This is a genomic window from Methanolacinia paynteri (genome assembly GCF_000784355.1).
Lineage (GTDB): Archaea > Halobacteriota > Methanomicrobia > Methanomicrobiales > Methanomicrobiaceae > Methanolacinia > Methanolacinia paynteri.
In genome coordinates, this window is sequence record NZ_AXDV01000036.1 from 1 (window position 1) to 47,728 (window position 47,728).

General features: G+C 47.5%; 49 protein-coding genes and 1 pseudogene. 19 read left to right on the plus strand and 31 right to left on the minus strand.

Going from position 1 to position 47,728, the window contains the following annotated elements:
• Positions 1-261: 261 nt before the first annotated feature.
• The 7 genes from hisE to METPAY_RS01430 are packed head-to-tail and all read right to left on the minus strand — an operon-like array spanning position 262 to position 4,984.
• Positions 262-555 (minus strand): phosphoribosyl-ATP diphosphatase, encoded by a 294-nt coding sequence (hisE, locus tag METPAY_RS01400; RefSeq protein WP_013330277.1) that lies wholly within the window; start codon positions 553-555, stop codon positions 262-264.
• An 11-nt stretch (positions 556-566) separates the two neighbouring features.
• Positions 567-998 (minus strand): NusA-like transcription termination signal-binding factor, encoded by a 432-nt coding sequence (locus METPAY_RS01405; protein ID WP_048148476.1) that lies wholly within the window; start codon positions 996-998, stop codon positions 567-569.
• Between the two features lie 52 nt (positions 999-1,050).
• A complete protein-coding gene (locus tag METPAY_RS01410) occupies positions 1,051-1,728 on the minus strand; it encodes an MBL fold metallo-hydrolase (protein ID WP_048148477.1) in 678 nt (225 codons plus the stop codon).
• 9 nt (positions 1,729-1,737) lie between these two features.
• Positions 1,738-2,139 carry an Hsp20/alpha crystallin family protein gene (locus METPAY_RS01415; protein WP_048148478.1) on the minus strand — a complete coding sequence of 134 codons (402 nt, stop codon included), beginning with the start codon at positions 2,137-2,139 and terminating at the stop codon, positions 1,738-1,740.
• Positions 2,129-2,758 (minus strand): ArsR/SmtB family transcription factor, encoded by a 630-nt coding sequence (locus METPAY_RS01420; protein WP_048148480.1) that lies wholly within the window; start codon positions 2,756-2,758, stop codon positions 2,129-2,131. The genes METPAY_RS01415 and METPAY_RS01420 overlap by 11 nt, the downstream gene beginning before the upstream one ends.
• Before the next feature lie 37 nt (positions 2,759-2,795).
• The gene (gene guaB, locus METPAY_RS01425; protein WP_048148482.1) at positions 2,796-4,286 is read right to left on the minus strand and encodes an IMP dehydrogenase; all 1,491 of its coding nucleotides are present in this window, start codon (positions 4,284-4,286) and stop codon (positions 2,796-2,798) included.
• An 11-nt stretch (positions 4,287-4,297) separates the two neighbouring features.
• Positions 4,298-4,984, minus strand: a complete 687-nt coding sequence (locus METPAY_RS01430; protein WP_048148484.1) for a (5-formylfuran-3-yl)methyl phosphate synthase — start codon at positions 4,982-4,984, stop codon at positions 4,298-4,300.
• Between the two features lie 170 nt (positions 4,985-5,154).
• Between METPAY_RS01430 and METPAY_RS01435 the strand changes: the two genes are divergently transcribed.
• Both METPAY_RS01435 and tmk read left to right on the plus strand, forming a co-directional pair.
• Positions 5,155-5,826: a HisA/HisF-related TIM barrel protein gene (locus METPAY_RS01435; protein WP_048148485.1), complete on the plus strand. Its 672-nt coding sequence runs from the start codon at positions 5,155-5,157 to the stop codon at positions 5,824-5,826.
• Positions 5,827-5,830: 4 nt separating this feature from the next.
• Positions 5,831-6,451, plus strand: coding sequence for a dTMP kinase (gene tmk / locus METPAY_RS01440; RefSeq protein WP_048148487.1), 621 nt, complete (start codon positions 5,831-5,833; stop codon positions 6,449-6,451).
• Positions 6,452-6,475: 24 nt separating this feature from the next.
• Here tmk and METPAY_RS01445 read toward each other — a convergent pair whose 3' ends face one another.
• Positions 6,476-9,073, minus strand: coding sequence for a valine--tRNA ligase (locus METPAY_RS01445; RefSeq protein ID WP_048148489.1), 2,598 nt, complete (start codon positions 9,071-9,073; stop codon positions 6,476-6,478).
• A 179-nt stretch (positions 9,074-9,252) separates the two neighbouring features.
• Here METPAY_RS01445 and METPAY_RS01450 point away from each other — a divergent pair, with 179 nt between their 5' ends.
• Positions 9,253-10,443, plus strand: a complete 1,191-nt coding sequence (locus METPAY_RS01450) for a TIGR00297 family protein (RefSeq protein ID WP_048148491.1) — start codon at positions 9,253-9,255, stop codon at positions 10,441-10,443.
• Between the two features lie 36 nt (positions 10,444-10,479).
• On the opposite strand, the gene METPAY_RS01455 is transcribed toward METPAY_RS01450, so the two are convergent.
• Positions 10,480-11,346, minus strand: a complete 867-nt coding sequence (locus METPAY_RS01455; protein ID WP_048148493.1) for a DUF7847 domain-containing protein — start codon at positions 11,344-11,346, stop codon at positions 10,480-10,482.
• 2 nt (positions 11,347-11,348) lie between these two features.
• On the minus strand, positions 11,349-11,939 hold the full coding sequence (locus METPAY_RS01460) for a pyruvate kinase alpha/beta domain-containing protein (RefSeq protein ID WP_048148495.1): 591 nt from the start codon (positions 11,937-11,939) through the stop codon (positions 11,349-11,351).
• Positions 11,940-12,061: 122 nt separating this feature from the next.
• Here METPAY_RS01460 and METPAY_RS01465 point away from each other — a divergent pair, with 122 nt between their 5' ends.
• From METPAY_RS01465 to METPAY_RS01480, 4 genes are all read left to right on the plus strand, one after another.
• Positions 12,062-13,234, plus strand: coding sequence for a redox-regulated ATPase YchF (locus tag METPAY_RS01465; protein ID WP_048148496.1), 1,173 nt, complete (start codon positions 12,062-12,064; stop codon positions 13,232-13,234).
• A gap of 68 nt (positions 13,235-13,302) precedes the next feature.
• Positions 13,303-14,145 carry a 4Fe-4S dicluster domain-containing protein gene (locus METPAY_RS01470; protein ID WP_048148498.1) on the plus strand — a complete coding sequence of 281 codons (843 nt, stop codon included), beginning with the start codon at positions 13,303-13,305 and terminating at the stop codon, positions 14,143-14,145.
• Between the two features lie 80 nt (positions 14,146-14,225).
• Positions 14,226-14,546: a hypothetical protein gene (locus METPAY_RS01475; RefSeq protein WP_048148499.1), complete on the plus strand. Its 321-nt coding sequence runs from the start codon at positions 14,226-14,228 to the stop codon at positions 14,544-14,546.
• Between the two features lie 162 nt (positions 14,547-14,708).
• Positions 14,709-15,194 (plus strand): GNAT family N-acetyltransferase, encoded by a 486-nt coding sequence (locus METPAY_RS01480; protein ID WP_048148501.1) that lies wholly within the window; start codon positions 14,709-14,711, stop codon positions 15,192-15,194.
• Positions 15,195-15,221: 27 nt separating this feature from the next.
• On the opposite strand, the gene METPAY_RS01485 is transcribed toward METPAY_RS01480, so the two are convergent.
• The 3 genes from METPAY_RS01485 to larB are packed head-to-tail and all read right to left on the minus strand — an operon-like array spanning position 15,222 to position 17,825.
• The gene (locus tag METPAY_RS01485) at positions 15,222-16,529 is read right to left on the minus strand and encodes a V-type ATP synthase subunit I domain-containing protein (RefSeq protein ID WP_048148503.1); all 1,308 of its coding nucleotides are present in this window, start codon (positions 16,527-16,529) and stop codon (positions 15,222-15,224) included.
• 8 nt (positions 16,530-16,537) lie between these two features.
• Positions 16,538-17,044, minus strand: coding sequence for a nicotinamide-nucleotide adenylyltransferase (locus METPAY_RS01490; protein WP_048131137.1), 507 nt, complete (start codon positions 17,042-17,044; stop codon positions 16,538-16,540).
• Positions 17,040-17,825 carry a nickel pincer cofactor biosynthesis protein LarB gene (gene larB / locus METPAY_RS01495; RefSeq protein WP_048148506.1) on the minus strand — a complete coding sequence of 262 codons (786 nt, stop codon included), beginning with the start codon at positions 17,823-17,825 and terminating at the stop codon, positions 17,040-17,042. Before larB ends, METPAY_RS01490 begins: the two co-directional genes overlap by 5 nt.
• 45 nt (positions 17,826-17,870) lie before the next feature.
• Between larB and METPAY_RS01500 the strand changes: the two genes are divergently transcribed.
• From METPAY_RS01500 to METPAY_RS01515, 4 genes are read left to right on the plus strand one after another with little or no spacing between them, the layout of a single operon-like run.
• A complete protein-coding gene (locus METPAY_RS01500; RefSeq protein WP_048148508.1) occupies positions 17,871-18,185 on the plus strand; it encodes a hypothetical protein in 315 nt (104 codons plus the stop codon).
• Between the two features lie 51 nt (positions 18,186-18,236).
• Complete coding sequence (gene hisS, locus METPAY_RS01505; protein WP_048148510.1) at positions 18,237-19,454, plus strand: histidine--tRNA ligase; 1,218 nt, start codon at positions 18,237-18,239, stop codon at positions 19,452-19,454.
• A 2-nt stretch (positions 19,455-19,456) separates the two neighbouring features.
• Positions 19,457-21,259: a DNA topoisomerase VI subunit B gene (locus tag METPAY_RS01510; RefSeq protein ID WP_048148512.1), complete on the plus strand. Its 1,803-nt coding sequence runs from the start codon at positions 19,457-19,459 to the stop codon at positions 21,257-21,259.
• A complete protein-coding gene (locus tag METPAY_RS01515; protein ID WP_245611494.1) occupies positions 21,252-22,340 on the plus strand; it encodes a DNA topoisomerase IV subunit A in 1,089 nt (362 codons plus the stop codon). Before METPAY_RS01510 ends, METPAY_RS01515 begins: the two co-directional genes overlap by 8 nt.
• A gap of 13 nt (positions 22,341-22,353) precedes the next feature.
• Here METPAY_RS01515 and METPAY_RS01520 read toward each other — a convergent pair whose 3' ends face one another.
• From METPAY_RS01520 to METPAY_RS01555, 8 genes are all read right to left on the minus strand, one after another.
• Positions 22,354-23,490: a glycosyltransferase family 2 protein gene (locus tag METPAY_RS01520; protein WP_048148514.1), complete on the minus strand. Its 1,137-nt coding sequence runs from the start codon at positions 23,488-23,490 to the stop codon at positions 22,354-22,356.
• An 86-nt stretch (positions 23,491-23,576) separates the two neighbouring features.
• On the minus strand, positions 23,577-24,725 hold the full coding sequence (locus METPAY_RS01525) for a TIGR00180 family glycosyltransferase (protein ID WP_048148516.1): 1,149 nt from the start codon (positions 24,723-24,725) through the stop codon (positions 23,577-23,579).
• Positions 24,725-25,582 carry an NAD-dependent epimerase/dehydratase family protein gene (locus METPAY_RS01530; RefSeq protein ID WP_211251506.1) on the minus strand — a complete coding sequence of 286 codons (858 nt, stop codon included), beginning with the start codon at positions 25,580-25,582 and terminating at the stop codon, positions 24,725-24,727. The genes METPAY_RS01525 and METPAY_RS01530 overlap by 1 nt, the downstream gene beginning before the upstream one ends.
• Before the next feature lie 498 nt (positions 25,583-26,080).
• Positions 26,081-27,313, minus strand: a complete 1,233-nt coding sequence (locus tag METPAY_RS01535) for a class I SAM-dependent methyltransferase (protein WP_048148520.1) — start codon at positions 27,311-27,313, stop codon at positions 26,081-26,083.
• A complete protein-coding gene (rfbC, locus tag METPAY_RS01540; RefSeq protein WP_048148523.1) occupies positions 27,310-27,870 on the minus strand; it encodes a dTDP-4-dehydrorhamnose 3,5-epimerase in 561 nt (186 codons plus the stop codon). The genes METPAY_RS01535 and rfbC overlap by 4 nt, the downstream gene beginning before the upstream one ends.
• Positions 27,863-28,978, minus strand: a complete 1,116-nt coding sequence (gene rfbG, locus METPAY_RS01545) for a CDP-glucose 4,6-dehydratase (protein WP_245611493.1) — start codon at positions 28,976-28,978, stop codon at positions 27,863-27,865. The genes rfbC and rfbG overlap by 8 nt, the downstream gene beginning before the upstream one ends.
• A complete protein-coding gene (rfbF, locus tag METPAY_RS01550; RefSeq protein WP_048148525.1) occupies positions 28,957-29,736 on the minus strand; it encodes a glucose-1-phosphate cytidylyltransferase in 780 nt (259 codons plus the stop codon). The genes rfbG and rfbF overlap by 22 nt, the downstream gene beginning before the upstream one ends.
• A gap of 209 nt (positions 29,737-29,945) precedes the next feature.
• Positions 29,946-31,754 (minus strand): ABC transporter ATP-binding protein, encoded by a 1,809-nt coding sequence (locus METPAY_RS01555; protein WP_048148526.1) that lies wholly within the window; start codon positions 31,752-31,754, stop codon positions 29,946-29,948.
• A 115-nt stretch (positions 31,755-31,869) separates the two neighbouring features.
• On the opposite strand from METPAY_RS01555, the gene cfbC reads away from it, so the two are divergent.
• Genes cfbC through METPAY_RS01570 form a run of 3 tightly spaced genes read left to right on the plus strand, consistent with a single transcriptional unit; the run spans position 31,870 to position 34,808 of the window.
• A complete protein-coding gene (gene cfbC / locus METPAY_RS01560) occupies positions 31,870-32,694 on the plus strand; it encodes a Ni-sirohydrochlorin a,c-diamide reductive cyclase ATP-dependent reductase subunit (protein WP_048148528.1) in 825 nt (274 codons plus the stop codon).
• Positions 32,654-33,697, plus strand: coding sequence for a nitrogenase component 1 (locus tag METPAY_RS01565; RefSeq protein WP_048148532.1), 1,044 nt, complete (start codon positions 32,654-32,656; stop codon positions 33,695-33,697). Before cfbC ends, METPAY_RS01565 begins: the two co-directional genes overlap by 41 nt.
• Complete coding sequence (locus METPAY_RS01570) at positions 33,690-34,808, plus strand: nitrogenase component 1 (protein ID WP_048148533.1); 1,119 nt, start codon at positions 33,690-33,692, stop codon at positions 34,806-34,808. Before METPAY_RS01565 ends, METPAY_RS01570 begins: the two co-directional genes overlap by 8 nt.
• 15 nt (positions 34,809-34,823) lie before the next feature.
• Here the strand turns inward: METPAY_RS01570 and METPAY_RS01575 are convergent, their stop codons facing one another.
• The 8 genes from METPAY_RS01575 to METPAY_RS01610 form a co-directional block, all read right to left on the minus strand.
• Complete coding sequence (locus tag METPAY_RS01575; protein ID WP_048148535.1) at positions 34,824-35,357, minus strand: NifB/NifX family molybdenum-iron cluster-binding protein; 534 nt, start codon at positions 35,355-35,357, stop codon at positions 34,824-34,826.
• Positions 35,358-35,428: 71 nt separating this feature from the next.
• Positions 35,429-36,031, minus strand: a complete 603-nt coding sequence (locus METPAY_RS01580; RefSeq protein WP_048148537.1) for a CDP-alcohol phosphatidyltransferase family protein — start codon at positions 36,029-36,031, stop codon at positions 35,429-35,431.
• The gene (locus METPAY_RS01585; RefSeq protein ID WP_048148539.1) at positions 36,028-36,540 is read right to left on the minus strand and encodes an adenylate kinase family protein; all 513 of its coding nucleotides are present in this window, start codon (positions 36,538-36,540) and stop codon (positions 36,028-36,030) included. The genes METPAY_RS01580 and METPAY_RS01585 overlap by 4 nt, the downstream gene beginning before the upstream one ends.
• Positions 36,537-37,598: a histidinol-phosphate transaminase gene (gene hisC / locus METPAY_RS01590; protein WP_048148562.1), complete on the minus strand. Its 1,062-nt coding sequence runs from the start codon at positions 37,596-37,598 to the stop codon at positions 36,537-36,539. Before hisC ends, METPAY_RS01585 begins: the two co-directional genes overlap by 4 nt.
• A 67-nt stretch (positions 37,599-37,665) precedes the next feature.
• On the minus strand, positions 37,666-38,808 hold the full coding sequence (locus METPAY_RS01595) for an aspartate aminotransferase family protein (RefSeq protein WP_048148541.1): 1,143 nt from the start codon (positions 38,806-38,808) through the stop codon (positions 37,666-37,668).
• 69 nt (positions 38,809-38,877) lie between these two features.
• Positions 38,878-39,795, minus strand: coding sequence for a glutamine-hydrolyzing GMP synthase (guaA, locus tag METPAY_RS01600; RefSeq protein ID WP_048148543.1), 918 nt, complete (start codon positions 39,793-39,795; stop codon positions 38,878-38,880).
• 37 nt (positions 39,796-39,832) lie between these two features.
• Positions 39,833-41,416: a glutamine hydrolyzing CTP synthase gene (gene pyrG / locus METPAY_RS01605; RefSeq protein WP_048148545.1), complete on the minus strand. Its 1,584-nt coding sequence runs from the start codon at positions 41,414-41,416 to the stop codon at positions 39,833-39,835.
• A gap of 127 nt (positions 41,417-41,543) precedes the next feature.
• Positions 41,544-41,960 carry a PaaI family thioesterase gene (locus METPAY_RS01610; protein ID WP_048148547.1) on the minus strand — a complete coding sequence of 139 codons (417 nt, stop codon included), beginning with the start codon at positions 41,958-41,960 and terminating at the stop codon, positions 41,544-41,546.
• 127 nt (positions 41,961-42,087) lie between these two features.
• Between METPAY_RS01610 and METPAY_RS01615 the strand changes: the two genes are divergently transcribed.
• Genes METPAY_RS01615 through METPAY_RS01635 form a run of 5 tightly spaced genes read left to right on the plus strand, consistent with a single transcriptional unit; the run spans position 42,088 to position 45,619 of the window.
• Entirely contained in the window at positions 42,088-42,315 is a 228-nt protein-coding gene (locus METPAY_RS01615; RefSeq protein ID WP_013330314.1) for a hypothetical protein, read from the plus strand.
• Between the two features lie 30 nt (positions 42,316-42,345).
• Positions 42,346-42,861: a DJ-1/PfpI family protein gene (locus METPAY_RS01620; RefSeq protein ID WP_048148549.1), complete on the plus strand. Its 516-nt coding sequence runs from the start codon at positions 42,346-42,348 to the stop codon at positions 42,859-42,861.
• Positions 42,862-42,873: 12 nt separating this feature from the next.
• A complete protein-coding gene (locus METPAY_RS01625) occupies positions 42,874-43,590 on the plus strand; it encodes a dolichyl-phosphate beta-glucosyltransferase (RefSeq protein WP_048148551.1) in 717 nt (238 codons plus the stop codon).
• A gap of 9 nt (positions 43,591-43,599) precedes the next feature.
• Positions 43,600-44,583: an HD domain-containing protein gene (locus METPAY_RS01630; protein ID WP_048148553.1), complete on the plus strand. Its 984-nt coding sequence runs from the start codon at positions 43,600-43,602 to the stop codon at positions 44,581-44,583.
• 55 nt (positions 44,584-44,638) lie between these two features.
• Complete coding sequence (locus METPAY_RS01635; protein WP_048148554.1) at positions 44,639-45,619, plus strand: Asp23/Gls24 family envelope stress response protein; 981 nt, start codon at positions 44,639-44,641, stop codon at positions 45,617-45,619.
• Between the two features lie 65 nt (positions 45,620-45,684).
• On the opposite strand, the gene hisD is transcribed toward METPAY_RS01635, so the two are convergent.
• Both hisD and METPAY_RS01645 read right to left on the minus strand, forming a co-directional pair.
• Positions 45,685-46,932, minus strand: a complete 1,248-nt coding sequence (gene hisD, locus METPAY_RS01640; RefSeq protein ID WP_048148556.1) for a histidinol dehydrogenase — start codon at positions 46,930-46,932, stop codon at positions 45,685-45,687.
• 74 nt (positions 46,933-47,006) lie between these two features.
• Positions 47,007-47,654 (minus strand): annotated as a pseudogene (locus tag METPAY_RS01645) (P-loop domain-containing protein); the annotation flags it as partial.
• Between the last annotated feature and the right edge of the window lie 74 nt (positions 47,655-47,728).

The window sequence follows — 47,728 nt, forward strand, 5'->3', positions numbered from 1 at the left end:
CATTTTTGTTCGATACTCTGTTATCCGTTAAAGCTATCTAGTGGTCGCGTTTCTCGAAAAGAGCTCTCAGAGCCCTTTTCTTACACACCACTTCAGCCTTACAATGTTATCAGTTGCAACATATAAAGGTGCTTGTTTCAGATCGAAAAAATGCTGAAATTCAGGGATCACAAACACAAAAAATTCAGAAAAATAGGAAAATATTGGTTGAAACGTGGTGAACGCGCAATCTGACAGATCACAAGAGGGAGGAGGAAAGGATCACCTGCGGCGGTTTTCAAGCTCCGACATTACATCAGACAGATCGACATCCGCAGCACGCAGCGCAAGAAGCGTATGGAAGATCAGGTCCGCCGCCTCGCCCACCTTAGCATTGTAATCGCTGTTTTTCACTGCAATAATGAACTCTGTAGCCTCCTCACCTACCTTCTCCAGCGACTTGTCGATGCCTTTCCTGTGATTCAGTATATCAACGACATAGCTTTTTTCGGGAGGGTTCTCGGCACGATCACAGATTACGGACCACAATTCATCAATAACTTCAGAAGAACTCATCATACACCTCATCAATTCAATATGATATCTCCGACTTCATCGCCAAAATACCTGATCACAAGCAGTCTTGCTTTCTCGATATTGCACCCGCCTTTTCCGATAGCCTTACCGAGATCAGTTTTGTTGTCGACATAAACAAGGATTTTTCCTGATTCGTCATCCCTGCCTGTTCCGGATATAACAGCGGGCCTGAAGACGTTTTTTAAAAACTCTTCCAGATTGTCGCTTTCTTCAACCATCTCGACCCTTTTGCCGAGGATACGGTGCAGTTTTTTTATGTTTTCACCGTTTCTGCCTATGGCAAATCCCATATCCCCTTTTTTTATGATGTATATTACCCTGTCAAAGGAATCATCAATAACGCAGTCGAGTGCAGTGGATCTTGTTAAAATCCTTAACTCTTCTATATATCGCCTTTCTTTGAAACCGATAACCCGCTGCATTAAAAAACCGGTTTATATGTTAATAATTCCTTGATTAAATCAGTTGGCATAGTCAGATTCTGTGAATAAAACCTGCCCCGCTTCGAATAAATTTATCCCCGAACTCTCCGGCAATAGCTTCAATCGCTGTTGTACAATGCGAAGGAGATATGTAATCCAGCCCTTCAAGCGACCGGATATCAGCCTCGTCGACATCATGAAATCCTCCGATGACTCCGGTTACCGGACCCCTTTCCCTAACGCAATCAAGTATACGGGATATGTGCGGATGGGAACACCCCGTTATCAGGAAAAGACCTTTCCCCGAATCAAGAACCAGCGATTGCTCGTATATGCTGGTGCCCGAAAAGACACTCTCAATCGGACCGGTCAGAAATATCCCGGGCGATATTTCATGCCAGCCTTCGGTCACAACGCATCCGGCTCCCCTTTCAAGCGCCGATATAGTCTCGGCAGAGGTACCTTTAGGACAATAGCATGTGATTTCAGGATTCTCATCAAGAACGGCCTTAATGCCACCATTGTGGTCCCAGTGATCGTGAGACAGAACAAGAGATCTGATCCGGTCCAGAGATATGCCAAGACGCTCTAGGTTGCAGAGAAGAACATCCCCTTTAGCACCAGCATCAAACAAAATTCCGGGCTCTTTAACGAAACATGAATACCCAAAATCGACATTTAGTTCAGGATTATAGGGAATGTTATTGTATATTTCAAATATCGTATACATAAAAAATAGTTAGAGTTTTTCACATATTATATCAATAACACCGTTTTTGATATTTGAAAAGCTCTGGCCCGCGTGTATAAGGCACGGGAGTTCTATAACCGCTTCTTTTCCGTCTATTGATATTTTAACGGTATCCGGCTGTATGTCTATATCAGGGATAGCCTCGGTCTCCGGGGAAATCTCTGCCGTAATGTAGATCCTGTCAGGGGATTCGATCATCTCATAGTCGATATCATCCGGCATCTCGGCCTCGAACTCGTCGAGAGGAATGAAGCGCGGTTCACCGCCCTGACCGGTAATGATAGTGCAGCCTACGAATCTGGTATTCTCGTCCAGCGACAGGTTGCTGAGAATATCCTCCATTACTTTGGCAAAATTCTTGAATAGATCGTCATTAGGTTCATTCGGCATAGATATCACACACTTTGTAATATTCACCTGTTCTCTTCACGATACCTTTCGCCGCAAGACCGTCAAGAACCCCTGAAAGTTCTGTCAGGTCGATTCCGGAGAATTCTTCGAGATCACCAAGAGTCATCTCGCAACTTGACAATGCAAGTACTAAATTGAACTCTGTCTCACTCGCTAATATGTCTTTGCCGGTAACTTTTAAATCACTTATTTTTCTGTCAATATCCCTCTCGATGTACTCGAGATCAGACAGGATATTGTCACGGGATTCAAGGAGTTTATTGGTCGCCGCGAGAAGGCTGAAGAATTCGTTCTTCTTATCTATTACAGCTATCTCTTCGGGCAAAAGCGCGGCAGGAATATTTTCCAGATCTATTACCACTTTAAAATCCCTTGAGAGATAGTAATACTTCCTTCTCGACCGGTCGTTTTTCGACAGAAGTATCTGCTCCCTCTCCATCAGCTGAAGATGCTCGATAACCGCCTTGGGGCTTATCATCAGCCTGTCGGAGATTTCAGTAACAAAACATGGCTTCTGCCTTAGAAGCTGTATTATTCTCCTTCTGTTCCTGTTCCCAAGAATATCCAGGAGGCGGGAGATATCGTCGCCTTCCAACATACCTTTACCTAAAGTTAGTAAAAAATAATATATAAATTTAGTTATCTTTCAGCCGGTAATTCGGAGCCTCATCCGTAATTAAAATATCATGAGGATGGCTCTCTATCTGGCCTGCCGCTGTTATCTTGATGAATTTCCCGTTTGCTTTCAGCGCGGAGATATCAGGTGAACCCGTATAGCCCATTGCCGACTTAAGACCGCCTGTAAGCTGGTATATGACAGATTCCACCGACCCGACATATGGCGTTGCGCCCTCAATACCCTCGGGAACGAACTTGGTCTGCCCTATTCCTCTCGGCATATCCGGATCTTTCTTTTGGAAATATCGATCGCTGGACTGGCCACTCTCCATGACGCCAAGCGAACCCATCCCGCGGTATTGTTTGTAACGGCGTCCCTTGATTGCAATGACCCTTCCGGGAGCCTCATCTGTCCCTGCAAGAAGGCTGCCGAGCATTACACAGTCGGCACCTGCGGCGATCGCCTTTGCGATATCACCGCTGTAACGTATACCCCCGTCTGCGATAATAGGAACATCGTATTGTGAGGCAACCTCGGCTACTGATGCAATCGCCGTAACCTGAGGTACACCCACACCGGCGACCACGCGTGTCGTACAGATCGAACCGGGCCCGATTCCTACCTTGAGACCGTCGACCGAACCGCCGAACTCCTCTGCCGCAGCACCTGTAGCGATATTTCCTGCAACTACATCCGCGCTGACAGACTCCTTCATCTCTTTCACGGATTTTACTACATTCAGGTTATGGCCGTGCGCACAGTCTGCAACAATTGCATCGGCGCCCGCCTCATCAAGCATGACCGCTCTTTTGAAGTCGAACGGACCTACCGCTGCGGCCACTCTTAACCTTCCGTCCTTGTCGCGATTCGCGGCAGGGTACTGGTTCTTTTCGAGGAGATCCTGCATCGTGATAATGCCGATCAGCGTTTTGGTCCCCTCGCTTACGACAGGAAGGCGCTCGACCTTGTTGTTGTACATAACCTCAAGTGCATCCTCGAGCTTGACGTCTTCATTCACTGTTATGGGGTCTGTAGTCATAACAGTCCGGATATTCTGATCGCCCTTTTTGGATGCAATCCACCTGAGATCGCGCCTGCTGACTATGCCTATTATCTCGTCACCCTCCATTACAGGAACCCCGCTGATGCTGTAGTTCTGCATCATACGGGCCGCATCGGAAACTGTCGCCTGTGAATTGACAGTCAAAACCTCGCGCTCGATTATATCGTCCGCCTGTTTGACGAGGGTCACCTGCTCGACCTCATCCTCGGCGGTCATATTCCTGTGAAGGACACCGAGGCACCCGGCTCTGGCGAGAGCGATTGCCATTCCCGACTCGGTAACCGTATCCATCGCCGAGGATACAAAGGGGATTGTTAATTTTATGTTTCTTGAGAATTTCGAAGCGGGCTCTGTCTCGCTTGGTTCTACACCTGAAGCTGCAGGCACAAGCAGAACATCATCGAATGTAAATCCTGTTTCAATATCCAGTTTTTTCAGGTACATATTACCTCATTTCACCTTACCATTTCTATGGCCTTCTGCACTAATTCCTCACGTATGACTGCGCTTCGGTCTCCGCCGCATACCATACCTCTGACACCTATGATCTCCGGATTGATTCTCTTCAAAACATCCAGATCCTCGAATTTCAGTGAGCCTGCAAGGGCGGTTTTCAGCCCAAGCTTTCTGTTGGCCTCTGTGAATTCTGTAAGTGTCTTTTCGTCCAGGAAGTCAAAAAGTCTTTTTCCGTCTTTAACAGCTGTATCGATCATTGCAACATCGGCGCCGGCTTTTGCGACAAGTTTCGTTATATCCATTGGAGATATAGTATCGATTCTCTCAAAATCGGCATATGCCGCGATAACAACAGTTTTTTCAGGATATTTCCATTTTACGGCCTTATTGACGCTTTCAATCATCTCGAAAGCCTCAGATTCGCTCTTCAGCATAAGGCCGATTTTTATATAATCCGCTCCCGCGCTCGCTGCACCGAATGCACCCTGGGCCGCTCCGCCGGGACGATATTCATAATCTCCTATAGCCGCGCTGACTGGTTTGTTCGTTAGATCTTTGATTGCTGAAATTACCCAGGGAAAATTTGCACCCAATGAACCCTCGGAGGGCTTTTTTACGTCAATAATATCTGCAGCAAGAGAAAGTTTCGCTTCCTCTACGCTACTCGGACTGACCAATAAATCCATACAATATTTTATAATTCAATATAATTAGTGATTTTTATATGAACCAGTACGGGCCCGGAACAGACGGCTACAGGACGTGAATAAAAACACCTTATAACCGGGCGGAAAACCAGAAATTAAAGACTCCTGAAGTCGAGATCAGTTACTAAAAAGTTAATAAAGGGAATAATATGAAAATTCTGTTTGCAATGGATATACTGGACGGCGTTGTGGTTCACGGGTACAAAGGAAAAAGATACCAATATAAACCGCTGGACTGGGGGCTCGCCCATACAGTAGTTCCGCATGAATACATCCGCGAAATGCGAATCAAATACCCATATCTCGCTGATCTCAATAGGATCGAGGGAAAGGGAAACAACGACCAGGCAATTTTTTCATGCAAAAAAGAGGCTGAAACCATTTACGTCAACAGGGGCGCACGCGGTCCTGAAGATGCATTAAAGGAGCCGGGGATCAAAAACGTCCTGAGCACTGAAACATACAGGGGGGATACTTCGGGCTACGGCAGTTTCGATCTTTTCAGCATTGTAGTAAAAGACGGAAAAGCCCTCCCAGACGGAAAAGATCCGTCCGAAATTCTGAAAGATAACTCCGGTTTCGGTTTTGAAGCCTGCAACATCTTAAACCTCTCAAGTGTCGGTGCTGAGGACAGCATGGGCGGACTCGACATCGAAGCCCTGAGAGATGCCTGCGATTCGGAGCTTTTCTACGGCGGAGGAGTGACAGGTATGGACGATCTCTACAGGCTCAGGGACGCCGGCTTCGACGGGGTCATTATCGCAACCGCGGTCCATAAAGGGAATATCCCGCTTGAGATCGTACAAAGAGGGGAGCTATAGAACTATGCTGATAACGATCGAAGGAATAGACGGGACCGGAAAATCCACTCTTGTAGAAAACCTGAAAGGCCTGCTGTCAGATCTCGATCCTGTCTTCACCAGGGAGCCGGGATCGACATGGATCGGCGAAGCGGTCAGGAGAGGTATCGCCGAGGGAATCGATCCGGTTGCAGAGGCCCTTTTATTTACTGCAGACCATGCCGCCCATCTTGAAACTGTGATCAGGCCCAATCTTGCGAACGGAAAGATCATAATATCGGATCGTTACTCCGATTCGCGCTATGCGTACCAGGCCTCGACACTGAAGGAAATCCTTCCAGACCCGATGAGGTGGATGAAGAGCATTCACGAAGGATGGACGGTAGTCCCGGACCTTACCTTCCTGCTCGTAATCCCTGTTGCGGATGCGGTTGAAAGGCTGAACGAAAACCGAACCCACCAGGAGCATTTCGAATGCGTGAGCACGCTTGAAGAGGTAAAGAACAACTACCTGGTACTTGCCGAGGAAGATCCTAAAAGGTTCGTCCTCGTCGATGCATCCCTCGACCCGGATGAGATTGCGGAATTCGTCGCTGGCGAGATCAGGAAAAAGGCTGAATCAAAGAACAAATCAAAAAAGAGATAAAAAATTTTTATATTTTTTCATTTCTTATTCTTTCTGCACTGTTATTATGACGTCTTCGGACGGCTGGAGAACGTCGACTTCCTCGCCTGCAACCCTGTAAGCGAAGACTGGTTCGAACGAACCGGGTATTACTGCGATCTCCTCGCCGTCGACCGTAACCGAGCCGGGTGGAGTTACCTTCTGTTCGTCAGAGAGCGACCTGACAGCATCCATGTATCCTTTGGCCTTGTTCCTCAGGTTCGGGCCGATAAGCCCCATGTTAAACGATACATCAGATACGATCTTCTGAAGATCGGGCTTGTCAGATCTCCACTCTACATTTGCATTGAGGGTTGCCGACGCATCTCCGCCATCGTCAATCTCCAGGGGCGTATATACGGCAACATGGCCCAGCGGGGCGTTGAGCGCAAGACCCTCGTCATGCTTGTATCTCCTTATTTCGGAGACTATCTTTATGACAAGGTCTCCTTCTGCCTTTGCTTCGTCGTCCTTAAACCCGGACTGGACCCATTGCTGTGCGTGCACACTCTCTTTGCCGCCGGTCAGGTATGAGTAGCATTCCTCAGCAAAGAAGGGAGTCATAGGTGCAAGCATCCTGCAAAGCGCATCGAGGCATGTCCTCAGGACATAAAGTGCACTGCCTCTTCCTTCTTCACTGCCGTATAGCCTGCCCTTTACGAGTTCGATGTAGTTGTCTGCAAAGACGTCACGTGCGAATTCCCTGATGGCACGGATCGCCTGGTCGAACTGGAAGCCTTCCATCGCCGCTGTCACCTCATCGATCGATTCGGAGAGCCTGTGCATCATCCAGCGGTCTACGAGATATGTCGCCTCATTGTCCTCGGGATATCCCTTTTCAAGATGCATCAGGACGAAGCGGTTGATGTTCCACATCTTTGTCTGGAATCTTGATGCCGCGATTACGTCGTTCCAGTTGAATACGATATCCTGTCCGGTCGACGCCCCTGCCGCACTCCACTGGCGGAACGGATCCGCACCGTATTTGACAAGGATCTCCTCGGGCGCGATGATATTGTTGCGGCTCTTGGACATCTTGAAACCGTCGTCACCGAGAACCATGCCGTTTACAAGAATATTCTCCCACGGGTGGCTGCCGGTCAGCGCAACCGAACGGAGGATCGTGTAAAATGCCCATGTCCTTATGATGTCATGACCCTGCGGGCGGATCTGTGCAGGGAAACGTTCGGGCACCCCGGAGCCGTCCCAGCCCGTGATGTTGAGGACTGATATGGATGAGTCCATCCATGTGTCCAGGACATCCTCTTCACAGTGAAAATCGATCGAACCGCACTTCGGGCACGGTCTCTTCGGCTTGTCTACGGTCGGGTCGATCGGAAGATCCTCTTCGTCAGGCAGAATTACTTCTCCACATTTGCTGCAGAACCAGACAGGGATGGGCGTTGCAAATATTCTCTGCCTCGATATGCACCAGTCCCATTCCATCTGCGACGCCCAGTTCTCAAGGCGCATCTTCATGTGCTCGGGCGTCCAGCTGATCTGGTTTGCTGCTTCGAGGATCTCCTCGTTGTGCACCTTGACGAACCACTGCTTCTCTGAGAGTATCTCGATCGGCGTCTTGCATCTCCAGCATGTCCCTACCCTCTGTTCGAGATCCTCCTGCCGCTTCAGGATACCGAGCGATTCCATATACGAAAGGATTGCCTCCCTGCACTCTCCCGAAGACATTCCCTCGTATTTGCCTGCAACCGCGGTCATCTTTCCGCTGAGATCTATCGCCTTTCTCAGATCGAGGTTGTGCTGCTTCCACCAGTGGACATCCTGCTTGTCACCGAACGTACAGATCATGACGGCGCCGCTTCCGAATTTCGGATCTACTGCCTCATCGGAGATTACCTTCACGTCATGGCCGAATATCGGGACTTTGAGCGCCTTTCCCCGGATGGCATCATATCTCTTGTCATCAGGGTGGACTGCCACAGCGACACAGGCTGCAAGGAGCTCGGGCCTTGTCGTCGCGATCTCGACACCGTCGAAGTCGAAAAAGTTGAGCTTCGTCTTCCTGTCCTCGTAGGAGACCTCTGCGAATGCAATCGCGGTCTCGCAGCGGGTGCAGAAGTTGACTGGATGCTCGCTTTGGTATATGTCTCCCTTTTGATACATCCTGAGGAAAGAGAGCTGGGTCTTCCTGTAGTACTTAGGAAGCATCGTGATGTATTCGTTGCTCCAGTCGTTGGAAAATCCGCACCTGATCATCGTCTGGCGCATCTTTTCGATATTTTTGAGTGTCAGCTCCCTGCACATCTCGCGGAACTGCTGGCGCGGGACATCGTTTTTGGTGATCCCATTTAACTCCTCGACCTTGACCTCGGTCGGGAGGCCGTGGCAATCCCAGCCCTGGGGAAACATGACATTGTAGCCCCTCATTCTCTTGTATCTGGCGATGAAGTCTATATAGCACCAGTTAAACGCATTTCCGATATGGAAATTTCCGGTGGGGTAGGGAGGCGGTGTGTCGATTATGAACTGCGGTTTTTTGGACTCGGGGTCGAAATAATACGACTCCTTCTTCCATGTTTTGAGCCAGCGCTCCTCTACCTCGGCGGGTTCGTAATTTTTAGGTATCTCCTTTGGTGCAGACATTTCCTAAAAATTGGTTTTATAGCATCATATATTCTGCCATAAATTCTGGTGAAAGCATTCAGGGAAACGGTAAAACACGGTCGGCATTCACCCGGAAATAAATAAGATCGCACGGGGGGCATTTAAAAAATAGTGAAGGGATTACTTTAACATCATTATTTCATATAATTTATAACAGAATGACATCACGCCCTGATATGATAATTGCGGCAGTACTCTGTATAGCAGGAGTCCTGATAGCCCCTTTTATCCAGCCTCCGTGGCTGCTTGCATTAATTGCGATCCTTGTCAGCGGCATTTTTTACCTGATGAAGAATACCCACTACCCTGCAATAGGGATTAGCGTTGTCGCATTGTTCTACGGTCTGGGACTAGTATCCCTGATGGTATTCCTCGGAACTCTTGTAATCGTAATTCTCGGGGAAGCGGTGTTCAGGCTGGTCGAAAAGATCGAACTGAAATACCTCGCCAACATCATCGTCTCGATGATCGCCGCCCTCGGCGTTTATTTTTACCTTGGCTATGGGAACATTCTGGTCCCTATTACCGGTGTCATTGTCGCCCTGCTCCTTAAATCGGCTCTTAAAAAGAGGGAGGATGCGCTGATGATAGAATGCTTCGGGACGGCTATGACGATGTATCTCTTCGAAGACATCAGTTTTTCCGTGGAGATTACCAGCCTCATCCTCGCACTGATCATATCCTTTGCATTCGGTCTTACAGCATACAGGATGAAGGCGGCGGACAGGTCGGGCCTTTTCAGCGGGGCACTGATGGGTCTTTTGATCATTGTCTTTTCCAACGTGACCTGGTTTTTACTTATGCTGTCCTTCTTCATTCTCGGTACGGCATTCACGAAGTACAAATACGAGATCAAGAAACGCGAAGGAGTTGCCGAATCGCGTGGAGGAGTCAGGGGATTTACAAACGTTTTCGCGAACGGACTTGTGGCCCTCTGCGGGGCCGTACTCTATGGGATATACGGGGATCTGGCATTCCTTGCATTATATGTGGGAAGCATCGCAGCTGCGACAGCCGACACAACCGCAAGCGAACTGGGGATGCTCGGGAAACAGCCGTTCCTGATTACTACCCTTCAGCCCGTGCCCAAAGGAACGGACGGAGGAGTCACGATTATGGGTGAACTCCTTGCAATACTTGCCGCATTAATAATCGGAATAGTCGCCTTCGCCCTCGGGATCGGCCCGCCGGAGATCATTCCGGTTGCGGTGATCGCAGGGTTTGTAGGAACAAATGTCGACAGCCTTGTGGGTGCCACACTTGAGAGGAAAAAGATCATAGGAAATTCAGGAACCAATATGTTCTGTACCATCGCCGGCGGAGTCGCCGCGATGCTTCTTCTTCATTAAGTAATCAAAATAGTAATTAAAATAAAAAACTGGAGATCAGGAATATTTGTACCATCTCCCCTTTTCGTCGAATTCACCCATTCCTACGCCTTCTACACCGTCTGCTCTGCCGATCTCAACAGGAACGGCGTTGAGAAGGACATCCCTGTAAAATGCAGCCTTATATGGAAGCAGTACAAGAACCGAGATAAATATTCCGAAAGCATAGATGAGTGACGTCACGAGAATTCCGTAATCGCCGATAATTCCCATGAAAGCCTCAGGGTCAGTTGCAATCTGGTTGAGCTCGGTCTCCGTCATATCCACAAGCGGCATGAGCTGATCGGTCAGCAGACCGGACCAGAGGATCATAAGGCCGAACCCGATTATTATCAGGAGAAGGAGGGCGACGGCATAAAAAGAAATTACCTCAGTCGTTTTAATCCCGTTCAGTTCCAGGCTCCTCTTTATTGATTCGAAGACCTTCTTATCCTCGAATATCGCGGCGGTATCATAGAAGAACGTAAGAAGGACGAAGGGTACGAACATTACGACTATTATGATAAACGGGAGCAACTCCCCTCCGCCTGACATCAGGGGAACGAAGGCTAAAACGATTAGAATAACTGCAACCAGAAACAGCAGAACTCCGGGGATCAGAACCCTGAAATAACCCGAAACTCCCGTCTTAAGGTAGGAGCGGATCGAATAGTCGTCATTTTTCACACAGCCGTATGTAGCTGCAAGAAAGAAAGGGATTGCAAGGAGCCATATGAATCCTATTTTTTCGCTCAGGAAAGCACCTGATTCACCGAATGCAGAAGATATCTGCAAGTATCCGAATATAGCGCATATGAGCGGCGCAATCCACAAACACGGATTCCTGAGCAGAAGCAGGCCTGTTCTCAGGGATTTCATTCCCATGGTCAGCGGTTCCTCGGCATCGCCACAATCTCACGAACCTGGAGCGAGAAGTAATCTGCAGTATGGGCCGGTTTGATCACACACACGGTATCTGCACCGGTTGCAGTTCCTCCGACAGCGATAATCTCGGAATCGACCGGGATTTCCCCCTGATCCGCAGCTATAAGGGTGCATTCGACGGCGACCTTGAGGCCGACTGCAACAGTTCTCCGGAGTGCTTCGGCAATTGCCTCTGTCCTTGAAGAGCCCCCGAGTTTCTGCGATCTTGAGATCGCACGCTCAAGACCTGAGAGCGCATGGGTTCCTTTTATTATCCTGACTCCTTTCGATTCGAGATCAGCCGCTTTGTCTGCCGGGAATTCCCAGACGCCGGGTTTACTGAACCCGACAACATGCGTCACTACGATCAGCTGAATTCCGGTATTCTTTATGGCTTCATAAAATATTTCGGCCGTCATTCCCCCCGAACTCGCGACGACTATTTTATCCAATCCGAGCTCCTTTGCCCGCTCAACTGCAAAGGCGGCACTGTCCCGGGTGTTTTCCGGACCAGGATTGTTGAAATAGTAGGTTGTTTTGGCTGAATAACTCATATTCGGATATATTTCAACTTATGAAATAATTTATTTTTGCACAGCCGGGCCCCGTAAGAAGGATCGATTGCAAACAAGATATTTATTCATCAGGAGTCCTCAATCTATTCAGGAGAATTACCATGGTCCGCCTTGCAATCGCAGGAAAACCTAACTGCGGAAAATCAACATTTTTTACAGCAAGCACGCTTGCCCCGGCAGAGATTGCCAATTATCCGTTCACAACTATCGATGCCAACCACGGTGTCGCATACGCCAGGATCGAATGCCCGTGCAAAGAGCTTGGAATTGAGAACTGCCAGGCATGCAACGACGGCGTGAGGTTCATACAGATCGGCCTGATAGATGTTGCCGGACTTGTTCCCGACGCTCATAAGGGCAAGGGTCTTGGGAACAAATTCCTGGACAATCTCAGGGAAGCCGATGCGATACTTCATATAATCGACGCTTCGGGGGGAACGGATGAAGAAGGGAACCCGGTCGGAACGGGAACACACGACCCTATGATCGACATCGGCTTTGTCGAGACCGAGATGAAGATGTGGGTCGCAGGACTTTTGGAGAAGAACTGGCAAAAAATCCAGCGCTCCGCCCAGCAGAAGACGTTCTCAATCGAAGACGCGATAACCGAACAGCTCGCAGGACTTGCGGTAACTTATGAAGACGTAGTCTCGGCCGAAAGGGAGAGCGGCGTCGATCTCAAAAAATGCACGGAGGAAGAACTCGTCGCATTCTGTGGTGAGCTTATCAGCTCTTCCAAACCGTTCCTTGTAATCGGGAACAAGATTGATCTCGCGCCGCCGGATATCGTTGAAAGTCTACAAAACGAAGACATCTCCTTTGCAAGCGCAGCAAGCGAACTAGCCCTAAGAAAGGCTGCGGAAGGCAAATTTATCGAATACCTCCCGGGAGACAAGGATTTCACGATAAACAACCCGGAAAAACTGAGCGATGCACAGAAGGCAGGCCTTGAGGCGATCCGCGGGATCATGAAAAAATTCAACGGAACCGGAGTACAGGAGGCAATAAACAAGGCCGTGTTCGAGCTGCTCGACCTGATCGTCGTGTTCCCGGTTGAAGACGAGAACAAGTTCTGCGACGGTCAGGGCAGGGTTCTTCCAGATGCATTCCTGATGAAGAGAGGTTCGACTCCTCACGAGATGGCCTTCCAGGTCCACACCGATATAGGAGAGGGATTCCTTTATGCCGTCGACGCCAGAACGAAGATGAGGATCAAGGAAAATCACGAACTGAAGGACGGCGACATAATAAAGATCGTATCAACAAAAAAATAATCAAAACTTTTTTTGAATGTTGCCTGCACAGGTGAAATATTATAAACTCAGCCACATAGATTTTTCAGATGAATAAGACCAAAACCCCGGGCATTCTGAAGGAAAATAATAAGAAATACCGGACAATACGAATAAGAGCGCCTTCGGGGTTTCTGGACGCGGAAGAGATGGACACGATCTCCATTGCGGCGAAGAAATACGGATCAGGGATCGTATGCTTTACTTCACGCCTGAACGTCGAGATCCCCTATGTTCCTTTCGACAAGGTCAAAGACGCCGTCGCGGATCTTGAAGAGGCAGGTCTTGTTATCGGCGGAACAGGTGCATCGGTCAGGGCAGTCTTTGCATGCAAAGGAGTCTTCTGCCCGCACGGAAATCTGGACACCAGGGCCGCAGCCCTCCGGATTGAAGAGAACTTCGGCGGCAGAGAACTCCCGGTCAAGTTCAAGGCAGCAATCTCAGGATGCCCTAACAACTGCGGCAGGGCGCAGCTCAATGATCTCGGCTTTATCGGGTTTAACACACCCGAAACAATTGCCGATCAGACATGCGACGGCTGCAATCTGTGCATCTGGACATGCAAAGAGAATGCAATATCCTGTGACGAATCGCAACTAAAGATATCGATCGACTACTCGCTCTGCATCTCCTGCGGCGACTGTATAAGAGCATGCAAAAAGGGAAATATTATCTCAAAGAAAACCGGAGTCAGGGCATATATCGGCGGAAGAGCCGGACGGGAGATCAAAGAGGGAATCAGATATGAAAAAGATCTGTCGACGGATGAAATTGTCGGATTTACCGGAAAGATCCTGGATTACATGGATGCAGAGTGTAAAGAGCATGAGCGTCTCTGCACCCAGCTTGAAAGGTACGGATTTGAAAAACTCTACGAGCATCTCAAAAGATAATCAGAGACGCCAAACAAGAACCCCTTTTTCGCGAAAATGCCAAAAACATTTTATATCGACAAGATGATTATTAGTTTACCATGGGCGGAGAGATCTTCCAGGCACAGGTCATAAAGAATTTCTTTGACTGCATCACCGGTACGGATAGGAATCTGACCCGGATTTACATGTGTGTAGTCAGCCTTGCCAAACTCAGGATGGAGCCGCCCGAAAAGTTTGCCGTTCTTGTCGAGCAAATGAAGAAGAGCAAACAGAAAAGGGAGTTATCAATCGATATTATCGATTATGTCTGTTCATGCGCAACGGAGATCGACCTGACATCGGTCCAGACCGCATTCGGTGTCAAAGAGGTCTCCGAGATGGCAGACACATTCAACTCGATAAGCCTTGATTCATTATAATTACATAAACATTTTTTTCTACATTGAAACCCGATAGCCCGGGCTTTAGAAAATTTACTTACAGGGCGTTCCCCCTTTCATTTCATAAACTCAGGCATTCCTGGAACCGGACCACGATATAAAATAAAAAGAAATAGTGTTGTTTTCAAATATTTCATAACAATGCCTGGTAATGAGAATACAAATACAGAAGAGATCGCGATCAAAAAAGTAACACCGGAGAACTTTGAGAAATTCATAGAACTAATCGAAAAACTCCCCGAATACGAGAAACTCACTCCACCCGATGACGATGCAAAAAAGCGCCTCAGGGAAGATGCATTCTCTGAAAATCCGCGCTATGAGGCATACCTTGGTTTCATGAACGGGAATCCAGTTGGGTACATTACAATCTACTATACTTATTCGACATTTCTGGCAAAACCCACGCTCTACCTGGAGGATATCTTCGTTCTCGAAGAGTGCAGGAAGCAGGGGCTTGGAAAAGCATTATTCGAATTCTGCCGGAATATTGCACGGACGAAAGGATGCGGCCGCCTTGACTGGACAGTCCTCACGTGGAACGAGCCTTCGATCAGGTTTTATGAAAAACAGGGCGGAAACAGGCAGGACTGGTACCTTTACAGGCTCGAAGGGGATGCGATCTAAAAAAGTAATATTTTTTTAATAGAAAAATCATGTTTCACGGGCCAAATCCTTCCAGTCGCCTTCGATAAAGACATCTCCCCCTTCGATCTCAGATAAAAGACTCTTCAGATCGTCTATGAGCTCCGGAACTGAATCCTCAAGAGATTCTTTCCTGGACTGCCCTGCATCCAGTTCATACCTGATCTTTTCCAGTTCAGATTCGATATCGCTCGCTTTTTTATCGATTCCGGATATCTTCTCATTAATGCCAAGAGCAGAAAGCCTCGTATCTGCGGAATCGATCTCCGACATCGTCCCGGAATAGGCAGTGCAAATCTCATCGAGCTGGGAGATGAAGAGATTTGCGGATGAAAAAAGCTGGGCTTCATGTTTGGTTTTGATTATTGTTTCGTTTTCAGAGATTGTTTTATTGATATACGGGTAAAGCTCGCGGTAAAGCTCCGATGCATCCGCCGAATCCTTCTTCTCACCGGAATGAAGAAGCATGACGAGATAATTCATCTTCTCCGAGATCTTTTTGTCTCCATTCTTATCGGCGATGTAGGCGGTCTTCCTGAGAACATTGTCGCATGAAAGAAGGAGGCTGCCGTATCTCCCAGAGACCTCGCTCTTCTCCTCCTTCAATGAATCAATCTCTTTCAGGATCGATTCGTATTCCAGGTAATCACCGGAAGAGAGGACACTCTTTTTCTCCGATTCAAGATCGGCCCTGTTATTATTCAGGGATTCTATCCTCTCACCATACTTCACCGCATCCGAATCAATGGTCCTCAATTCGTTCGCGGCGGAGGATATCTTCTCATAATCTTCCCTTGCCTTATTGATCTTTTCCCTGAGTTCGACGGACGGCTTGAGTTCCTTCGTCATCGTATTCAGAGCACGACCGACTATGTCAAGGGACGATTTGAGATCCTTCATCTCTTCAGGGAATGTAGGGTGAAGGTACTTGCCCTGCCGCCTCATGTTGTTGGAAAACGATCTTATCAGCTCGACAAGCACGTTGTAAAGCTGATCGGGGTCTTCCGGGAGCTCGGTTGCAAGCGTTTTATTCATTGAAGTAATAAAATTAGCCCTGGATTTCAGTGCGGTCTGCCTGACCTTCGGATGCGGGTGGCTGAGTTCACTGATCTCTGTCTTTTCAAGATTCCGGATCTTCTCCTCAATCTCCTTAATACCGGCAACTGCTGCCGACCGGGCGTCTTTTGCGGCCGATTCAATCTTTGCGCCTGCATCCTTCGCCTCCCGATCGAGGCAGCCGGGAACTTCGTCGAACTGAAGATGTTTTTCGCCTCCGGCCTCTGTTTTCTTAAAAAAACGGTCGAAAAAACCTGCCATAAAACACCTCAGTCGGAACCCGATATCCGGGTCAGGCGCTCGACGCCGTTTATCTCTTCCACAACATCCACAACTGCCTTCGGGACAAGATCCTGCCAGTTTTCTCCCGCAAGCATCCTTCGCCGGATCTCAGTGCCGCTGTGACTCTGCCTCTCATACATATCGGGGGATTCCACGGATATGCCCTGTTCGGCAAAGAGCTGGACTACCAGAGGATTGCTTGAGAAAACTCTTGAAAAGGGAGGGGATATCGATCTCACGTGAGCTACCCAGAGAGCATTTCTCTGGATATCCTCGATAGGAATTACGTAAAACGGGCACGGAAGTTCATCAAGTGACTGGGTTATCATCATGATCCTTTCACCCGAGGTGAAGGGGTTGCCTGGTTCGTGGCTGAGCTGTGCACTCCCGATTCCGATAATAATCTCGTCCACGTATTCGGATATTCTTTTCAGCACGGAGTGGTGGCCGTTGTGGTACGGCTGAAACCTTCCGATGTAAAGACCCCTGTCAATCTTCTTCATTGTTCTTCACCATATTCGCTATTCTTGCCGCAAACGCACCGGCTGTGAAACCCGAATCGATGTTTACGACGGTTATGACCGCACATGACTGGAGCATGCTTGCAAGTGCGGCCTCTCCTCTTCCCATGAATCCGTAGCCGACGCTTACGGGAACCCCGATTACAGGCTTGTCGACGAGTCCGGCGACAATCGTGGGAAGTGTACCTTCCCTTCCTGCGCAGACTACGTAGACGCTCGCGTCATTGACCTCTTTCAACGCAGGAAAGAGCCTGTGGATACCTGCAGCACCTACATCATATGCGGTCTTAACCGTGCAGCCCATCTCCTCAGCGATGACCTTCGCCTCCTCTGCGACACGTGCATCGGATGTCCCAGCTGCAATCACGGCCACGACACCACCGGTCTTTTCAGGCGCCGGACCTCCGCCGAGAATGATTATTCCGGCCACCTGATTGTAATCACAGGCAATTCCGGATTTCCTGCAGGATTCAATGATCGCTTCGGCCTGATCTTCGGATACTCTTGTTGCTATGCATCTCTCGCCCGAACCTGCAATATGCATCAGTATCTCAGTAAGGTGTCTGGTATCCTTGCCCTCGGCCAGGATAACTTCGGGCATACCGCAGCGGATGCTTCTTCCGAGATCTATTCGTGCAAAATCCCCTATATTCTCTATCCTGAGGCCTGAGATCTGCTTCTCAGCCTCGTCAAATGTTATCTCACCTGCCCGGAACGATTCCAGGACATTTCTCAGGGATTTGTTCGATTTCATATTGGACAATTAGATATGGATGGGGGTTGAATAATAATTATTGCCATGTCCTACAGCATGTTTTTCTATATCGGAGTGTTCGGGGCTGCGGTGATCTATTATCTCTGGCTGAGGGATGCCAGGATCTTTTACCGCACGGGACTCCCCGGATACCGGAAGGCAGCATACTACGGTGTTATCTACTCCGCACTTTCAACGTTAGGGGTATTCTTCGTCTACAGGAATAGCGACTTCATCGGCCTCGGACTTGTCCTTCTTGCGTTGTATATGCAGGGCAGGATCGACAAGGAGAGAGGCCAGATCTGGAATAAGAATTCATCGGCAGTCGACAGGGCTCTGGGAAAAACTCCCCGAAAATAAAATATTCAGATGAACTGAAACACAATATCAGGTAACCAGAGGATTAAAGAAATGCTTCAGAAACCGAGGGGTACAAGGGACTTTTTACCCGAAGAGATGGAACAGAGAAGAGAGATCGAGATGAGAATGAGAAGAGTCGCCAGCCTCTTCGGTTACCACGAGGTTCTCACTCCCACTTTCGAAAACCAGGAGCTGTATACAATAAAATCAGGCGAGGGCATTATAGGGGAGATGTACACCTTCGAGGACAAAGGAGGACGAAAACTTGCCCTTCGTCCGGAAGGAACGGCGGCAATCCTCAGGATGTACGTCAACGAGGCAAAAGTCCTCCCGAAGCCGATCAGGTGGTGCTATCTTCTCGACTGCTACAGGTATGAACGGCCGCAGAAGGGGAGATACAGGCAATTCTGGCAGTTTGGATCTGAACTTATCGGTGCCGACACCGCAGCAGGGGACGCAGAGATCATCCTCCTTGCAGACGGCCTCCTCAGGGCTGCCGGCGTGAGATTCTCGCTCCAGGTAGGGCACCTCGCACCCATGAAGCACATCCTCTCTGACCTTGGTGAAGAAGATAAAAAGAGAGTAATGGCCCTCCTGGACAAAAGATCTTTTGAAGAGCTTGAAATCTGCCTGAAAGACACCGGAAAGCCGGAGCTCTACGATAAGCTGACTGCCCTCATAGAATGCACAAGTATAGACGAAGCGAAGGAGGTCTGCGGGGACTTTCCGGGCATGGAGCGGATGGAGGAGATGCTCGGGATTCTTGACAGTCAGAATCTCGAATACAGCCTGAACCTCGGGATCGTGAGGGGACTCGACTACTATACAGGGATGGTCTTCGAAGGCTTTGCCGACAACCTGGGTGCCGAGAACCAGATAATAGGCGGCGGTTCGTACAGGCTTGCACACCTCTTCGGCGGAGAAGACACACCATCGTGCGGTTTCGGGATCGGGTTCGACAGGGTGATGGTCTCCCGCGGAGAGGTAGAACTTAAGAGAGATCCGCTTGTAGCCATATTGTATACGCAGGAAGGCCAAAAACGGGCATTCGAGGTGGCCGGGATGCTCAGGAGAGAAAGCATCAGGACCGAGATCAATCTCCTGGACCGCGGTGTCGGCGCACAGATGAAGCATGCGTCAAGAACTGCACAGTATGCTGTTGTAATCGGGAAAAATGAGGTAGAATCGGGAACGGTCACACTCAAAAACCTGGCATCAGGCGACCAGGTAGAATGCAAACCGGACGATCTTCCGGGTGAGGTGAGATAAATTTGGAGCTCGCGGAACAGCTCGCCGGACAGCAGAAAAGCATAAGCGTTGCAGAGTTCTTCGAGAAGAACAAACATCTCCTTGGCTTTGACTCCCCAACAAGAGGGATAATCACCACAATAAAGGAGGCAGTCGACAACTCGCTGGATGCATGCGAGGAGGCTGAAGTACTTCCCGACATCTTCGTCGGTGTGAAAAAAGTAGACAAAGACGTATACAGGATAATCGTAGAGGACAACGGCCCCGGAATCGTTCCGAAGCAGGTTCCGTTCGTATTCGGGAAACTCCTCTACGGATCGCGATTTCACCAGATCAAGCAGAGCAGGGGCCAGCAGGGTATCGGTATCAGTGCCGCCGTCCTCTATGCACAGCTTACGACGGGCGTCCCGGCAGTTGTAATATCCAGAACCAGCCATAAGAACAAAGCCCACCGGTTCGAGATCATGATCAGGACCGAGGCGAACGAGCCTGAGGTTCTCAAGGATGAAGAGATCGAATGGGACCGTATGCACGGTACACGGATCGAGATCGAGTTCAAGACGACTCTCGCTGCGAAGAAGAGGCTGCTGGATTACCTGATGTATACGTCGGTCGTGAACCCGCATGCAAGGATCAAGGCAGATATCGACGGCGAGGTCTACAACTTCGAGAGAGTAAACGAAGAGACGATCGTTCCACCCAAAGCCATACTCCCGCACCCTCACGGCCTCGAACTCGGCCAGCTTAAGAGAATTGCTGCAGCATCCGACAGCAACCTTAAGGATTTCCTTATCAACAGCTTCTCAAGGGTTGGCGACAAGAATGCAGATGAGATTATCGGCGGATCGGGCCTGAAGGAATCGCGGAAAGCAAAGACACTCACTAACGAAGAGCTGAAGAAACTTCTCGAATCAATGCAGAATGTGGAGGTTCCGCCTCCTCCCGCTTCACAGTGCTTATCGCCGATCGGTGAGAACATGATTATCCGCGGGATAGACAAGGAGTTCCAGCTGGACTTCGTAAGGGCGAGGACGAGGAAGAGCAAGGTCTTCTCCGGCCACCCGTTCATCGTGGAGGCGGCGATCGGCTACGGCGGAAAACTCGAGTCCGAAGGGACTGCTACGATACTAAGGTTTGCAAACCGCGTTCCGCTTCTATACCAGCAGGGTGCATGTGCGATTACGAATTCGATTTCAGGGATCAACTGGAAGGCCTACAACATCTCACAGCAGGGTCTTCCGACAGGCCCGGTTTTGATCCTCGTTCACGTCGCATCGACAAATGTTCCTTTCACCAGCGAGAGTAAGGATGCAGTCGCTTCGATCCCCGAGATAGAGAAAGAGATCGTTCTCGCCCTCCAGGATCTCGGCCGCGACCTTAAGATGTTCCTTGGCCGCCGTGACAGGAACAAACAGTTCGAGGAGAGGGCACGGGCGGTCTGCTCGATCCTCCCGGATATCGCAATGAAAGTTAGCGAGATCGTGGAAAAGCCGGTTCCGGACATCAGCCCCCTCGAAGGCCAGATCATGAAGAAGGTCGTTGCCAAAAAAGGAGTGAGGGACGGATTTGTCGAGATCATGTTAAGCAATTACACAAATACCGCGGTCTCCCTTACGATATACAACATGTCGCCTGAAGACGGGAAGGATGCATCGCCCAAGCCGGACTTTGTAGACAATATCGGGGACGAATACAACAAGCTTTGGAAGGCCGTAATCGAACCGGACAATATGTGGAGTGCAAAGTACAAGGGGACTAACGGGGGCACACTCGACATCAGGGGTGTTGAAGAGAAGAAGCTGGTGGTGATTGATCTTGATAACTAAGGAAGAGATGGATAAACATGCAGTATCCAAACTGCTGGAGATCGCCGACAGGTGGTACTCGCAGATAAAAAGAGCCGAGATCCCGTATATCTCTCTGCCTACCCGTACAAAACACAACATCGAGTACGACGAGGGCACCGAGGTCTGGAAATACGGCGAGAAGGAGACCACGAGAACAGCATCCACCGCCAAAAGCGCCCTGCACCTTCTCAAGATGGCATATGTGGTAGGCTTCCTCAAGGACCAGATCGGCGAAAACCGCTCGTCGACATTGAGGGAGATGTACTACATCTCAGAAGGCTGGAAGAGGGCAAAATTCGGGGCACAGGACGAGAGCAACTTCCTCGTCGAAGACCTTGAGATTATTACCGAACTATCCCGTGAGGCATTCCATCTCCGGCCGGAGGAGGACGGGGCATCGATATTCGGTCCTGTTAAGATCCGGGAGCAGACAAGGCGCGGAGACAAGGACATCCACTGCGTCGAGGATGTAGGTGAAGCAGGATATTCTATCCCGAACAACGTCGAACGCCTGACCTTTCTTGAAAACGATGCAAAGTTCGTTATAGCAATGGAGACCGGCGGTATGTATGCCCGTCTTATGGAGAACGGGTTCAGCGAGGAGTACGACGCAGTTCTTCTTCACCTGAAGGGTCAGCCTGCGAGATCTACAAGAAGAATGCTGAAAAGATTGAATAACGAGCTGGGTCTCCCTGTGGTGGTATTTACCGACGGCGACCCGTGGTCGTACCGTATCTTTGCTAGTATAGCGTACGGCTCAATCAAAGCCGCACATATGTCCGATATTCTCGTAACTCCCGGGGCACAATTCGTCGGGGTACAGCCCTCAGATATCAGCACGTACAATCTGCCTTCGGACCACCTTACTGAAGGGGATATTGCCGCACTAAAAGCAGAACTCACTGATCCGAGGTTCGATACCGAATACTGGAGGAACCAGATTAACCTCCAGATCAAGCTCGGCTTAAAATCTGAACAGCAGGCCTTTGCAAGCCGCGGCCTTGATTTCGTTACGAAAGAGTACCTTCCGGCCAGACTCAGCGAGATGGGAATTATATAAATAGGAATCCTGTTTAGTCAGGATTACACTTATAAACCCTGAAATTTTTCCCTTTTTGATAGATTCTGTATAGTGACAGAATTAAAGAAAGAGGATAATACGCAATATCAAGAACCCGGCATTTTAACAGGATTAATCTTCTGCCCGCGGGTTTTTTTGCTTTTATCGTATCTTTTATAGTACGGCGTAAAAAGATAAAATACGCCCTTCCACTGCGTTCACTTTCAATCTGGCGATAGATGATATTTTCATATAAATTTGTATAATAATTTGACTCATTGAAATTTTTAAATGAATATCCTGCATTGTAAAGCTCCGATATTCTTATGAAATCCTCAACGATTATTGTCAAGGAGTAGGCTATATTCACCGGCTGATATTTTATTACTGTAATTGACGTTGATTTGCTGTTAAGCTCATTTTTTGCGGAATCAAGGCTCCCACTGTCATGAAGGGCACCTATTGAGTATTTCTTATTCTGTGTAAATATTCCATATAACGTCAGATCGAGGTTCAGAATTTTATCGCAATTGAATAGTATTTGATACCCCTGCGTGAAATCTGGGGCATTATCCATACAAAGAACTGAAGTCTTATCAACAATTGCTTCGTACAAATCCCTGCTGATACAGGAATTAGATCCCCTTGGAATAGTATGAAAAAAACGCCAGTATATGAAAAATTTCATTTCAAAGAACCAGTTCAACAGTTCATCTGATGAATAGATCTTTGGAGTAGAGACCCCGGTAATATTTCTACAGCCCTTCTTTTCAAGTGAAACCGGATTTAATCTCCACGAGACAACTTCCGGATTATATTTATCGATATATTGACGCAGGATCTCCAATGCATGCGGTTTGATTATATATTTATCCTCAATAAGGAGGATATATTTACCACGGGATTTACTATACGCATAATTCCAGTTTTCAGACATTGACATCTGTCCGGTCCGATGATATTTTATCCGCTCATCGGTGTAGCCGTTTACCACGATGGCAGTTTTATCTGTGTCGTCATTATCTGCAATAACCAGCTCGAAATCCGAGAAGTCCTGTGATATTACTGAATCAATGGCATTATGGACTATTTCGCTTCTGTTTTTGGTAGGCAGCAATATCGAAAAGAAAGGTTTCCCATTATCAGTCATGATACTATATCCGTTATTGTGACATTCACTTCTGTATATAATTGTTAAATCGAAAAAATATAATTTATTTTCCGGGAGTCCTGCGTCTATTTGATAGTTTCACATATAGAAGTGTCCGAATCGTGATATTCGTCCATTGATGAGATAATACTACAGATACATCTCATCTCCGGGGAGATGCTATCGACAGATTCCAGACTACTTGTACCCGTGCACCGCCTGAAAAATCGAGATAGCGCCTGCTTGAAACCACTCGGCAGATTGTACCATATTAAATAGAGCCTACGATACTTCCTGAATAACGGATTATGTATGTACCGCTTCTCCATCAGTCTTTCAACAATATCGCCGACAGAATCCTTAAAATTTCGATCATTACAGGAATTAACTTCATCTACAAGATCGTTTATACATGAGGCAAGGTTAGAAGATAATTCGTTATAATATTCAGGAGGATATGCAAGCAGGGGCGGGTACCTGTTTGTAGAACTTTCTTTCCGCTTTTTTTGCTCATAAAGACAGTCCCGGCAATTTCCGGCAATATCTGCGAACTTTTTTGTTTTACCAAGGATTACCGGCTCGATTTCTATTGCTGTCTCTCCGAACCTTAGATCAAGCAACTTATACTTATAGAGATTTAAATAAACTTTCTTGGCAATGCAGGTCCTTTGGATACTAAACTGTAATCCGGGAATAGTTTCATCCAAGATATATGAGTTTACACGCTCGACAGGATCAGATGATATCGCAGAAAACCTGCCCTGCCAGGGACAGAATATTAAATTATCATCATCAGACTCTATCCTGTAATCCATTCCTTCGGCCAGCGTATAATCCGGGTGTTCATCCAGGAAGTAGAGACATTCACATAATGTTGTAGGGATCAGGAATTCCTTATCCGTACAAATTTGTGAATACTCGGTTTCAACGTTTTGAACGCCTTCACCCCATTTTTCATAAATATCTCCACCATATCTCTCGGTTTCAGGCTCAAACTCGATATAACGCATATTTACACCGAATTGTTCATGGATTTTTTCAAATGTAATACGATTGATCCTTTTTTTATCCTCAGGACTTGAGTCAGCAACAATTATTTCTGCGAAAGGGAAATGCGCATGATACCATAAACAACGGCTCAGGTAAAAATTTCGGTTATAGGTTGGAATAATAAGAGTCAGTTTATTTAATATGGACAAATCCTTGCCGGCATAACACTCATCAACAGCATCCATCAGAGATCACCAATACATCTCTTAAGAAGCCTGTTATCTCCCCAGAAGCTCATACCCTCGTAGACAGGATAATCATAAACACCCAGCTTGAGCTTAATTGAAGATTTCTTTCCGGCCACTCTTTCTTCGACAAGCTTTCTCACTGAGATCGGATCACCTGAGCAACAGTTTACAATTCCGTCCACTGAATCCTGCAGGGCAATTCTACAGATATATTCGGCTACCTTCTCCACAGGGAGGTAGTCACGCAGCTGCTCCCCGCCAGACATTGGAAATTCAGCATCCCCACGTTCGATTGCTGCGTCAAGCTGGGGCAACAGCGATCTTGGACTCTGTCCTTCTCCATACAGAAAGAACAGGCGGATCCAGTTCCATTGGATTTCATTTTCTTTAGCAATAAACGAGATATAACGCCTTAATGCATCCTTCGCCGTTGCGTACATTGTTACCGGATTCGCAGGAGTTTCTTCACTGAGGCACCCCTCGGCCGCTCCATATTCATAACACGTACCGATAACAACGACTTTTGTCCTCCCGGAATCAATAAAACTACGAACGAATCTCATTTCGGAAAACAGGTTTTCCTCCATATGAAAACGCATCATATAATTCGGAAGTCCTTTCCACCCAAGATGGATCAACAGATCCGGTTTACCAAAATGCTCGTAATAATTTAAGTCATCCGCATAATAGTCACAAGGAATAAAATCTACAGAATTATACCATTCGAACTGCTTCGCTTTTTCATTCCCTGTACCTGATGCTACGACATCGAAACCTGAATTTATCAGCCACTGGACAACATGATAACCAATAAAACCGGTTGCCCCGGTTACAAGAATTTTTTCTTTTTTCAAATTTTTAATTTCATTAGGCTCCATATATTTACATCCTTTAATACATCATATCTCAATGATAATGCTCTGACACTCTTTTAAGATGGGAACAAATTTACAGGGTTTTGTTTTATCAGAAACTTATTGTTGCTGCTGTCCAATTTAGTACTCAATAACAATCCGTTGTATGTCATTATTTCTTTTTTAAGATTATTACCTCCTGACCTCTAATTCTCAGATTCATAATCAGCTATCTGGATATTGCCAAGCTTAAATATGATGCTTTGAAAAATTTTGTATCTACACCTTTTTATCTTGAGAACCTGATTAGGCAATAGTTACCTCTGCAAAGTTGAAATACATATTGTGCCTTAAATGTTTATTTGAACAGCGCTTCGATTTGTCAGGGAAAAATTAACATACATTTTTTTAACAAAAATCCACCCATTTTCATCCCCGAATACATTTTTGTAATAATTCAGGCGTAAAATAATAATATGTTATTCCAAAAGGTAGAATTTAATTAATTATCTCCAGTACCGGAATTACGGTAACAAACTTTCCTCCCCACTCCCTGATAAACTCGTTTTGAGAGATTATTTCATCTTTTAAATTCCAGGGAAGGATAACCAAATAATCAGGTTTAATCGTTTTAATCAATGCAGGTGAAATCACAGGGATGTGTGAACCAGGGAGGTAACGTCCCTGTTTATGTGGTGATGCATCGGCAACACCTCTAATCATCAAATTCCCCTTAATACCACAATAATTAAGCAATGTATTTCCTTTCGCCGCAGCACCATAACCTACAACAGTTTTACCCTCTTTTCTGGCGTTTAGTAAAAATAAAAGGAAATCTTCCCGGATTTTTTCTACATTCCTGCAAAAAGATGAATACACTTCTTTGGATTTTAATCCGTAATCATCCTCTTCAGAGAGAATCTTTCCGAGATTTTGTGATATAACTTTACTGCTGTTATAATCATGGCATGCATAAATTCTCAATGATCCGCCATGTGTCGAAAGTTTCTCAACATCATAGATCTTTAAACCATGCGCAGAAAAGATCTCCTGTACTGTTCCCAAAGAGAAATATGAATAATGCTCATGATATATTGTATCAAACTGATTATAACGCAGAATATTTAACAAATGCGGAAATTCAAGAGTAATTGTCCCATCAGGGCACAGACAGATTTTTAATCCTTCTACGAAATCATTGATATCCGGAACATGGGCCAGAACGTTGTTACCAATTATAAGATCCTGGGGCCCTCTTTCAGCTACGATCCTTTTTGCCAGAGCAGTTCCAAAAAATTCTGGTATTGATTCTACGCCTTTTTCTGCAGCAGCTGAAATAGTGCTGATCGATGGTTCGATGCCAATACACGGAATTTTTGCTTTGACAAAAAATTGCAAAAGGTATCCGTCATTTGAAGCTACTTCCATTACTTTGGATTCTGAAGAAAGTGATAAGCGATCAATGATCATCTCAACATATTCCCTTGCATGCTCTACCCATGAAGACGAATATGAACTGAAGTAAAGATAATCATCATCAAATATTTCTTTGGATGAAGCATATTCATCCACCTGCACCAGCCAGCAGTTATTACAGACCATTAACTTCAAGGGATAGTATACTTCAGGTTCGATTAACTGTTCTTCCCGTAAATATGCATTAGATGGGGGAGCATTTACCAAATCGATCACGATTTCAGATATTTCATGACCACAAAATCTACATTTCATAGTTGAACCCCAACAGAATTCAATTCTATTAACGGATGATTCAAATCCTTGTCAGATACATCAGTAACTTCTACAGGCCATTCAATTTCAAGTTCGGGATCGTTAAACCTAAGGCCGCCTTCCGATTCCGGAGAATAAAATTCCGATACTAAATATAATACCTCCGAATTGTCCTCCAGTGCCTGAAATCCATGAGCAAAACCTTCAGGGATTACAAGCATACGCATGTTTTCAGCAGAAAGCCATACAGAATGATGCTGCAGAAATGTAGGTGAATCTTTTCTGATATCAACCGCAACATCAAGAATCTTCCCACGTATACATCTTACCATTTTCATCTCGGCATGTGGCGGACGCTGAAAATGCATGCCGCGAATGGAACCTCTTTTTGCGGTACGCGAGAAATTGACATTTTTTATGTGCCTGTTACCAATTATTCCTGCAAGCTCTTCTTCACAAAACCACCTTGCAAAGGCTCCGCGATGATCGAGAAAAGGGTTGGTTTCGACAACAAAGAGGCCTTTTATAGGTGTATCAATAATAGCTAATTTACTCATATTTCACCATTTTCTTCATATATTGTTTTATATCTGCAAGGCTGAGTTCCCTTGCATCTTCGCCATCATAATAATTTCTATACCACTCGGCGGTTATTTTCAATGTATCTTCCAGATCCCATACGGGCTTCCAACCTAAACCAGATATTGCTTTTTCGCATGAAAGACGAAGTATGGCAGCTTCATGCAAATTCGCGAGGGACGGATCATAATTCGCTTCTCCCTTCCCCCAAGCATTGTAAAATCCATTAATGATATCAAGAACTGTCGCTGATCCTGTTGGAAGCGGGCCGAAATTCCAGGCACCTGCAAGCGGTACCGGACTTTCTGAACTAACCATCATCATTTTTGCTGCAATGAGCATATATCCGGAAAGTGGTTCTAAGACATGCTGCCAGGGACGTACAGCCTGAGGACTCCTAATCTCCAGTGGTTTTTCGGATGTAACCGCCCGGACTGCATCGGGAATTATCCTGTCTTCAGCCCAGTCCCCACCGCCGATCACATTTCCTGCCCGGGCAGAGGCCAGGCTTACGCCATGATTGGATATTTTATCAGATGAAAAAAATGAATCCCTAAAAGAAGCAATTGCAATCTCAGCCGCGGCTTTACTCGCACTGTAAGGGTCATGACCTCCAAGTTTGTCGCATTCCCGGTAACCCCATACCTGATTGACGTTAAGATAACATTTGTCGCTTGTTATCATCACGATGCTGCAGGGCTTTCCAAGGGCTCGGACAGCTTCCATAAGATGGATGCTTCCCATAACATTTACATCAAAGGTTTCAACAGGTTCTAAATAGGATCTCCTGACAAGAGACTGTGCGGCAAGATGAAATATGCAGTCAGGTTGGACATCATGAATGTAGGAAGCGAATTTTTCTTTTTCACGTATATCACCAAGACATTCGCCCTCCAGTATCTCTCTGATTTTTGCTTTCTCGTAATGACTAGGAACGGTATCCGGTGGAAGCGAATATCCATAAACTTCCGCACCGAACTCTTTAAGCCACAGGGCAAGCCATGAACCTTTAAATCCGGTGTGGCCAGTCACAAGGACTTTTTTATCTTTAAAATTATCAAATATCATTCCTTCCAGCCTGTCCACGGTGTATTGCCCGAATCCCACATTTCCTGAAGTTGCTGTTTGTCACGAAGGGTATCCATGCATTTCCAGAATCCATTGTGCCGATATGAAAACAGTTGCCCGTCTTGTGCAAGATTCTCAAGTGGTGCACGTTCAAAGATCGTGGCATCTCCTTCCCGGATATAATCCAGAATCTCAGGTTGGAGGACAAAGAATCCTGCGTTAATCCATGAACCATCCCCTTGCGGCTTTTCCATAAACTGGGTAACTTCACCATCCGGCATGGAGACAATTGAACCGAATCTTCCTTCCGGCTGTATTGCAGTCATTGTTGCTAATTTGCCATGTGATTTATGATATTTTACGAGCTCTTCAATATTTATATCGGACACTCCGTCACCGTATGTCAACATGAAGGGCTCATTGTTAAGATATTTTTTCGCCCTGAGGACACGCCCGCCAGTCATTGTATTAAGACCGGTATCTATAAGGGTGACCTTCCAGGGTTCACAGTGCTGTTCGTGAATTGTCATATTATTATTTTCAAGATCAAAGGTTACATCGCTCCTGTGCAGGAAATAATTGGCAAAATATTCCTTTATTATATAACCCTTGTATCCAAGAAGAATTACGAAGTCATTGTATCCATATTGAGAATATATCTTCATTATATGCCATAGGATTGGTCTGCCCCCAATTTCAACCATAGGTTTGGGGATAATACTTGTCTCTTCGGCGAGACGAGTACCCATGCCCCCGGCGAGGATTAAAACTTTCATTCATTCTATATTTACATTTTCTAGATTTATTAATTCCGAGGAATATTCCGTTAGACATAATACGAGATTCTATAAACGATAATGTTCGGAAGATAATGAATATCCCCTCATTGTTCCGAACACCGCGATGCCGATCAAAGTTTTTCAAAAGAGAGGCAATTCAAAAATGTCAATCTATGACAAGGACTTCCTTAAAAATAAGAAGTTATCTAAAGAGGCGAGAATTGCTTGTTTTTCTGACCCAGATATAATTCCCAGTATTCACCCTTCAATCTCATCAGATCCTCATGAGAACCACTTTCAACCTGCCTCCCTTCTTTAAATACACAGATCATATCCGCATTTTGGACAGTTGAAAGCCTGTGTGCAATAATAATAACAGTCATATTTTTGGATAGTTTTTCGACAGATTCCATAATCTTCTGTTCGGATATATTGTCGAGGGAACTTGTCGCTTCATCCAAAAGCAGGATCTCGGGCTTTCTTAAGATTATTCGTGCAATTGCAATTCTCTGCCGCTGTCCTCCGGATAATTTCAATCCCTGATCGCCGATAATAGTTTCATAACCATCATTTGTCGCCATTATGAAATCATGGGCATCGGCCAGTTTTGCAGCTTCAGCAATCTCCTCATCTGTACATTCAAGACCGAATCTGATGTTTTCCCGGATCGTGTCATGATAAACAAAGGTTTCCTGCCCGATATAACCCAGATGTTGAAGATAATCGGCAGGATTTATCTCATCCAAGTTTACCCCGTCAATATAAATCCCGCCAGAAGACGGTTTATAGAGCAAAGCAAGGATGTTTGCAGTTGTAGTTTTCCCCGAGCCCGAACTTCCTACAATTGCAATTCTGGAATTTTTATTAATATTAAGAGAGATATCGTGGAGAGTTTCTTTTTTGTAGCCCTTATAAGCAAAAGAAACATCCCTTAACTCGATCTTGTCGTTGAATACAAATTTTTTCATCCCGGGATCGTTATTTATTGAATTACTTTCATCAAAATCTTCAGTCAGAGCGTTGTAGACAAGTTCAAGAGCCGGAAGATACTGAATAAAAAATGACATATTCTTCTGGGCATATGAAAGGGATGGTACAAGACGATAGAGACCCAGCATAAAAGTACCAAATATCCCAATATAAGGAATAAAATCACCACCAGTAAACATATACAAAAGAATACCGCCAAGGGCAATTATTGAGAACATTATAAAATCATTGGCGATCATAGTAACATTCCCAAGAGCATATACGTTTGTATATGCCTTTTTTAGTCTTTTTATCGAAGCTTCATATTTTTTCACCCAATAATCTAAAGATCCGGTTATGAATATTGTTTTAATACCAGAGATAAATTCCTGGTAAACAACAGATTTTTCCATTAAAGAAACATTCAGAACATTGCTGTTTCGATATACCCTTGAAAAAAGCGATTTTTTAACGATAAAGGCATAAAATACACCAAGAACAATCACGCCAATCGTAAGCCAGAATGATAAATAAAACAAGAGAAGAAGATAAAAAAAAGCCATGAAACCGTTCCTGGCGAATTCAACAAATTCGTTAATAGCCATACTTGATTCCGTCACGGCCCCTTGGCCGACATATAACAGGTCACCCTGTTTTTTGGCTGCAAAATAACTATATGGCCGGTTTCTGATCCTTTCAAATACTCTTCTGTCAAGGGAATCACGGACTTCTGAAAATACATACGCCCCTCCATATGCCACTGCTCCATATACTCCCGCAATTATTAAAGTAGTTACAAGAAGAAGAAAAGCCGATGCTATAAACGGATTTACAGAAGAAGGCAAAAGATTATCATAGAATGCATCCAGAAGTTTGGGTTGGTTTTCCACTCCAAGCCCGTAGTTTATTATAGGGTAGACAAGCGAGATCCTAAAAACCTCAAGAAGACTTAAAAAAAGAACACCTATTAGATATACAACAAGAATTTTTTTAAATGGGCTGAACAGGTACCCAATTATCTTTATAGAATCGGTTATTACAGACATTACGAGATTTACCTGCAAAAGATATGATAATTATGATATTTTAATTCAATGCTCATCAACTGATTGTTCCTCAAATCAACAACAATATTTCTCATATAAAACAAATAATGATGAGATGAAGCAGATCGCCCTGTACGGAAAAGGCGGAATCGGAAAATCCACGACCTCGGCCAACCTTTCTGCCGCACTTTCTGAAAAATCCCTCGAGATCCTCCAGATCGGATGCGATCCCAAGCATGACAGCACCCGCATGCTTATGCACGGAGAATGGATACCCACGGTCTTGGATCTTGTCAGGAAGAAAGGAGAAGCAAATATCGCAGTCGACGAGATCGTTTTTAAGGGATATAACGGAATCAGGTGTGTAGAGGCCGGCGGGCCGGAACCTGGCATCGGATGTGCAGGCAGGGGAATCATAGCGACATTCCAGCTACTTGAGAAACTCGACGCACTATACGGGGACGTGATCGTTTATGATGTTCTTGGCGATGTCGTATGCGGGGGATTTGCGATGCCTATGAGAGAAGGATATGCCCAGGAGGTCTATCTCGTGACATCCGGAGACTTCATGGCCCTTTATGCCGCGAACAACATCTGCAAGGCGATAGCCCGGCTTTCGAAAAGGACAAAGAACAGGTGCACGCTCGGGGGAGTCATCTGCAACTCTGCGAATATCGAAAACGAATATGAGCTTGTCAAAGAGTTTGCAGAAAAGATAAATTCAAAACTCGTTGCCTTTATCCCGAGAAGCCCGATCGTCAGGGTTTCGGAGGTCAACAGGAAGACAGTGATAGAGTATGCACCTGAATCCGAACAGGCGGAAATTTACAGAAAACTTGCCGATACGGTAATGAAAAATGTGCCTGACAAGAACAAAATTCCTGTACCGATGGAGATGGATGAACTCGAATCGCTCTCTCTCAAATACATCAAGATATAACGGCTGCTCGGTCTCAGGCGCACTTTCGGTCTCTGCATTCATAAGAGATGCGGTGAGCATAGTCCACGGTCCGGCCGGCTGCGCACACCAGGCATCATCTCTCTTTCACTCCACAATGATTGCAAACGAACGTTTTGATATCCCCTACATCTACACCAGCGGCCTCCTGGAAGAGCAGATAATCTTCGGTGGAGAGAACAGGCTGAGGGAATCGATATCAGAGGCCCTTTCGTATGATCCTTCAGTTGTCTTCGTAATCGGCACATGCATATCGGAGACTATAGGCGATGATATAGATTCGGTATGCACCGACGCATGGGAAGTTCCGGTTATCAACCTCAATACTTCAGGATTCCTCGGAGATTCATTTGAAAGAGGTTTTTTAAATGCGATCAAAGGGGCGTCTGAGCTGATAACTGCCAGTGATGAAAAGACTCTCTCGGCAAATATCATCGGTGAAAAAAATCTTGAATTCGAGGTTGAAGAGAATTATTCAGAGATCAGGCGTCTCCTCGGTCTGCTCGGCATAGATATTAACATACGATTTGTAAGGGATATCACCACAGAAGACATACCAAATTTTTGCAGGGGGTCCCTGAATATAATCAGGGAGGACCCTTCAGGCGTTCTTACACAATTTTTTGCTGAGAAGACAGGTATTCCGTCCATACCCAGGTTCCCGTCAGGAACCTCGGATACGCTCAACTTCCTGGAGGAAGCCGGAAGACTCCTCAATCTCCCATGGGCGGAAGCCGTCGCGAGGGAGAAGGAATACCAGCGATCGGTTTTCGAAGAGTTTTCAGACCTGGGAGATGAGAGAATCGCATTCGATTCTTTCGGGTTTCAGGACGCCGATACGCAATTTTTCACAGATATAGCCAAAAATACCGGGATAAAAATTGATCCCGACGGGACAGTCATCCCAATACCCTTAACAGCCCCGGTGGGAACAACGGGAATCAGGAGAATGCTCAGGGAATGGAGGCGGTTTATAGATGCATGAAAGGTGCATAAGCCCTGTCTGGCCCTGCGCAATGGTCGGGGCTGCATCCTGCATGGCGGGAATACGGGACCTCGGGGTTATTATTCACGGCTCTGCGGGCTGCTATAACTATGCAGAGATGGCAATACCGGATCCGCTGAACTGTACGTATCTCATAGAGGATGAGATCGTCTTCGGCACTGAGGCAAGGCTCAGGGAGACGGCAGGTGCCTTATCACAGATTTATGACAGGATTGCTGTCATCAATACATGCGTCCCCTCGATCACCGGAGAAGACCTCGAACAGTTCCTTGAAGACTATAATGCGATTGTCTTAGATCTTCCCGGATTTTCAGGGGACTTTGACACCGGTTATCAAAAAGCTCTTGAAACTCTGGAAATAATCCCTGATTCAGAAAGGGAAGGTGTAAATATATCCGGAGTCTGTTCCACAGATCCATTTTCAGGAGGGAACCTGGCGGAGGCTGTAAGGCTCTTTCACCTCGCAGGGATCAAATCTGCGGCAGTATACTGCCGTGACACCTTCGAATCGATCAGGTCGCCGGCAGAACATGGTATATCGGTAAACCCCGATTATGATCCACGGACAGTTACCTCTCCCGGGTCTATTCTCGGCATAGAGGAACTGATAAAAGCATTTTGTATAATTCAAAATTTCTTTCAGGAGGCCGATATCGATCCCGTTATTTCGGAGGCCGAAGAAGCCGAAGAGAGAATCGTTAAGGCATGTGACAAATACCTGAGAAAAAACGACCCCCCACGGACTGCAGTCTTCTCGACGAGGTCGTACGCGGAATTCGCCGTAAAGTCGCTGGTGAAATATCTCGACGCCGAGATCGTATTTACAGGGCTGCGAAACTCCGAAGAATTTTCGATCCAGAATATTCCTTCGGGAAAAGCGGTCGACATCAGGATGATAAGAGAAAAGATATCAACCGAGGAGCCGGATCTCATTCTCGGCTCTTCTTTTGAAAATGTAGTCTCTCCCAAAACTCCCTTCGTCGGGATTACATTTCCGCAGAGAAGCAGAGTTGTGCTTCATAACAAACCTGTTGCAGGAACGGAAGGAGCGCTTGTCTTTATCGGGGATGTGCTCAATTCTTTGAGATAAAAAAGAATAAATCGATCAGTTCATTTTGTTGCCGCAGTTTGGACAGACCATATCTTCTTCTCCGCCGGTAATTTTTTTGGGCATCATGCACCCGCAGTCAGGGCAGATATAATGCTCTTCCCCCCGCTTAAGATTTGTCCAGTTCATCCTGTTTCCCTTTCTGAAGCTGTTCTGCAGGATCATATTTTCAAGAATCTCCGAACAATCAAGGCATTCAACCTGGCCTTCAAGGAGGAGATCCAAACCATCCCGTATAGCCATATCTCTTATCTCATATTGCCTGACACCGGACCTGTGCAGAACAAGTGTGGAGCCCGGCCCGAATCTTCCTGCAACAACTGCAGAAACTCCCATATTCAGCACCTGGCCGGCAGCCATCGTTCCTGCACTTCCCGGAAAATCCGCTGAAGAATTTCTGACGCCTGAAGCAGATACAATCCTGCCCGATTCTATTTCTGCGATACAAAACGCAGAGCATCTCCCGAAATTTTCAGATATGTCATCATAGAGACTTCCGTCATTTTTACCAGCAATTGCAACCTTTTCCATAACCCTTCGCCCCCGCCGCAATTTTAAAAATATATAGTCAGTAGATAATAAGAAATTTGGTATCGGTACAATCAATTGTTATTCAGGCTCTTCCAGACATGAACAAATCTCTGGATTGCAGTGAAATGACCTAAGGTCCCGAATAATACCATCAGCCACCCGAATATACCGAGGCCTGCAAAATTCAGGGGATAAATGACTGCGATTACTCCGCCCGCGATCAGCAGGACGAGCCTGTCCGCCCGCCCGAGGATTCCTCCGTAGAATCTCCCGGCACCCACCGCCTGCGCCTGTGTTCCGAGATATGAAGACATCAGCACGCCTGTCAGTGCAAAAACACCAATCGGCCATGGACACAGATCTCCTGCAAATATTCCGCAGATGATAACTATATCGGCATAACGGTCGAGGACATGATCGAGGAAATCCCCCCGCGGCGAGGCGGTGTTCAGCTCTCTGGCAATGGAACCGTCGATGGCATCAAAAAAGGCGTTGAGAAATACAAAAACTGTTCCAAGGACGATATCAGTTTTGTAATAGAAATACCCGGCCACTACAGCTGCAATAAATGCGATTATCGTGCAGCTGTCCGGCGTAAATCTCAGCCGGACCATTGCACGCGCCGTAGGTTTTACGATCCACGAAACACTATTTCTGTAGCTGTCAAGAGTCATATCATCGTTCCCAGGTATTCCGACCAGTCCGTATTGCCGAAATCCGCCCCCCGTCTGCCATGAATGAAATCATCGATTTCTGTCGCAATCTCTTCAGGAGTCCTTTCAGTTGTATCTAATTCGAGTATTATATCTTCTTTATGGTTTTCAAGTGCTTCGATCAGGATCGTATCCAGGGCTTCGGCTTCGACGTTTTCACGGACCTTTTCGGAAGAATAGCCGCGAAGAACCAGCCTTTCCTTAAGAACGTCCGGCCTGCACCTGAGAATCACCAGTCGGTCGCATTCGAGGAGGTGGGTGAGGTGGCCTTCGACTATCCCGTCGACAGGCCTGAACTCAGAGGCCCATAAGTCTTCATCTATGACCGCAGTATCCCTATCGGGATCGTCGCAGATGAAATAATTCCCGGTTGTATCGTTCTGGAGAACGACATCATACCCCATCCTCTTAAGAACTGCCGATACCGAAGATTTTCCCGTACCGGGAATCCCGGATATGCAGGTCATCATAAGGAATTCAGTTCCTTTAAGAAGATCTCGTTCTCCCAGGGCTCGCCGATGCTGACGCGGATATAGTGGTCTCCCAGTCCAGGGAAACTCGCACACGACCTGATAATCACTCCCTTCCGTGCGAGCATCTCAACAACCTCGTCTCCTTTATACGGGGAGACGTCGAACATCACGAAGTTCGCACCGCCGCCCGAGGTAGGATACGGGGATTCGTTGATAAAACGCTCCCTCCACTCCCTGACGGTCGAGAGATACCTGGCAGTATACAAGTCGTTCCTGAGCGCTGCGGCGGCGGCTGCCATTGAGACCGTGTTCAGGACGAAAGGAGTCTGTGCCCTTTCGTAGTATTCTTCAAACCACCCGGGAACGATCCCGAAACCAACTCTCATACCTGCCAGAGCGTAGTACTTCGACATCGTCCGGCCGATTATGAGGTTGTCATATTTATTCATAAGCGGAATGTAGTCCTCGTCACAGAAATCTACATAGGCGTTGTCGAGGAAGAGCATCCCGTCGATCGATTTGAGGATCTTTTCCACATCACATATAGGAATAACATTGCCGGTCGGGTTGTTTGGGGAGCAGAGAAAGATCAGTTTCGCGCCCGAATCCGCCGCTTCGTCCGAAAGCCTTCCTGTATCTACCGAAAAAACATCATTCCGTGGGACATCAATAACTTCTCCCCCGTATGCCTGGGCTGCGAGCCGGTAGAAAGAGAATGTCGGGGTGCTCACGACCACTTTATCGCCTTTGCCGATGGTAGTGCGGATAACGGTCTCGATCACTCCGTCCATTCCGACTCCTGAGACATAACTGAAATCCCCGAACTTCTCCTTCAGTGCTGATCTCAGATTCAGGGAGCACTCATCGGGATACCTGTTAGCATTCTGAAGAGCTGCTCCCGCAGGTTCAAGAACCCCGGGAGGAGGAGGATATGGATTTTCATTGCTTGCAAGCCTCGCGGGCCTTTCATATCCGGCGGATCGTGCAATATCGGCCGCTTTCGTTGCAAAGACATATCCGCCGGCATTATAGACCGGCCTTATCAGATCTTTCATTTTTTTCCACATCCAGGTATTCTTTATTCCGGAGACTGCCCACTCCTCCCAATCAAAGGAGCTTTTGTTAGTTCTTTATTGCTTCGCTGATAACACGGACCGCTTCGTCGATCTCGTCATCGCTGATTACAAGCGGGGGGACCAGACGGATATTGCCATGGCCTGCGCAGTTTACGAGAACGCCCATCTCCCGGCATTTCGCCGCAACTTCCGCACACCTCTCCTCCCCGAGAGTGATCCCGATCATGAGACCGCACACACGGGGATTAAACTCAGCAAGACCCTTCCTGAACCTCTCCGCTTTTTCGGGAATTGAAGGAAGCACTCCTTCTATTGCATCGAGGGTTGCAAGGGCAGCGGCACAGACTATAGGGCCGCCTGCAAAGGTGCTGCCGTGCTCGCTCCTGTTGAACGACAGGCCTTCACGTGCGATTATGGCACCCATAGGAAGTCCGCTGGCGATACCCTTGGCCATCGAGACGATATCCGGAGTCGCACCGGTATTTTGGTAATAGAACCATTTCCCTGTCCGCCCCATGCCGGTCTGGACCTCATCGCAGATCATAAGCGCACCTTTTTCGTCGCATATTTTACGGACGCCTTCAAGGAATCCTTCAGGCGCGGGAACTACACCCGCCTCTCCAAGCACGCCCTCAAGAATCACACCAGCAGTATCGTCATCGACCGCTTTTTCCAGTGCATCGAGATCGCCATACTCGATGAATGTGCATTTGGGCTCGAGGGGTTCGAAGGGCTCGCGTATAGCGGGCTTGTAAGTAAGTGCGAGCGATGCGCATGTACGGCCATGGAAGCAGTCTTTGAATGCAACGAACTTCTTCCTTCCTGTGCGGATTCTGGCCAGCTTGATTGCGCCTTCGTTTGCCTCAGCCCCCGAGTTGGAGAAGAATGCACGCCCTCCCTTAATGCCCGAGATCTTCACGAGCCTTTCCGCAAGCTCAGCCTGGTTCGGGACATAGAACAGGTTGGAGATGTGAATAAGCTCCTTTGCCTGTTTGCATATGGCCTCGGTCACCGCAGGGTTGCAGTGGCCCGTGCTGCATACCGCAATTCCGGCCACGCAGTCGAGATATTTCTTCCCCGAATCGTCCCATACATAACAGCCCTGACCTTTGACGATCTTCAGGTCGCGCCCGAAGGCCTGCATATAATAAAGGCTGTCAAGTTCCTTTGAATTCATTTTTTCTTCCATTTTCAGCTTTGTTGATTTTTTAGATTTATATTCGGTCCCACAAATCCACGGATGCCATCCGTAATATGATCACTCGTATTCTATTGTCGCCGGTGGTTTTGGAGTGATGTCATATACAACACGGGACACGCCGTGAATCTCTGCCGTGATCCTGGACGAGATCTTATGCATGACCGGCCACGGGAGCTCGATCGCATCGGCGGTCATCGCATCACGCGAATGGACTGCACGAACGGCAACAATCCAGCCATGAAGACGGACATCGCCCTTAACTCCGGTTCCAAGCCCGATGACTGCTGCAAAACACTGCCACGGCCTGAACTGCTCTACGAGCTCCTCTTCCGCGATCGCATTCGCCTCACGGGCAATTTCAACCTTTTCAGGCGTAACTTCGCCCAGGCATCTCACCGCAAGCCCCGGCCCGGGGAAGGGCATCCTGTGCTGGATCTCCGCCGGGAGACCGAGAGCGCCTGCAACATCCCTTACCTCATCCTTGTATAGATCGATCAGCGGTTCGATCAGGCCCTCGAAGTCGATATCATACGGAAGTCCGCCTACATTGTGGTGGCTTTTGATTCCGCCCTCGCTCTCGATGATGTCCGGGTATATCGTCCCCTGGAGAAGATATGCAGCCTTTGTCTTCTTCGCCTCGCGCTCGAAGATTCGGATGAACTTCTCGCCGATAACCTTCCTCTTCTTCTCCGGATCAATGACTCCCTTAAGCGCCCCGAAGAACTCATCCCCTGCTTCGACAACCTGCAGGTTGAGATCCGAGAACAGTTCCCTGATCCTCTCGGTCTCACCTTTGCGCATGAGTCCCGTATCAACGTAGATCGAGATCAGGTTCTCACCGATCGCCCTTCTTGCAAGCTCGGCGCAGACCGACGAGTCGACACCGCCCGAAAGCGCCATTACAACCTTTTTCCCGTTGGATTTTTCCCTTATTTCGGCAATCGCCTGTTCGATAAATTTCTCTGTATTTACCATCTGTTTCTCCGGTTGTTTCGATTTTAACTATTTTATTTTACTTTTTTGCCCTGCTGTTTTCGAGGCATGCCTCCACAAAGCCGACATATGGCGGTGACGGCCTTGTCGGGGTTGATTTGAACTCCGGATGGAACTGTGTCGCGAGGAAGAAGCTTCCGTTTTCTATCTCGCAGACTTCCATCCTGTTTCCGCATCTTCCCGTAAACTTCAGCCCTGCCTTCTCTATCTCGTCGATATACTCGGGATTGACCTCGTAACGGTGCCTGTGGCGTTCGATGATCTTCTTTGAGCCGTAGAGATCATATATTCTCGATTTGGGACTGATATCGATCTCGCAGTCACCGAGCCGCATAGTTCCACCGAGGTCATGGACATCCTCCTGCTCCGGAAGGATGGCAATTACATGCCTGCCGTCACCCCATTCCTCGGAGACGGAATCGGTCCATCCCAGGACATCGCGGCAGAACTCTATGACAGCGGTCTGGAATCCTAGACAAAGCCCGAGGTACGGGATCTTATTCTCTCTCGCATACTTTATCGCGGCAAGCTTCCCTTCAATTCCTCTTATCCCAAATCCTCCGGGAACAAGGATGCCGTCGACGTCTGCAAGATCGTGTGTCTCATATGTCTCAGCGTCGATCCACTTTATGCGAACCTCGGTTGACAGTTTCCGTCCGGCATGTTTAAGAGCCTCTTTTATGCTGATATATACGTCCTCGATCCCGTACTTGCTGACAATCGCGATGGTTACGCGGTTTGTGTACTCTTTACTGACTACACGGTACCATTCGTTGTCCGCCTCCCTCTTTTCAAGATTAAGGAGATCTGCCACGACATCCGCAAGGCCCTCCTTTTCAAGTTCCATCGGGACCTCATATATGTCGCAGGCGGTTGCAGCTGATATAACCGCACGCTGTGAAACATCGCAGAACTCGGAGATCTTTCTCTTTGTCCCCGGGTCCATTACGATATCGCTTCTTCCCACGATAATGTCCGGATGAAGACCAAGCTCCCTGAGCGCCTTTACCGAGTGCTGGGTTGGTTTCGTCTTGTGGTCTCCCATCGTGTCCACGGGAACGAGCGTCACGTGCACGAGGATCATCTCGTCGGGCGCAACCTCCCCGTGCATCTGGCGGACCGCCTCGAGGAATGGCATGCTCTCTATATCGCCTACTGTTCCGCCAACCTCAACAAGGCACATGTCGGCAATTGCCCCGTCTTCAAGAGGATTGTTAGCTGCCTTCCTGATGCAGTCCTTGATCTGGTTTGTTATATGCGGGATGATCTGGACGGTCGCCCCGAGATAATCCCCGCGCCTCTCCTTTTCGATAACCGCCTGGTAGACTCTGCCTGTAGTGATGTTGTGATCCGAAGAGAGGTTTATATCAAGAAAACGTTCGTAGTTTCCAAGATCGAGATCCACCTCTCCTCCGTCCTTCAGGACGAAAACTTCTCCGTGCTGGGCGGGGTTCATCGTTCCCGCATCTATATTTAGATACGGATCGATCTTGACCGCCGTCACCCCGTATCCACGGTTTTTCAAAAGCCTTCCAATGGAAGCGGTCGTGATTCCCTTCCCAAGACCGCTCATTACTCCGCCGGTTACGAATATGTATTTCAATTGACCCTCTCCAAAGACAAATATGACAGTAGTGTATGTAGATTAAGAGAGATAAAATAGTTGATAAAATTATTTCTCCCCTCGCAAAAGGAAGGATTCAACTCCGTTCAACGGACAGAATAAAGTATTATTTCGGGGTTATGCGGGAGAAAGAGGCAGTTGTTCTTGCAAGAACTTCATCCTCTTTTCCGTCAGCAAATGCAAAACCTTCTGCAAATATTATTTTTCTTCCTGCACGAACCACATGTGCCCTGGCATTGATACGCCCTTCACGGACTCCTTTTATAAACTGTGTAGTCTCGGATACGGTTGCGATGCCCTCGCCTTCCCCGAGTATAGTCATCATTGCAAGGGCCATCGCCTCATCGATGAGAGAGACGTATACTCCGCCCTGCATCCATCCCACGCCGTTGAGCATATCCGGGCGGATTTCCATCGTAAGTTCAGCTCTTCCGTCGCCGTAAGTCACTGGATCGATGCCCATAAGACAGAAATAAGGATTCGCCTTCCTTCCTATACTCTCAAGATCTTCGATATATGTCATGCTTCATAAATATTCGATCTTCGAATCCAAAACTATAACGTGAAAACAATACACGAACCCGAACCACACACAGAGCGTTACCAGAGGATAGAAAGTTGTTTGTCTGTATAGAACCGAGATCCACTGTATGGAACCTGAACTTGAAGAGATGTTAAAGGATCTCCTGTGGCTCAATTCAGTCATAGCCACCGAACTGATCCAGATTACCGAAAACACATCGCAGATCCTCAGAAAGGAAGATATTCCGGAATCATGCAGGGTCGAGCATGCCGAGCTTCGGAAAAGGGCACTTGAGATCGCGGAGAAGTGCCACCCGTGCCAGGCTTTAAAAGATCATCTCGAAAAACATCAGTAGGATTATACAATTTTAAATCCATCTTTTTTTATGAAGGTTCTTTTTGTAATAGCCCCCCTGAGATATCGAGAGGAAGAGTTTGAAGTAACCGCAAGAATGCTCTCGGAAGCCGGAATAGAATATGACGTGGCGTCGACAAAGACCGGAGTATGTATAGGAATGATGGGAGGCGAACAGGAGGCCGGACTGGAGATATCAAAAGCAGCTGAAAAAGACTACGATGCACTTATATTAATCGGAGGCCTTGGCGCCAGGGATTTCCTCTGGGCCGACGATGACCTCTGCAGACTTACTAAAGAATTCGGGGATTCAGGCAAGGTCATCGCCGCGATATGTCATGCACCTGTAATTGTTGCGAGAGCGGGTGTATTAAAGGGCAGGCAGGCTACGGTCTTCGAGTCCCGGGCGTCCCTGAAACTCCTTGAAGACGGAGGTGCGAATTACGTGAACATACCAGTCGTATCCGACATGAATATAATAACGGCAAACCACCCTGTTGCAGCGAAACAGTTCGCAGAAGCCATCCTTGAAAAACTCGGCTGCTGAGAGAAAATAAAAATGACTAAAATCAACGAAAAGGACTGCTCGATCATAGTTCCGGCCTACAACGAAGAGAAGAGAATTCCAAGCTTTCTCGAGAATCTGGACGGATTTGAGGGCAGGTTTATCTTCGTATGTGATGGAACAGACGATACAGCCACAGTCATTGAAAAGTTCGCTTTCGAAAACAGGCAGTATAATATTAAGTGTCTCACCTACAATCACAGGCTTGGAAAAGGTGGAGGAATTTTAGAAGGATTTAGACACTTGGAGACTGCATACTGCGGTTTTCTAGATGCGGACGGGTCAGCCTCTATAAAAGAAATGAGAAAGCTCTTCGCGGCCCTTGAGAACTCGGACTGTGCAATCGGATCAAGATGGATGCCAGAATCTGATATAAAAGTTGGACAGGGGATAGGCAGAAAGTTCCAGAGCCGCATGTTCAATCTTGCCGTCAAGATCCTCTTCGGACTTTCATTTAAGGATACGCAATGCGGGGCAAAAGCATTCAGGCGGGAAGCGATTCTCTCCGTCATGCACCAAATTGAATCAAGAGGATTTGAATTCGATGTCGAGGTTCTCTGGCGGCTCCGGAACTCGGGCTTCAGGATAAAAGAGGTCCCTATTGCGTGGGAAGACCGTGAGTCGTCACATGTGGGCGGCTTTGACGGTGCAGGGATGCTTGCAAACCTTGTAAGGCTTAAGAGAGGGAAAGTTCCACGTAAGCCCGAGTGAGAGAATTTCATGAAAGATCTGTTCATCTCCGATATTGAGACAAACACCCCCGTTGATTCGATATTTATTATAGAGTCCCCGGTGCTGAAAAACGGGGGGAGGATAGGAAAATACATTATCTGCACTCTTTCGGACAGGACGGGAAAGATCTCCTGCAGGATCTGGGGACGGAGCCAGGGCGGTGCAGAGGAAGTCGAGAGAGTATATAATATACTGAATTCAAACGAAGGCCTGCCTTTTCGTATTGAAGGAGAATCGGAGACCTATAACAACGAACTTCTCGTAAAGGTCACGGACGGCGTGGGGAACCTTAATCTCCCGGAGGATACCGGTTCGCTCTCTCCCGGGGATTTTGAATACACGCCGTATGATACGAAGAGGAGCAGGGCCGGAATCACCTCCTGCATATTGAAAATAGAAGATCCGTCAATCCGTGGTTTTGTGGGATCTGTTATAGGTGACGCCGACGGTTTCTTTGATAAGCCTGCCGCAAGAAAGAAGCATCATGCCTTCAGGGGAGGGCTTGCGCTTCATACGCTGGAAGTGACCGAGATCGCGATTACGGCATCCGGGCAGATGGGGAGCGTGAAGTTCGATACCGACATCCTGATCGCAGGTGCAATACTTCACGATATTGGGAAATGCAAATCTTTCGACCAGAAAGGCTTCGGGTTTTCAGCCAACGCCTCCTATTCCCTTCTCGGCCATATAACCCCTGCAATAGGGATGACAGAGAGATACAGGGATCTTATCGATGAATCCGTGTACGAACAGATCCTTCATATCATCCAGTCACACCACGGCCCTTACGGGGAGATCAAACCCCAGACAATAGAAGCATGGACAGTTCATTTCGCCGACAACATGAGCGCCACAATTCACGAGGTCAGCGACGACATATCAAAGATCGGCCCGGGAGATACGGGGTGGGGAGAGAATGTCGGCGGACCTGTTTTCAGACCGGGCATTAATAAAAAACCCGAATATTTGTGATATTCATAGAAGGAATTATGAAAGCTTTTTCTACTATATTATTGAAGAGATAATAATGGCATCCGTTTCCGACTTTATTGAACTGACTCCCGACGAAAACGTCGTAAAGGAGTACCGTTCATTCAGGATGAAAAAACCACAAAATGCAACAGTCAATATTGCCGCAACGAATATGCGGCTGATATTATACGGCCAGAGCAGCAGGGGAAGAAAAACAGGCAGGCCGACATTAACACAGGAGATAAGAATCGAAGATATCAGGGGCGTTGAAATATATGAAAAGGAGAGACCACGCATTATACTGATAATTGTCGGCCTCTTTTTCCTCGCATCCGCGGGACTGCTGGCAGCAGACCGGCTTCCGTCGATCTACAGGATACTCGAAGGAATACTTGGAAACGGCTCCTACGGTGTTTTGATAACTGCGGCTGTAGGGATCATCATCTTCGCATCCGGTTTCTACTTCAGGAACAGGGAGTTTGAGATCCTTGTCAAAGCGAACAACAACAACCTGAATACGGGGATGTTCTCGGAAAAGACCGTCTTCAAACAGGGAATAGATTCACCGAAGATACTCCGCGAACTGGGATCGATAATCATACAGATACAAAAGGACAGGGAGAAGAATCACGACAACTCTTCAAGGCACAAACAAAATTTCCATTCATACCGCGATGAAACAGAGACTGAATTCGGGGATGAAGGCATCTATGAAGAAGAGATTGAATCGATATTCGAGGTAGAAGAGATTCCCCGAAAAACCCCGGGGACGCCTTATGGAACAGCATATCCAGAACAACAGCCTGCACCAGCTTATGAAGAGAATTATCGTGAAGATTCCGGGGATTTCAACGATAGTCAGGAGCAGGAAACGGAACAGGAGAATGCAAAAGAACAGGACAAACAATCGGGAAGCGAAATTATCGAAGAATACTACGACAGGGGAAGAGAGAAGGTAAACGTCGACGACATTCTCAATACCATGGAGAAGATCGAAAACCCGACAAGCAAGAAAAAAGACGATTTTATGTTCTGATCTTTAATATGAATATTATTTTTGAGAATTTTCCGGATTCTTTGATAGAATATAAAAATAAAAATTTATTTTCTTCTGATTTTAACGGACTCGGAGTGAGCAAACAGGCCTTCGGCTTCTGCGAGGGCCTCGACCATATCGCCTATCTCCTCAAGGCCTTCCTGCTCGATGATCTGGACAGTGGATGTCTTACAGAAATGCGAGACATTCAACCCTGAATATACTGAGGCGTAGCCTGCCGTGGGGAGAACGTGGTTTGTACCCGATGCATAGTCACCGCATGCAACCGGAGTATAGGGGCCGACAAATATCGAGCCTGCATTCCGTACTGCCGAGAGAACCGGGAGAGGGTCTGAGACCTGGATCGACAGGTGTTCGGGTGCTATACGATCCGAGATCGAGACCGCATCCTTCAGGTCTGCGGCGGGGATATACCCCGAATTGTTTAGGGCCTTTTCTATAATTTCCGCCCTCGGCGCACTCTTTGCCATCATTTTCACATCTGCCGAGACCCTGTCTGCGAGAGATTCACTCGTTGTAACCAGAACACATGCAGCATTCGGATCGTGCTCCGCCTGGGCGAGAATGTCTGCCGCGATGAATGACGGATTCGCACTCTCGTCGGCGATAATGCAGATCTCGGACGGCCCGGCAGGAAAGTCGATCTCTGCATTGCCCCGGAGGAGCATCTTGGCCGCAGTAACGTAGACATTACCCGGCCCAACAATCTTCTGAACCGGTTCTATCGACTCCGTCCCGAGTGCCATCGCAGCAACAGCCTGCGCACCGCCGGCACGGACGATCTCGGTCGCACCCGCAATATCGAGTGCGGCAATCGTCATGGAATTCGCAGGTGGGGGGGTGCAGGCGCATATAGATTCCACTCCGGCAACCCTTGCCGGAACAACGGTCATCAGGGCGGTCGACGGATAGGAGGCACGTCCACCCGGAATGTAGCATCCCGCTCTGTTCAAAGGAGTCGTTTTAATTCCGAGCGTAATCCCGGGGTGAAGCTGTCTCAGCCAGAGATCCTCTTTCTTCTGGTATTCATGGAACTCTGTGATCCTTGACTCCGCTTCGATGAGGTATTCGACAATCTTCGGGTCGACATCCTCGTATGCATCCTCCCTCTCGTCCTCCGTGACAAGAAGAGAGTCCGGTTCGCAGCGATCGAATTTTTTTGCATATTCAAAAAGAGCTGCATCCCCATTGGCTCTTACATTCTCAATAATATCGTTGACCGCCGGATACACATCCTCAAGAGACGCCCTCCTCCCGGGCACCCAGCTGTCCGCATCGAGTCTTTTCAACATATTCCCATCTTTGTTTTGTCCTGTGTAATGAACTATTTTTGCACATTATGCCAGGGACTTCCTCGCCGGGTCCGTTAGAGATTCCTTATAACAGATTCAAGATGCCTCTTCAGCCTGGACCGGAATTCACCTCTCAAAATCCCCATGGCCACATGATCCTGAAACTGCATTATACGATCCGCCTCCGCTACGAGGATGTCCATCGTCGCAGCGGCGAATATCACGGATGAGTCCTTCAGTTTTCCCCTCTGGGACCTGCAGATTACGGAAAGAGGAGTAACATCTTCGCTCTGCATGCAATTTGGAACGAGAAGATTCGTGGCCGACCTGTCCTCGTCCACCACAATCAGCGATGCATTCTTCCTTACAGCCTCCTGGAACAGGGCGGCCATCACCATTGAACCGCTTCCTCCTCCATATACGTTCTTCGGTGTCCCAGACATCCCGGGAGGAAGCGCAGAGAAAAACATACTGATATCGGCACCCGGGATCTCGAATTCGCCGGATTCTGCTATCATCACATTCCCGTGAGTGACGACATTCTCCCTGCCGTCCCCAGGCATGTGATCGTCGGAGCCCGAACGGATTACCTGGAGAAATGTCGATTTCCCCTGGGCATTCGACCCCGTTACGGCAAAGATCTCCTTTCTCCTGATCCCGAGACCTGGAATGTTCCCCCCGCTTGCAGGAAGCTCCATCTCAACAGGTTCAAGTTCGACCGGACATCTGAAGGGTTATATTGGAGATCTCGCTCGGGCCCGCCACTCTGAAGTGCCCCCTGTGGCGGGGGTAGGGT

Excerpts from the sequence above, each read along its gene's own strand:
- METPAY_RS01615 (WP_013330314.1), top strand. The coding sequence starts at position 42,088 with ATGGAACCTGAACTTGAAGAGATGTTAAAGGATCTCCTGTGGCTCAAT.
- METPAY_RS01610 (WP_048148547.1), bottom strand. The coding sequence starts at position 41,960 with ATGACATATATCGAAGATCTTGAGAGTATAGGAAGGAAGGCGAATCCT.
- METPAY_RS01620 (WP_048148549.1), top strand. The coding sequence starts at position 42,346 with ATGAAGGTTCTTTTTGTAATAGCCCCCCTGAGATATCGAGAGGAAGAG.
- METPAY_RS01580 (WP_048148537.1), bottom strand. The coding sequence starts at position 36,031 with ATGACTCTTGACAGCTACAGAAATAGTGTTTCGTGGATCGTAAAACCT.
- METPAY_RS01630 (WP_048148553.1), top strand. The coding sequence starts at position 43,600 with ATGAAAGATCTGTTCATCTCCGATATTGAGACAAACACCCCCGTTGAT.
- METPAY_RS01555 (WP_048148526.1), bottom strand. The coding sequence starts at position 31,754 with ATGTCTGTAATAACCGATTCTATAAAGATAATTGGGTACCTGTTCAGC.
- METPAY_RS01480 (WP_048148501.1), top strand. The coding sequence starts at position 14,709 with ATGCCTGGTAATGAGAATACAAATACAGAAGAGATCGCGATCAAAAAA.
- METPAY_RS01455 (WP_048148493.1), bottom strand. The coding sequence starts at position 11,346 with ATGGGAATGAAATCCCTGAGAACAGGCCTGCTTCTGCTCAGGAATCCG.
- METPAY_RS01430 (WP_048148484.1), bottom strand. The coding sequence starts at position 4,984 with ATGGATTTATTGGTCAGTCCGAGTAGCGTAGAGGAAGCGAAACTTTCT.
- rfbF (WP_048148525.1), bottom strand. The coding sequence starts at position 29,736 with ATGAAAGTTTTAATCCTCGCCGGGGGCATGGGTACTCGTCTCGCCGAA.
- guaA (WP_048148543.1), bottom strand. The coding sequence starts at position 39,795 with ATGGTAAATACAGAGAAATTTATCGAACAGGCGATTGCCGAAATAAGG.
- rfbC (WP_048148523.1), bottom strand. The coding sequence starts at position 27,870 with ATGAGTAAATTAGCTATTATTGATACACCTATAAAAGGCCTCTTTGTT.
- METPAY_RS01635 (WP_048148554.1), top strand. The coding sequence starts at position 44,639 with ATGGCATCCGTTTCCGACTTTATTGAACTGACTCCCGACGAAAACGTC.
- cfbC (WP_048148528.1), top strand. The coding sequence starts at position 31,870 with ATGAAGCAGATCGCCCTGTACGGAAAAGGCGGAATCGGAAAATCCACG.
- METPAY_RS01420 (WP_048148480.1), bottom strand. The coding sequence starts at position 2,758 with ATGTTGGAAGGCGACGATATCTCCCGCCTCCTGGATATTCTTGGGAAC.
- METPAY_RS01570 (WP_048148533.1), top strand. The coding sequence starts at position 33,690 with ATGCATGAAAGGTGCATAAGCCCTGTCTGGCCCTGCGCAATGGTCGGG.
- METPAY_RS01450 (WP_048148491.1), top strand. The coding sequence starts at position 9,253 with ATGACATCACGCCCTGATATGATAATTGCGGCAGTACTCTGTATAGCA.
- METPAY_RS01475 (WP_048148499.1), top strand. The coding sequence starts at position 14,226 with ATGGGCGGAGAGATCTTCCAGGCACAGGTCATAAAGAATTTCTTTGAC.
- METPAY_RS01525 (WP_048148516.1), bottom strand. The coding sequence starts at position 24,725 with ATGGATGCTGTTGATGAGTGTTATGCCGGCAAGGATTTGTCCATATTA.
- tmk (WP_048148487.1), top strand. The coding sequence starts at position 5,831 with ATGCTGATAACGATCGAAGGAATAGACGGGACCGGAAAATCCACTCTT.
- METPAY_RS01595 (WP_048148541.1), bottom strand. The coding sequence starts at position 38,808 with ATGGAAGAAAAAATGAATTCAAAGGAACTTGACAGCCTTTATTATATG.
- hisD (WP_048148556.1), bottom strand. The coding sequence starts at position 46,932 with ATGTTGAAAAGACTCGATGCGGACAGCTGGGTGCCCGGGAGGAGGGCG.
- METPAY_RS01465 (WP_048148496.1), top strand. The coding sequence starts at position 12,062 with ATGGTCCGCCTTGCAATCGCAGGAAAACCTAACTGCGGAAAATCAACA.
- METPAY_RS01415 (WP_048148478.1), bottom strand. The coding sequence starts at position 2,139 with ATGCCGAATGAACCTAATGACGATCTATTCAAGAATTTTGCCAAAGTA.
- METPAY_RS01575 (WP_048148535.1), bottom strand. The coding sequence starts at position 35,357 with ATGGAAAAGGTTGCAATTGCTGGTAAAAATGACGGAAGTCTCTATGAT.
- METPAY_RS01520 (WP_048148514.1), bottom strand. The coding sequence starts at position 23,490 with ATGACTGATAATGGGAAACCTTTCTTTTCGATATTGCTGCCTACCAAA.
- METPAY_RS01585 (WP_048148539.1), bottom strand. The coding sequence starts at position 36,540 with ATGATGACCTGCATATCCGGGATTCCCGGTACGGGAAAATCTTCGGTA.
- METPAY_RS01535 (WP_048148520.1), bottom strand. The coding sequence starts at position 27,313 with ATGAAATGTAGATTTTGTGGTCATGAAATATCTGAAATCGTGATCGAT.
- METPAY_RS01435 (WP_048148485.1), top strand. The coding sequence starts at position 5,155 with ATGAAAATTCTGTTTGCAATGGATATACTGGACGGCGTTGTGGTTCAC.
- guaB (WP_048148482.1), bottom strand. The coding sequence starts at position 4,286 with ATGTACCTGAAAAAACTGGATATTGAAACAGGATTTACATTCGATGAT.
- METPAY_RS01460 (WP_048148495.1), bottom strand. The coding sequence starts at position 11,939 with ATGAGTTATTCAGCCAAAACAACCTACTATTTCAACAATCCTGGTCCG.
- METPAY_RS01410 (WP_048148477.1), bottom strand. The coding sequence starts at position 1,728 with ATGTATACGATATTTGAAATATACAATAACATTCCCTATAATCCTGAA.
- hisE (WP_013330277.1), bottom strand. The coding sequence starts at position 555 with ATGAGTTCTTCTGAAGTTATTGATGAATTGTGGTCCGTAATCTGTGAT.
- larB (WP_048148506.1), bottom strand. The coding sequence starts at position 17,825 with ATGAAATCGAACAAATCCCTGAGAAATGTCCTGGAATCGTTCCGGGCA.
- hisS (WP_048148510.1), top strand. The coding sequence starts at position 18,237 with ATGCTTCAGAAACCGAGGGGTACAAGGGACTTTTTACCCGAAGAGATG.
- METPAY_RS01405 (WP_048148476.1), bottom strand. The coding sequence starts at position 998 with ATGCAGCGGGTTATCGGTTTCAAAGAAAGGCGATATATAGAAGAGTTA.
- METPAY_RS01470 (WP_048148498.1), top strand. The coding sequence starts at position 13,303 with ATGAATAAGACCAAAACCCCGGGCATTCTGAAGGAAAATAATAAGAAA.
- METPAY_RS01485 (WP_048148503.1), bottom strand. The coding sequence starts at position 16,529 with ATGGCAGGTTTTTTCGACCGTTTTTTTAAGAAAACAGAGGCCGGAGGC.
- METPAY_RS01565 (WP_048148532.1), top strand. The coding sequence starts at position 32,654 with ATGAACTCGAATCGCTCTCTCTCAAATACATCAAGATATAACGGCTGC.
- METPAY_RS01500 (WP_048148508.1), top strand. The coding sequence starts at position 17,871 with ATGTCCTACAGCATGTTTTTCTATATCGGAGTGTTCGGGGCTGCGGTG.
- METPAY_RS01625 (WP_048148551.1), top strand. The coding sequence starts at position 42,874 with ATGACTAAAATCAACGAAAAGGACTGCTCGATCATAGTTCCGGCCTAC.
- METPAY_RS01445 (WP_048148489.1), bottom strand. The coding sequence starts at position 9,073 with ATGTCTGCACCAAAGGAGATACCTAAAAATTACGAACCCGCCGAGGTA.
- hisC (WP_048148562.1), bottom strand. The coding sequence starts at position 37,598 with ATGAAAGATCTGATAAGGCCGGTCTATAATGCCGGCGGATATGTCTTT.